Raw genomic sequence first — 57,671 nt, 5'->3', positions numbered from 1 at the left:
GCTGGGCGTGATTCGCTGGGCGACGGCGAAAGCCTGATCAGCCGTGACGGTTACTGGGTGAGCCGACATTTTCTTCGGGTCCGGCGAGCCGGGGAGGCCGAGTCGGGATTACTCGCGCGCGGTCAGGAACTGGAGCGACTGCAAGGCGAACGCGATGACCATGAAGCGAGCCTTGATTCGCTGGGGGAACAGCTCGCCCAGCTCCGCGGGGTTCAGCGCGAGCAGGAAGAGCGCCGTGAACAGCAACGCCGTCATCATCAGGATCTGTCCCGCCAGCAAGGCGAATTGAACGCTCGACTCTCGGCCAGCCAGGCCAAATTGGAGCAGCTGAGCCTACGCCGTCGCCGTCTGGATGAAGAGTTGATCGAACTATCCGAACAGCGCGCTCTGGAAACCGAACAGCTGGGCGAGGCGCGGCTGCATTTGCAGGATGCGCTCGATGCGATGGCGCTGGATACCGAACAGCGCGAAACGCTGTTGGCGAGTCGTGATGGCATTCGCGAACAGCTGGATCGCGTCCGCCAGGAGGCCCGGCAGCAAAAAGACCATGCGCACCAGCTGGCCGTGCGAATCGGATCGCTGAAAGCGCAGCATGATTCGACGCGCCAAGCGCTTGAGCGGTTGGAACAGCAATTCGAGCGAGCGGTGGAGCGGCGCGAGCAGCTCAATCTGAATCTGGAGGAGGGCGAGGCGCCACTCGAAGAGTTGCGTATGAAGCTCGAAGAGTTGCTGGAGCGGCGCATGGGCGTCGAAGACGAGCTCAAATTGGCGCGTCTGGCGCTCGAAGATGCCGATCGCGAGCTGCGCGATGCAGAGAAGCGTCGTACCCAGGCCGAGCAGCAGGCGCAACTGTTGCGCGGCCAGCTCGAACAACAGCGCATGGAGTGGCAAGCGCTCAGCGTGCGCCGAAAGGCATTGCAGGATCAGCTGCATGAAGAGGGATTCGATCTGCACGGCGTGCTCGCGACGCTGCCTGCCGGGGCCAGCGAGTCTGAATGGGAAGCCGAACTTGAGCGCCTGGCGGCGCGCATCCAGCGTCTTGGGCCGATCAACCTGGCGGCGATCGATGAGTATCAGCAGCAATCGGAGCGCAAGCGCTATCTCGACGCTCAGAACGATGATCTCGCAGAGGCGCTGGATACGCTGGAAAACGTCATCCGCAAGATCGACAAGGAGACCCGCAATCGCTTCAAAGAGACGTTTGACCAGATCAATGGCGGTCTGCAGGCGCTTTTTCCGAAGGTTTTCGGCGGCGGCAACGCTTATCTGGAACTTACCGGTGAAGATTTACTCGATACCGGGGTGGCGATCATGGCGCGTCCGCCGGGCAAGAAGAACAGCACCATCCACTTGCTGTCGGGTGGAGAGAAGGCACTGACCGCACTGGCGTTGGTATTTGCGATCTTCCAGCTCAATCCAGCGCCGTTCTGCATGCTCGATGAGGTGGATGCGCCACTGGATGACGCCAACGTTGGCCGCTATGCGCGTCTGGTCAAGGAGATGTCGGAAAAGGTGCAATTCATCTACATCACACACAACAAGATCGCGATGGAAATGGCCGACCAGCTGATGGGAGTGACCATGCATGAGCCGGGTTGCTCAAGGCTGGTAACGGTCGACGTGGAACAGGCTGTTGCGCTCGCGGAGGCTTGAACTGCGCGTGTTGCTGGCAACGCTGGCATAAACGGAGACCCATAAAAGAGCCGCGCCGGGCGGTGCACATCTACCGTTCGTCGTGCTAGTTTAGAGCGCAATTTTTACGATGCGCAGATCAGCCTGTTCAGCGGCCGTGAATCTGCGTCTTTATCATCGATTTCAGGGGTTTAAGCATTAATGGATATCGGTCTGCGCGAGTGGCTGATCGTCATCGGCATCATTGTCATCGCCGGCATTCTTTTCGACGGCTGGCGGCGGATGCGAGGCAGCAAGGGCAAGTTGAAGTTCAAGCTGGACCGCAATATCGCGAGCAATCTTCCAGATGAAGACGATTCCAACGAGCTGCTAGGCCCTCCGCGGGTCGTGAGCCGCAGCAACGAGCCATCGCTGGACGAAGCGGATCTTCCATCGATGAGCGCGCGCGAGCCGAGCAAGCGTCGCTCCAGCGAACCTCAGCAAGGCGACCTGCGTTTCTCCAACGATGATGCGCCGGTGCCGACATTGCTGGATCCGGTGGCCAATGATGATGACGACAAAGCGAGCGACTCTGATCAGGACCTGCCTCCGGTCGAAGAAGTGCTGGTCATCAACGTGATCTCCCGTGATCCCCATGGCTTCCGCGGGCCAGCGCTGCTGCAGAACATCCTGGAAAGCGGCCTGCGATTCGGTGAGATGGATATCTTCCATCGCCACGAGAGCATGGCGGGCAACGGCGAAGTGCTGTTCTCCATGGCCAATGCGGTCAAGCCCGGGACGTTCGATCTGGATGACATTGACCACTTCACCACCCCGGCCGTGAGTTTCTTCCTCGGCCTGCCTGGCCCGCGTCATCCCAAGCAGGCCTTCGACGTGATGGTAGCCGCTGCCCGCAAGCTCTCTCAGGAGCTGAATGGCGAGCTCAAGGATGATCAGCGCAGCGTGTTGACCGCACAAACCATCGAGCATTATCGCCAGCGCATCGTCGATTACGAACGTCGGCAGATGACCACCAGACGCTAAACCCAAACCGCTCTTCGGAGCGGTTTTTTGTGCCTGACCGGGTGCACCCGTCCTACAAACTTCCAGCCTTCGCAGGGGCCACAGCGCCGACGCCCATCTGTAGAGTGTGCTTCAGCCCACCGGGCCACACTGCGCGGCTCGCCAGGTCATATGAGTCCCTGAGGTTGCAAACGGCCCAACCACACCTAATGCGGACGGCCCCACACCCAAAATCAAAAGCGGCCGTCTCTTTCTCGTAGCGTGGGCTTCAGCCCACCAGAACTTGCCTTCATCAACGCGTTTCTATCGAAAGCTCTCATCCCGATGGCCGAACTGACTGGCTCCCATCCCTCTCCTCGATACCCATGCCACTCAAACAGGCTAAAATCCCGGCCAGAACATCAACTTAAGGCACTCCGGCGTGCTGACACGCGCGCTCGGTCCGGCCTGCTGATATGGCCTTGCATACCATGACGTCCGCCCAGACCGCTGCAGAGCGTATCGCCGACCTGCGCAGCGAAATCGACGCCCACAACTATCGCTACTATGTGCTCGACGAGCCCAGCGTCCCGGACGCCGAGTACGATCGCCTGTTTAACGAGCTCAAGGCCCTTGAGTCCGAGCATCCCGAGCTGGTCACGCCGGACTCGCCCACGCAGCGCGTCGGTGGCGCGGCGTTGGCGGCTTTCGGTCAAGTGCGCCATGAAGTGCCGATGCTGAGTCTGGGCAACGCCTTTGAAGAACAGGACTTGATTGATTTCGACCGCCGCGCCCGTGAAGGGCTGGATCTTCCGGTTGGTGATCTTTTTGGTGATGGCGCTGAGTTGGAATACAGCTGCGAACCGAAGCTCGACGGTCTTGCCGTAAGCCTGCTCTACGAAAACGGCCAGCTGGTACGCGGTGCTACCCGCGGGGATGGCAGCACTGGCGAAGACATCAGCGCCAACGTACGCACCGTGCGCAACATTCCACTGAAGCTGCACGGCACGGGCTGGCCGACGGTACTGGAAGTGCGCGGTGAAATCTACATGCCCAAGGCGGGCTTCGAGGCGCTCAATGCGCGTCAGCTGGAGGCGGGCGGCAAGCCCTTCGCCAACCCGCGCAATGCCGCCGCCGGCAGCCTGCGCCAGCTGGATTCGAAGATCACCGCCAGCCGTCCGCTGGAACTCTGTGCCTACGGCGTCGGCCGCAGCGACGGTGATCTGCCAGGCACTCACATCGGAATCCTCGAAGCGCTTAAAACGTGGGGGCTACCGATCAGTCGCGAACTGAAACTGGCCAAGGGCGTACAGGAATGCCGCGATTACTATCACGCGATTGGCGAAAAGCGCGACACGCTGCCTTACGAAATCGACGGCGTCGTGTTCAAGGTCAACTCGACCGCCCAGCAGCGCGAGCTGGGCTTCCGCGCCCGTGAGCCGCGCTGGGCCATCGCACACAAGTTTCCCGCCCGAGAGGAAGTCACCGAACTGCTCGATGTGGAATTTCAGGTTGGCCGCACCGGTGCCATTACTCCAGTCGCACGGCTGAAACCGGTACAGGTTGCCGGTGTGACGGTCTCGAATGCCACGCTGCACAACATGGATGAGGTCGCGCGCCTGGGTGTGATGATCGGCGACACGGTTATCGTTCGCCGCGCCGGTGACGTCATCCCTCAGATTCTTGGCGTTATCCCGGAGCGCCGACCTGAGAGCGCACGTGAGGTCCATGTACCCGAGCAATGCCCCGTGTGTGGCTCCGCCGTTGAGCGCACCCAACTGATCAAACGCAGTAAGGGCAGGGAGTCGATCAGCGAGGGCTCAATCTACCGCTGTGTGGGCCGCCTGGCCTGCCAGGCACAACTCAAACAGGCGATTATCCATTTCGTCTCTCGACGGGCCATGGACATCGATGGCTTGGGCGACAAGATTGTCGAGCAATTGGTCGATACCGGATTGGCCAGCTCCCCGGCCGATCTGTATTGCCTGACCTTCGAGCAGGTGTTGGCATTGGAAGGCTTCGCCGAAGTATCCAGCCGCAACCTGCTCAAATCCATCGACGCCAGCCGCACACCGTCCTTGGCGCGCTTCATCTATGCGCTGGGCATTCCTGATGTCGGCGAGGGCACTGCGAAGCTGCTCGCGCGTGCGCTAGGTTCACTGGATCGCATTAGCCGGGCTTTGCCAGATGTGCTGGTTTACCTGCCTGATATCGGATTGGAGGTCGCTCACGAAATCCATAGCTTCTTCGAGGATGACCATAATCGACTCGTCATCAAGCGGCTGCGCGAGCGTGGCGTGCAGCTGCAAGAGGAGGGCGAGGTTCATCCCGAGTTCGCCGCCTGCGCAACATTGGCTGAGCTGCTCGACAAGCTGAACATTCCCTTCATCGCCACCACCGGTGCCCAACGCCTCGCCGATCGCTTCGGTAGCCTTGACGCCATTATTGAAGCCGACTGGTTGGATTTGCGTCAGGTCGAACGCCTTAACGAAAAAGCGGCCCGCGCACTGCGGGATTATTTCGACGAGTCATCCAACGCGGACCGAGCTCGCGCCATCGAGGCCCAGCTGCGCGAATTCGGCATGCACTGGCAAAGCGAACGGAAAGCGGCGAAAGGCCTTCCCTTGGCAGGCCAGACCTGGGTACTCACTGGCACGCTGGAAAGCATGAGCCGCGATGAGGCCAAAGCAAGACTGGAGGCGTTAGGGGCAAAGGTTTCGGGTTCCGTTTCAGCCAAGACCAGCGTAGTGGTAGCTGGACCAGGAGCTGGATCGAAGCTGGCAAAGGCCAACGAGCTGGGCTTGGCGGTCAACGACGAGGATGCCTTCCTGGAGCGGCTCGCTGAACTTGAGCATTAACTCGACCATCAGCTAGTCCACTTATCGCCGAAGGCGATTCACCTACCCCAGATCACGGCCGGCTCCGGCCCGCTTCTCGTGGGCGGCGCGCCCCGCGGCGAAATGGACTTTCCTGCCAGCGCAAAGCAAAGCTTCGCGCCGAGAGTAGCCCTCCTACAACAGCAGCGGCGTGACTCCGGTCCTGTGGGAGGCGCGCCCTCGCGGCGAAAAGGGCTTCTAGGCACTCTTAAAACAAGCACTCCCGCATGGGCCTGCCGTCCACCTCGCGGCCTTCGGTTCATACATTAAAGATTTCCACCCAACGTCCGAAAACCTTGCAGGCGGGCTCGCTTGTTTGCGGATTCGCCGGTGTCGTACAGGTTGTTTTCGGGGCTTGCAAAAATATTTTCGATTGCCTCCTAAAGCTCACCGAAACGATGCCGATAAGCTAATCGAATGCGAACTCAATGGGTGCCTGGGCAACAGCCGGCCCGGAGTCGCAAGCTCAGGCAACCAAAGTAACTAGCGCCCTTGGAGGCACATCATGGCTCTTACAGTCAATACAAACATTGCATCGCTCAATACCCAGCGTAACCTGCAGTCTTCATCCAATGCTCTGACAACCTCCATGCAGCGCCTGTCTACCGGTAGCCGCATCAACAGCGCTAAAGATGATGCAGCCGGTCTGCAGATTGCCAACCGTCTGACTAGCCAGGTAAATGGCTTGGGGGTAGCTGTTCGTAACGCCAATGATGGAATTTCGCTGTCTCAGACCGCTGAGGGCGCGCTGCAGCAGTCCACCAATATCCTTCAGCGTATGCGGGATCTGTCCTTGCAATCTGCTAATGGATCGAACAGCGGGTCTGAGCGAGATGCTCTTAATTCTGAGGTGACCCAACTAAAAAAAGAACTAGATCGTATCAGCAACACTACTACCTTCGGCGGTCGTAAGCTTCTAGATGGTTCATTTGGCACAACCACATTCCAGGTTGGCAGTAGCGCTAATGAAATGATTAGCGTGAAAATCGGAGAGATGAGCACTGATTCACTGACTGGAACAAGCAATATCACCGCTGTAGCGGCTGCTGCTACGCCGGCGAATCCTGCTGTTGAGGCCCAGGATATCACTTACACGTTTGCATTTACCGCAGAAGACGGTACTACAAGCAACAAGGATGTGGTGGTGGCCAAAGGGGCTGACCTTGATGATACGATCACCGCAATCAACGATGCGAACATCGGGGTCGGTGCTTTTAAAAATGCTGCAGGTACAGGTATGACTCTTGTGTCGAAAGACGAAGTCTCACTGACTACCGACGTGGCTAGTTCGATACTTGCAGATGCCGCCGCCACGGCCGTAACCTCTACAGCATCGAGCATGACTAAAGTTGCGGATGTCGATGTCAGCACGGCTCAGAAAGCGCAAGAATCCATCTTGTTGATCGACGATGCGATTAAAGCCATTGACTCTCAGCGTGCTGACCTTGGTGCCGTTCAAAATCGCTTCGACAATACAATTGCTAACTTGCAGAGTATCTCCGAGAACGTATCTGCCGCCCGCGGTCGTATCGAAGACACCGACTTCGCTGCCGAAACCGCGAATCTGAGCAAAAACCAGATCCTGCAACAGGCTGGTACTGCGATCCTTGCCCAGGCCAAGCAGCTACCGCAGGCTGTTCTGAGTCTGCTGCAGTAAGCAGAAGGCGTTAATGATGAGGGTAGGGCTGCGCTCTACCCTCCTTGATTCATGAGAGGTGAATCAATGGACGTCGGAAAAATACCTGGCGGAACCGCACCGCAAACGCAAATGACAGCTGGATCGACACCCAGTCTCCTGAAAGGGGCTGGGTTTTCTGCGTCCGATAAAATTCACCCAGCGACATCTCCAGCAGAAGCGAAAGACCAGGAAAACACCGCTGACCTTGTCGAAAAGTTTCGGTCGCAGATGCAGCGTATCCAACGGGATCTAAGCTTCAGTGTCGACGATTCCACCGGCGACGTGGTTGTTCGTGTGATCGATGGCGAATCAGGCAGAATCGTTCGGCAGATACCGTCGGAGGAAATCCTTCGCCTTACCGAGCGGCTGGATGAAATGCGTAGTTTGTTATTTGAAGCCAAAGCGTGACGGTACGATTATTGTATCGGGCGTTCCGGCTAACAATTTTTTGACGAGGTAAGGCTATGGCTAGCGTAACAGGCATCGGTTCCGGTATTGACATCGACAGTATCGTGTCCAGCATGGTCGCGGCTGAGCGTGCGCCCAAGGAGACGCAGCTCGCGAACCTCGAAAAGAAGACCACCACCCAAATTACTGCCGTTGGTGCATTGAAAAGCGCCATCAGCGACTTCCAAACGGCGCTCGGCGGGTTGAACAAGCCGGAGCTGTTCCAGGCTCGCGCAGCTACGTCCTCTAATGCTGATCTACTCTCAGTAACTGCTGGCGTGACTGCTGGCGCCGGCAGCTATCAGATCAATGTTACTCAGCTTGCTGCTGGCAGTAAGGTGGCGCTTCAAGCAATCAAAGATGATCCCGCGGCTCCTGTCACGCTCGGCAGCGGAACGTTGACGGTCAGTGTGGGCGATGAGTCGTTGCCGGCGATCACTGTGGATGAAAGCAATAACACGCTGGCTGGTATCCGCGATGCGATCAACAAGGCCGGCGCTGAAAAGGGGTTGAGTGCAACCATCGTCACCGATACGTCGGGCTCGCGGTTAGTGCTCAGCAGCTCGAAAACGGGTGCTGGTAACGATATTACCGTTGCGGTAGGCAGCGGTTCGACGGGCGATCTCTCCAAGCTTGCCTTCGCGGGTGGGACGGCTGCCCCTGGCGCTGATGGTTCAGCCGGGGTCGTTACCAAGGCTGCCAACGCCGAACTTACTATCGATGGCCTCAATATCAGCAGCGCGACGAATAAAATCGATACCGCCATCGAGGGTGTCACGCTCGACCTCAAAGGCCTGACGGATGCAGGAAAGCCAATTACGGTCGGGGTCACGCTGGATGAGGCGGGGGTCAAGAAACAGGTTCAATCATTCGTCGACGGGTATAACAAACTCATCGGCGTCATCAATGCACAGACTAACGTTACTTCGGTGGGCGATGGCAAGGCGCCGGTAACCGGGGCTCTGGTCGGGGACGCAACCGCACGCACTCTGCTTGGTACTATCCGAAACGAGCTCGTGAATGTTCAGGGTTCAGGTGCCATCCGGGCGCTAACAGATATTGGGGTAACCACGCAGAAAGACGGCACCCTGAAAGTTGACACCGATAAGCTCGACACCGCGATGGAAAGCGGCTTCGAGGAATTGGCAGGGCTATTTGCTGGCGACACAGGTCTCGCGTCGCGCCTCGATGCCAAGCTCAAGCCCTATACCGAAACTGGCGGTATTCTCGAACAGCGCAACAAGCAGATGACGGAGACTATCTCCGGTATCGACAAGCAGAAAGAAGATCTCACCCGGCGCATCACCTCACTGCAGGACCGGCTCTACAAGCAGTTCAATGCGATGGATCTGCTGGTTGGGCAGTTGGCCAACACGTCAAGCAGCCTTATTGCTTCGCTGGAAAACCTACCGTCGGCGGCGAGTAATTCCAAAAGATAAATTGCTTTGGCCGGCCAATGTGGTGGGCTGAAGCCCACCCTACGTTTTGACGACACCCCTAGTAGGGTGGGCCTCAGCCCACGCGTTGAGCGCCGCGAGGCCTATCTCAATCGGCAAAAGCTGGCCCGATAGCGAACTCCTTCAAGCGTGACGCTTACCGTTCTGGTTCTCTGTGCGCATGCCTCGGAAACGCAGCCAAAGGCGCACGGGCTGCCACGCCTTATTTGGTGATCTGCAAGTCATTGAAACTCTTCATCAATCTCGATCCGCCGCCGAGGCGTTTTTTTACTGTATTTATCCAGCTGCTATCAAGCTTGAGCGACCTCGACCGATAAGCTGTACATGCAAACTTGATGTGGCAAGGGGCTTATCCAAATGAACGCTATGGCAGCAATGAAACAGTATCAGCAGGTAGGTGTTAAGGCTCAGGTTACCGAGGCCGATCCGCACCGCTTGATTCAGATGCTGATGCAAGGTGGTCTGGATCGCATCGCTCAAGCGAAAGGTGCTATGGAACGTGAGGCCTATGCTGAGAAGGGTGTGCTTGTTGGCAAGGCTATCAATATCATCGGCGGTCTTCGCGACGCGCTCGATAAGAGTATCGGGGGCGAGTTGGCGGACAATCTCGACCGGCTCTATGAATACATGACGATGCGCCTGTTCGAGGCGAGCCGGCATAACGATATCGACAAGCTGAACGAAGTAGGTAAGCTGTTGGGCGAGATCAAGCTGGCCTGGGATCAGATCGCGCCGAAGGTATAAGTCGACTGGCCCGGCGGGCATAGTCAGTTCGACGTTTTCGCACTATTCGAATAATTTTTGAGGGTACTAATGCAGTCACGAAAACAGTCGTTCGCTACGCTGGCTGGCAAGCTGCGCGATGCGTTGGCGGCAGGTGACTGGGAAGCCATCGTGGCTCTGGATGAAGAGTGCCGCGCCCTCGTAGCCACCTTGCGCGACGAAGATGCGCTTGACGCTGGCCTGCGCGAGCAACTCGCGGAGCTGTCGCGTTTGTATGCTGAACTTCAGCAAGCCGGCCGCGCGGAACGAGAGCGTTTGGCGGGTGAGTTGACTCGATTGAACCAGTCGAAGCAGGTTAACCAAGCCTATAAACCGTTGGGGTGAGGCGGAGTTACTGTGACATCCTCAATTGGACGTTTAAGCACGCCTCGGTCGGAAGCGCTTCTCGGCTCAAGCGCCGGAGCCATGGCTGAGGGGGTTGCTGGGTAGATTGGTGGGCTGAAGCCCACCCTTCGGGTGACGTTGTAACGTAGGGTGGATGACGCTTTATCCATCCACCATAACAACGGTTCGGATTGCCAGGTATCAAACCGCTTAGCGATACTCACAGAGGTAGGCAGTCGCCTCCGCCACCTTCAGCTGGAACTTGCTATTCGCCGGCACGGTGAACTGGGTGCCAGCGCCGAACGTTTCGTAATTTTCGTTTCCCGGCAGTTTCACGTCCAGGCTGCCGGCGACAACGTGCATGACTTCCAGCTGATTAGTACCGAACTCATATTCGCCTGGAGCCATGACGCCAATGGTCGCCGGACCGGCTGCCATGTCGAACGCGATGGATTTGACGGTGCCGTCGAAGTACTCGTTAACCTTGAACATTCGAAATCTCTAAGGTGCGGAAAAGGGCGGCCAGTATGCCGAAGCGGTGTGGTGGCGTCATTAGGTCGATGACGTTTCGAATATGGCTGCTGGCTCTGCGCTCACGAGCGAAAAATAAAATAGACAGCACCTAGCAGATACAGCCCGGCCCACAGGTAGTCGAGTTTCAATGGCTGCTGCATATACAGCACGCTGAACGGCACGAATGTGGCGAGGGCGATCTTGCCCGATCGACAGCTCGGTGTAACCGATGCGGTTGGCTGGCAGCATGATCAGATACTCGAAAATGCGATGCACCAGCTGATCAAAGCGGCGATTAGTCAGGGCTTGCCATTGAGCGTCTTGAGAAGCCCATACCAAGCGAAGGTCATGAACAGGTTAGAGATGCAGAGCAGAGCGGCAGACTGAAGCCAGATGGGCACGCGGTGTTACTCCGGGCGGTGGCGGATCCTATTGGTTCATCGCATGGTCTCGCAAGTGGCCCGATGGGCGTCTGGTAGCGCTAGTGCCTTTTGGTCGAGCTGCCATTATTATCGCCGCCCCGTTTTTTTTCATTTCGGATGATTGGAATGAATTGCCGTCCCGGTTGCGGTGCCTGTTGTATTGCTCCCTCTATCAGTTCACCGATTCCTGGCATGCCATTTGGAAAGCCAGCTGGAGAGCGTTGTCTGCATCTTTCCGAGCGTAACCTCTGTGGGTTATTTGGCCAGCCGTCCCGGCCTGCTGTCTGTGCTGCGTTCCAAGCGGACACTCTGGTCTGCGGTGATAACCGACAGGATGCGATTCGATTGCTCGGCTGGCTGGAGCAGGCGACTGGGTGATGGTGATTGGGGACATGCGCGCTGGAGCGGTACTACGCGTGCAAGCGTTGTGATCGTCCGCAGCAGGGAGAGCTGCGCGCCGAGAGGGTCTCCACAAAAGCGAGGCGCTTCGTGCTGATCCGGATGGGTGCGTATCTAACGGCGAGAGCGGTTGGGTGCACTGATATAGCTCTCTGGGTCACACAGACAAAAAAGGCCGCCAAGTCGGCGGCCTTTCTCGTAATCCGGCTAAGCCTCAGCGTTGCAGATCGCGCTGGGGATGACCGGTGTATAGCTGACGCGGGCGGCCGATCTTCTGGCCCATTGCGATCATTTCTTTCCAGTGCGAGATCCAGCCGACCGTGCGGGCCAGGGCGAAGATCACGGTGAACATGCTGGTCGGAATGCCGATCGCCTTAAGGATGATTCCCGAGTAGAAGTCAACGTTCGGGTACAGGTTGCGCTCGGCGAAGTAGGGATCGTTCAGTGCGATCTCTTCCAGCTTCATTGCCAACTCGAGTTGCGGATCGTTGATGCCCAGCTCGCCCAGGACTTCGTCGCAGGTCTGCTTCATGACCTTCGCCCGAGGGTCGAAGTTCTTGTAGACGCGGTGACCGAAGCCCATCAGCTTGAACGGATCGTTCTTGTCCTTGGCCTTGGCCAGGAATTTTTCGATGTTCGATACATCGCCGATTTCGTCCAGCATAGTGAGAACGGCTTCGTTCGCACCGCCGTGTGCCGGACCCCAGAGCGCCGCGATACCAGCAGCGATACAAGCGAAGGGGTTGGCGCCGGTGGAGCCGGCCAGGCGAACAGTGGAAGTGGAAGCGTTCTGCTCATGGTCCGCGTGGAGGATGAAGATGCGGTCCATCGCTTTGGCCAGAACGGGGCTGATCGGCTTCACTTCACAGGGTGTGTTGAACATCATGTGCAGGAAGTTTTCAGCGTAGTTCAGGTCGTTGCGCGGATACATCATCGGCTGACCCATGGAGTATTTGTAAACCATCGCCGCCAGGGTTGGCATCTTCGCGACCAGGCGCACGGCGGAAATTTCGCGGTGGTGCGGGTCGTTGATGTCCAGGGAGTCGTGATAGAAGGCGGACAGTGCGCCAACAACACCGCACATGATGGCCATCGGGTGCGCATCGCGGCGGAAACCGTTGAGGAACGACTTGAGCTGCTCGTGAACCATGGTGTGGTTTTTCACGGTACTGATGAATTTCGCCTTTTCTTCGGCGGTTGGCAGTTCGCCATTCAGCAGAAGATAGCAAGTCTCGAGATAGTCGGACTTTTCAGCGAGCTGTTCGATCGGGTAGCCGCGGTGCAGCAGAATGCCTTTATCACCATCGATATAGGTGATCTTGGATTCGCAAGAGGCGGTGGACATGAAGCCGGGGTCGAAAGTGAAGCGACCCGTGGAGGTCAAGCCTCGTACATCAATTACGTCAGGCCCTACGGTGCCGGTTAAAACGGGCAGTTCGATGGCGTCTGCGCCTTCGATGATCAACTGCGCTTTGTTGTCAGCCATGTATGGCCTCCTGTCTTATGCTTGGAATCATCATGGCCCCCCACGCAGGGCCCGCATCACTATAGTGAGATAAATCTCAAAGTCAATTTGCGCGGGCTGCCTGCAGCAGAGGGGATTTACGGGTGAATTCGCAACAAAGAAAAGCCTATTTACGGCATTTGTAATCAGGGGCGCCATGCGCCTTTAGTGGCACTTCACCACATTGTCATTAGCGACCTAACTGTTTATAATCGGCGACCGACCGGCAGGGGCCTAACAGGCAGTTTCCTGTGGGTTGTCACTCGTGGGTGGCGGGTACCGCTGCGTGCTCTTCCCAACAACTTGCCCTGCGTTTTTGGGGCTCTCAAGTGTGAAAAAAAGCCGTGAAAAGCCAACGACCTGTAAACCTAGATCTTAGGACAATAAAACTCCCTATCACTGCTTACACCTCGATCCTCCACCGCGTTTCCGGCGTGGTTCTGTTTGTAGGTGTGGCCATTCTGCTGCTTGCGCTGGATGCATCGCTTTCTTCTGCCGAAGGCTTTGAAGAAGTAAAGGCGTATATCAGTAGTCCGTTGGCTAAGTTGGTGGTCTGGGTTTTGCTGTCTGCACTGTTGTATCACCTGGTGGCCGGCGTGCGTCACCTGATCATGGACACGGGGCATGGTGAGACGCTGGAAGGCGGCAAGCTGGGCTCGAAAATTGTTCTGGCCGTTTCGGCGGTGCTGATCGTGCTGGCGGGAGTGTGGATATGGTAACCAACGTCACGAACTTTTCCCGTTCGGGCCTTTACGACTGGATGGCTCAGCGCGTTTCTGCAGTGGTTCTCGCGGCTTATTTTCTTTTCCTGATCGGATACCTGGTTGTGAACCCAGGGCTGGAATACGCCCAGTGGCAGGAGCTGTTCTCGGCTACCTGGATGCGCATTTTCAGCCTTCTAGCGCTGGTCGCTCTGAGTGTGCATGCATGGGTTGGTATGTGGACGATTTCCACTGACTACCTGACCAACATGGCAATCGGTAAGTGGGCTACCGGTGTGCGTTTCCTCTTCCAGGCAGTGTGTGGCATCGCCATGTTCACGTTCTTCGTCTGGGGTGTGCAGATTCTTTGGGGTATCTGATCCATGGCTAGCATTCGTACTCTTTCTTATGACGCCATCATTATTGGTGGCGGCGGCGCGGGCATGCGTGCTGCGTTGCAGTTGGCCCAGGGCGGCCATAAAACTGCGGTAGTGACCAAGGTGTTCCCGACGCGCTCACATACCGTATCCGCTCAGGGTGGCATCACCTGCGCCATCGCTTCGGCCGATCCGAACGATGATTGGCGCTGGCATATGTACGATACCGTCAAGGGTTCCGATTACATCGGTGACCAGGACGCTATCGAATACATGTGTTCCGTTGGTCCTGAGGCCGTGTTCGAGCTGGAGCATATGGGCTTGCCCTTTTCCCGTACCGAGCAGGGTCGCATCTACCAGCGTCCGTTCGGCGGTCAGTCGAAGGACTACGGTAAAGGTGGTCAGGCGGCTCGTACCTGTGCTGCCGCAGACCGTACCGGTCATGCGCTGCTGCACACCCTTTACCAGGCGAACCTGAAGGCGGGTACCTCCTTCCTTAATGAATGGTATGGCGTGGATCTGGTGAAGAACCAGGATGGCGCCATCGTTGGCATCATTGCGATCTGCATTGAGAATGGCGAAACAGTCTATATCCGTTCCAAGGCAGTGGTTCTGGCTACCGGTGGTGCGGGTCGTATCTACGCATCGACGACCAACGCCCTGATCAATACCGGCGACGGTATCGGTATGGCGCTGCGTGCTGGTGTGCCGGTTCAGGACATCGAAATGTGGCAGTTCCACCCAACCGGTATCGCCGGTGCCGGAGTGCTGGTAACCGAAGGTTGCCGTGGCGAGGGTGGTTACCTGATCAACAAGCATGGCGAGCGTTTCATGGAGCGTTATGCTCCGAACGCGAAGGATCTGGCTGGCCGTGACGTTGTCGCCCGCTCCATGGTCAAGGAAATCCTGGCCGGCAATGGCTGCGGTCCGGATGGCGATCATGTGATGCTGAAGCTCGATCATCTCGGTGAGGAAGTGCTGCACAGCCGCCTGCCAGGCATCTGCGAGCTGTCCAAGACATTTGCTCACGTTGATCCAGTTACTGCTCCGGTGCCTGTGGTTCCGACCTGCCATTACATGATGGGTGGTATCGCCACCAACATCCATGGCCAGGCCATGACTCAGGATGCCAACGGCAACGACAAGATCATCGACGGGCTGTTCGCGGTTGGTGAAGTAGCTTGTGTATCCGTGCATGGCGCCAACCGTCTCGGCGGCAACTCGCTGCTGGATCTGGTTGTATTCGGTCGCGCGGCCGGTCTGCATCTGGAAAAGGCACTCAAGGACGGTATCGAGCATCGCGGTGCTACCGAAACCGATCTGGACGTAGCCCTGAACCGCCTGGCCTCGCTGAACGAGCGTACTGCTGGTGAAGACGTTGCCTCGCTGCGCAAAGAGCTGCAGAGCTGCATGCAGAACTACTTCGGTGTGTTCCGTACTGGCGAATACATGCAGAAGGGCATCGCTCAGCTTGCTGATCTGCGTCAGCGCATCGCTACCGTGAAGATCTCTGACAAGAGCCAGGCCTTCAACACGGCGCGTATCGAAGCGCTGGAGTTGCAGAACCTGCTCGAAGTGGCTGAGGCGACTGCGATTGCGGCCGAGAACCGCAAGGAGTCCCGCGGTGCCCATGCCCGTGAAGATTTCGAAGAGCGTGATGATGAAAACTGGCTGTGCCACACCCTGTACTTCCCAGGTGAAAAGCGTGTAGCCAAGCGGGCCGTGAACTTCTCTCCGAAGACAGTTCCGACTTTCGAACCCAAGGTCCGGACTTACTGAGGTCGCCGATATGTTGCAAGTGAGCGTTTATCGCTACAACCCGGATAAAGACGAAAAGCCGTATATGCAGGACTTTCAGGTCAATACCGATGGGAAAGACCTGATGGTGCTGGACGTGCTGGCTTTGATCAAAGAGCAGGACGAAGGTTTCTCCTATCGTCGCTCTTGCCGCGAAGGGGTTTGCGGCTCCGATGGCATGAACCTGAACGGTAAGAATGGTCTTGCCTGCATTACACCGCTGTCCTCCGTGGTCAAAGGCAACAAGCTGGTGGTGCGTCCGCTACCTGGTTTGCCAGTTATTCGTGACTTGGCGGTTGATATGGGCATCTTCTATAAGCAGTACGAGAAGGTTCGCCCTTATTTGATGAACGATACGCCGGCTCCGGCTATCGAACGTCTGCAAAGCCCGGAAGATCGCGAGAAGCTTGATGGTCTGTACGAGTGCATTCTGTGCGCTTGCTGCTCGACCAGCTGCCCGTCCTTCTGGTGGAACCCGGACAAGTTCCTTGGCCCCGCTGCGCTGCTTCAGGCCTACCGTTTCCTGGCCGATAGCCGCGATACCGAGACTGAGAACCGTCTGGCTGCGCTGGACGATCCGTTCAGCGTGTTCCGCTGCCGCGGCATCATGAACTGCGTGAGCGTTTGCCCGAAAGGGTTGAACCCGACCAAAGCGATTGGCCACGTGCGCAACATGCTGCTGCAGAGCGCAACCTGATGCGCCCTGAGTGCCTGTGATTATTCGCGTAATCGTGGGCCGGTAATGCTTCACCGCGACACCTACGGCGCCGTAGTTCAAGCTCGGCGCCGTAGTCTTAGTAGGAGTCCCAGCTCACAAAGCCGGGGTTTCGCTCTGAAAATTTGATGACCAGCAGGAGCATCCGGGGTGGTTCTCGGAAACTATCTGCGCGGTCCGTAGTGGCTTTACCTGGGTCGCTGCTTCAGAACTTGGGAAGTCATGCTGCGGTCTCCACGCTGGTGGTGTCTCCTTATCGAAGGTGACCAGACATGCAAGAAAGCGTAATGCAGCGCATGTGGGACAGTGCCCACCTATCCGGTGGTAACGCTGCCTATGTGGAAGAGCTTTATGAGCTCTACCTGCACGATCCCAACGCTGTGCCCGAAGAGTGGCGCACCTACTTCCAGAAGCTGCCCGTCAGTGGCGGGGCTGCGGCCGACGTATCGCATTCGACAATCCGCGATCACTTCGTCCTGCTGGCCAAGAACCAGCGTCGTGCCCAGCCTGTTTCGGCAGGCAGCGTCAGTAGCGAGCACGAGAAGAAGCAGGTCGAGGTTCTGCGTCTGATCCAGGCGTACCGGATGCGCGGCCATCAGGCTGCTCAGCTCGATCCGCTCGGCTTGCAACAGCGCCCAGCGCCGGCTGATCTGTCAATCAACAACTACGGTTTGACCGAGGCCGATCTGGATACGGTTTTCCGTACTGGCGATCTCGCCATGGGCAAGGATCAGGCCACCTTGCGAGAAATCCACCAGGCGCTGCAAGAGACTTATTGCCGCACCATCGGTGCTGAATTTACTCATATTGTCGATTCGGATCAGCGCAACTGGTTTATCCAACGCCTGGAAAGCGTTCGCGGGCGTCCTGTCTTCTCGTCGGAGATCAAATGCCATTTGCTCGAGCGTCTTACTGCAGCCGAAGGGCTTGAGAAGTACCTGGGCACCAAGTATCCGGGGACGAAGCGCTTCGGTCTGGAAGGTGGCGAGAGTCTGATCCCGCTGCTCGACGAAATCATCCAGCGCTCCGGCTCGTACGGTACCAAGGAAATCGTGATCGGCATGGCCCATCGCGGCCGCCTCAACGTGCTGGTCAACACCTTCGGCAAGAATCCGCGCGACCTCTTCGACGAATTCGAAGGCAAGAAGGTCGAAGGGCTCAGCTCCGGTGATGTCAAGTATCACCAAGGTTTCTCCTCGAATGTGATGAGCCCGGGTGGCGAGATCCATCTGGCGATGGCGTTCAACCCGTCCCACCTGGAAATCGTTTCTCCAGTGGTCGAAGGCTCCGTTCGTGCGCGTCAGGATCGCCGTAGCGACCCGGTTGGCGATAAGGTCCTTCCGGTGACCATTCATGGCGACGCCGCGGTTGCGGGGCAGGGCGTGGTGATGGAAACCTTCCAGATGTCCCAGACCCGGGCCTATCGGACTGGCGGCACCATCCGTATCGTGATCAACAATCAGGTCGGCTTCACCACCAACAAGCAGGAAGATGCGCGCTCCACCGAGTACGCGACCGACGTTGCGAAGATGATCCAGGCGCCGATCTTCCACGTGAACGCGGACGACCCGGAAGCTGTGCTGTTCATTACGCAGCTGGCTGTCGATTACCGCATGCAGTTCAAGCGCGACATTGTCATCGACCTGATCTGCTACCGCCGTCGTGGCCACAACGAAGCTGATGAGCCGAGCGGCACCCAGCCGCTCATGTATCAGAAGATCGCCAAGCAGCGCACCACCCGCGAGCTGTACGCCGATTCGTTGATCCAGTCGAAAGTGCTGGAAGAGGCTCAGGTCCAAGGCAAGGTCGATGAATATCGAACCGCCCTGGACAATGGCCTGCATGTGGTCAAGAGCTTGGTCAAGGAGCCGAACAAGGAGCTCTTCGTTGACTGGCGCCCGTACCTGGGCCATGCCTGGACTGCCCGCCACGATACGCGTTTCGACCTGAAAGCCCTCCAGGAACTGTCCAGCAAGATGCTGGCGATCCCGGAAGGCTTCGTGGTACAGCGTCAGGTTTCGAAGATTCTCGAAGATCGCCAGAAGATGGGAGCTGGTGCCCTGGCAATCAACTGGGGTTATGCCGAGACACTGGCCTACGCGACCCTGTTGTTCGAAGGTCATCCGGTGCGCATCAGTGGTCAGGATGTGGGGCGCGGCACCTTCTCGCATCGCCATGCCGCGCTGCACAATCAGAAAGACGGCAGCACCTATATTCCGCTGCAGCATCTATACGAGGGGCAGCCGCGCTTCGATCTGTACGATTCCTTCCTGTCGGAAGAAGCCGTGCTTGCGTTCGAATACGGTTATGCCACCACGATGCCCAACGCGCTTGTGGTCTGGGAAGCTCAGTTCGGTGACTTCGCCAACGGTGCACAGGTCGTCATCGACCAGTTCATCACCAGCGGTGAGCACAAGTGGGGTCGCCTTTGCGGTCTGACGATGCTGCTGCCGCACGGCTACGAAGGGCAGGGTCCGGAGCATTCCTCCGCTCGTCTGGAACGCTACCTGCAGCTGTGCGCCGAGCACAACATTCAGGTCTGCGTACCGACCACGCCGGCACAGGTCTACCACATGCTGCGCCGGCAGGCGATCCGCCCGCTGCGCAAGCCGCTGGTGGCGCTGACGCCGAAGTCTTTGCTTCGTCACAAGTTGGCGACTTCGACGCTGGAAGAGCTGACTCAGGGCTCGTTCCTGACCGTGATCCCGGAAATCGATCAGATCGAGCCGGGCAAGGTCGAGCGCTTGATCATGTGCAGTGGCAAGGTCTACTACGATCTGCTGGACAAGCGCCGCAACGAAGGCCGCGAAGATATCGCGATCATTCGTCTCGAGCAGCTTTACCCGTTCCCGGAAGAGGATCTGGCCGAAGTGCTTGCTCCGTACCAGAACCTCAAGAGCATCGTCTGGTGTCAAGAAGAGCCGATGAACCAGGGGGCATGGTATTGCAGCCAGCATCACATGCGTCGTGTCGCCGTCGCGCACAAGAAGGAGCTGTTCCTGCAATACGCGGGTCGTGAAGCTTCTGCTGCGCCTGCTGTCGGCTACGCCTCCATGCATGCCGAGCAGCAGGAAAAGCTGCTGCAGGACGCGTTCACCATTTAAGTCGCTCCCGCAAGAGGTCGCGATAATGCGGCCTCGATGTAGAAACCGAATCAAATAGGACCCAGCTAATGGCTATCGAGATTAAAGCCCCCCAATTCCCGGAATCGGTTGCTGACGGCACCGTTGCCACCTGGCACAAGCAGCCGGGCGAAGCGGTCAAGCGTGACGAGCTGATCGTCGACATCGAAACCGACAAAGTCGTAATGGAAGTACTGGCCGAAGCGGACGGCGTTCTGACTGAAATCGTCAAGAACGAAGGCGACACCGTGCTTAGCGGCGAGCTGCTCGGCAAGCTGGAAGCCGGCGCAACCGCCAGCGCTGCCCCAGCCGCTGCCCCGGCCGAAACTGCTGCCGCGCCTGCCGCTGCGACAGCCGCGCCCGCTGCTGGTGGTGAAGACGCCATCCTCGCTCCCGCCGCGCGCAAGCTCGCCGAAGAGAACGGTATCGACCCCAACAGCGTCAAAGGCACCGGTAAAGACGGTCGCGTCACCAAGGAAGATCTGGTTGCCGCCATCGAAGCCAAGAAATCCGCGCCCGCTGCGGCCAAGCCGGCGGCTAGCGCTGCCGCTGCACCCGTTGCTGCTGCCGGTGATCGCACCGAGAAGCGCGTGCCAATGACCCGCCTGCGTGCCAAAGTGGCCGAGCGTCTGGTCGAAGCACAGTCGAACATGGCGATGCTGACTACCTTCAACGAAGTCGACATGACCGAAGTCATGGCCCTGCGTTCGAAGTACAAGGAGCTGTTCGAGAAGACTCACAACGGCGTGCGTCTGGGCTTCATGTCCTTCTTCGTCAAGGCGTCGGTCGAGGCGCTGAAGCGCTTCCCAGCGGTCAACGCTTCTATCGACGGCACGGACATCGTTTACCACGGCTATCAGGACATCGGCGTCGCCGTCTCCAGCGATCGTGGTCTGGTTGTACCGGTGCTGCGTAATGCGGAGCTGATGAACCTGGCCGAAGTTGAAAGCGGCATCGCCACCTTCGGTAAGAAGGCGCGTGATGGCAAGCTGTCGATCGACGAAATGACCGGTGGCACGTTCACCATCACCAACGGCGGTACTTTCGGCTCGATGATGTCGACCCCGATCGTCAACCCGCCGCAGGCCGCCATTCTGGGCATGCACAACATTCTGCAACGCCCAATGGCCGTCAACGGTCAGGTGGTCATCCGGCCAATGATGTACTTGGCGCTGTCCTACGATCACCGCCTGATCGATGGCAAGGAAGCGGTCAGCTTCCTGGTGACCATCAAGAACCTGCTGGAAGATCCGGCCCGCCTGCTGCTGGATATCTAACAAGCCTCACGGGCTGCAGTTGACAGGCCTGGCGCAAGCCGGGCTTGCCGATTGCGGCCTTTTGACTTTTGCTGCACGTAATCAAGAGGATTTGCAATGAGCCAGAAATTCGACGTCGTCGTCATCGGTGCCGGCCCCGGCGGCTATGTAGCAGCCATTCGCGCAGCCCAGCTGGGTCTGAAGACCGCTTGCATCGAGAAATATCAGGGCAAAGAAGGCAAGACCGCGCTGGGCGGCACTTGCCTGAACGTCGGTTGCATTCCATCCAAGGCGCTGCTGGATAGCTCCTACAAGTTCCACGAAGCCCACGAGAGCTTCAAGGTGCATGGCATCAGCACCGGGGAAGTGGCCATGGACGTTCCGACGATGGTTGCGCGCAAGGACCAGATCGTCAAAAACCTCACTGGCGGTGTCGCGGGACTGATGAAGGCCAACGGTGTGACGGTTTTTGAAGGTCACGGCAAGCTGCTCAGTGGCAAGCAGGTCGAAGTCACTGGGCTCGACGGCAATACTCAGGTGCTGGGCGCCGACAATGTGATTCTCGCTTCCGGCTCTAAGCCGGTGGACATCCCGCCGGCGCCAGTCGATCAGAACATCATCGTCGACTCCACCGGTGCGTTGGATTTTCAGACCGTTCCGGCCAAGCTGGGCGTTATCGGCGCTGGTGTGATCGGTTTGGAACTGGGTTCGGTATGGGCGCGCCTGGGCGCTGAAGTTACCGTGCTGGAAGCAATGGACAAGTTCCTGCCGGCCGCTGACGAGCAGATTTCCAAGGAAGCGTTCAAGGTGCTCAGCAAGCAGGGCCTAAAGATTCTTCTGGGCGCGCGCGTTACCGGTTCCGAAGTCAAGGGCGACCAGGTCACTGTTAACTTCACCAATGCCGAGGGCGAGCAGCAGCAGACCTTCGACAAGCTGATCGTTGCAGTTGGCCGTCGCCCGGTGACCACCGATCTGCTGGCGGCTGATGCCGGTGTCGACATGGACGAGCGCGGCTTCATCTTCGTTGACGATTATTGCGCTACCAGCGTCCCGGGCGTCTATGCCATCGGTGACGTGGTACGTGGTGCCATGCTGGCCCACAAGGCCTCGGAAGAGGGTGTGATGGTTGCCGAGCGTATCGCTGGCCACAAATCGCAAATGAACTACGACCTGGTTCCGTCTGTCATCTATACCCACCCGGAAATCGCGTGGGTCGGCAAGACCGAGCAGGCGCTGAAAGGCGAGGGCGTTGAAATCAACGTCGGTACTTTCCCGTTCGCCGCTAGTGGTCGTGCCATGGCTGCTAACGACACCGCCGGTCTGGTCAAGGTGATTGCCGATGCCAAGACCGACCGTGTGTTGGGCGTTCATGTGATGGGGCCGGCTGCAGCTGAACTGGTCCAGCAAGGCGCGATCGGCATGGAGTTCGGCACCAGTGCCGAAGACCTGGGCATGATGGTGTTCTCGCACCCGACCATGTCCGAAGCGCTGCATGAAGCAGCACTGGCAGTGAATGGCCATGCTATTCACATTGCCAACCGCAAGAAGCGCTAACAGCGCTGCGGTAGAAAGGGCGGCTTGCCTCGTTTCTCTGGGAACGTCGCAAGCCGTCGATACCTTCAAGACAAGGTATGACAGGTCTCTGAAAGGTGTTTTCGATAGTTTTCAGCGACTTGAGGCGACGCGGCATACATGCAACGTCTGATGCACATCAAACCGAACGGTAGCTAAGATGAATCTTCACGAATATCAAGGTAAGCAACTGTTTGCCGAATACGGATTGCCGGTTTCCAAAGGCTACGCGGTCGATAGCCCCAAGGAAGCGGCTGAGGCTTGTGACCACATTGGTGGCACCGAGTGGGTGGTCAAGGCTCAGGTTCACGCTGGCGGTCGCGGCAAAGCAGGTGGTGTCAAACTGGTTCGTAGCAAGGACGAAGCCCGTGCGTTCGCCGAGCAGTGGCTGGACAAGCGTCTGGTGACCTACCAGACCGACGCAAACGGCCAGCCGGTCAGCAAGATTCTGGTCGAAGCCTGCACCGACATCGACAAGGAGCTCTATCTGGGCGCCGTAGTCGATCGTGCCACTCGCCGAGTCGTGTTCATGGCATCCACCGAAGGTGGCGTGGATATCGAGAAGGTCGCTCACGATACCCCTGAGAAAATCCTCAAGGCCACGATCGATCCGCTGGTTGGCGCTCAGCCGTTCCAAGGTCGTGAACTGGCGTTCAAACTGGGTCTGAAAGGCGATCAGGTTAAGCAGTTCACCCATATCTTCGTAAATCTGGGCAAGCTTTTTGTCGATTACGATCTTGCACTGCTGGAAGTCAATCCGCTGGTGATCAAGAAAGACGGCAACCTGCACTGCCTGGATGCCAAGCTGAATATCGACAGCAACGCCATCTACCGTCAGCCCAAGCTGCGCGGCATGCAGGATCCTTCCCAAGACGACCCGCGCGAGGCGCACGCGGCCAAGTGGGAACTGAACTACGTGGCGCTCGATGGCAACATCGGCTGCATGGTCAACGGTGCAGGCCTGGCCATGGGCACCATGGACATCGTCAACCTGCACGGCGGCAAGCCAGCCAACTTCCTTGACGTCGGCGGCGGCGCTACCGAAGAGCGCGTGACCGAGGCGTTCAAGATCATTCTCTCCGATGAAAATGTCGCTGCTGTTCTGGTCAACATTTTCGGTGGCATCGTGCGTTGCGACATGATCGCTGAAGGCATCATTGGCGCGGTCAAGGAAGTCGGTGTGAAAGTGCCGGTGGTCGTCCGCCTGGAAGGTAACAACGCCGCACTTGGCGCGAAGATGCTGGGTGAAAGTGGTCTGAACATCATCGGTGCGACCAGCCTGACCGATGCGGCCATTCAAGTCGTCAAAGCCGCGGAGGGCAAATAATGAGCGTCCTGATCAATAAAGACACCAAGGTCATCTGCCAGGGCTTTACCGGCTCGCAGGGTACCTTCCACTCCGAACAGGCGATCGAGTACGGCACCAAGATGGTTGGCGGCGTGACGCCGGGCAAGGGCGGCACCACTCACCTCGGTCTGCCGGTGTTCAACACCGTCAAGGAAGCCGTCGAGGCGACCGGCGCTGATGCATCGGTCATTTACGTGCCGGCACCGTTCTGCAAGGATTCGATCCTTGAGGCCGCGTTCAGTGGCATCAAACTGATCGTCTGCATCACCGAGGGTATCCCGACCCTCGACATGCTGGAAGTGAAGATCAAGTGCGACGAGCTCGGTGTGCGTCTGATCGGTCCGAACTGTCCCGGTGTGATCACGCCCGGCGAGTGCAAGATCGGTATCCAGCCTGGCCACATTCACCTGCCAGGTAAGGTCGGTATCGTATCGCGTTCCGGTACGCTGACTTATGAAGCCGTCAAGCAGACCACTGATGCCGGTTTCGGTCAGTCCACCTGCGTCGGCATCGGTGGCGACCCGATCCCCGGTTCGACCTTCATCGACATCCTCAAGCTGTTCCAGGAAGACCCGCAGACCGAAGCGATCGTAATGATCGGTGAAATCGGCGGCTCCGCTGAGGAAGAAGCCGCGGCCTATATCAAGGCCAACGTGACCAAGCCGGTTGTTTCCTACATTGCTGGCGTGACTGCGCCTGCCGGCAAGCGCATGGGGCATGCTGGTGCGATCATTTCCGGTGGCAAGGGTACGGCTGACGAGAAGTTCGCCGCTCTGCAGGACGCTGGTGTGAAGACCGTGCGTTCGCTTGCCGATATTGGCAAGGCACTCGCGGAACTGACCGGCTGGGAAGTCAAGCAGGGCTGATTCTCCCACCTGCGACAAAAATGCCAGTCAGGCTGCCTGACTGGCATTTTTTGTTTTTACGGTAGATTTTTTCGTCTGGCCTCGGCAGCGCCGGGCTAGCTTCGATGCAGCGTCTTCATGCCGTCGTTCCTCCAAAAAGACCGCTAACCCTCGCTCCGAAGGGGGAATTCCATTAAGGTGCGTCCTTTTTTCTCGGGCGGCTTGAGAGTGTCGCGCCGGGAAGCACGCCTGGGTGCGTTCGCCGTACCAGAACCCCTCTTGCAGTGGTGACTAACCAAATGACTCGATTGAAAGGCCTGGATTTGCTGGCGCTTGGATTCATGACATTCGCGCTATTCCTTGGCGCCGGTAATATCATTTTCCCGCCCAGCGCGGGGCTGGCCGCAGGGCAATCCATCTGGCTCGCGGCGGTGGGCTTCCTGCTGACAGGTGTCGGCCTGCCGCTGCTGACAGTGGTAGCGCTGGCACGAGTGGGCGGTGGGATGGACAGGCTGACTGCACCGCTGGGGCGTGTCGCCGGAACACTGCTGGCGGTCGCGGTTTATCTTGCAATCGGCCCTCTATTCGCGACACCGCGCACTGCCGTGGTCTCGTTCGAAATGGGCGTCGCACCCTTTACCGGAGATTCGGCCACGCCGTTGTTCGTGTATACGGTCTTGTTTTTCGCGGCCACATTGTTTCTCGTGCTTAACCCCGGCCAGTTGGTCAACCGGATCGGCAAGTTCATCACGCCGGTACTTCTCGCGGCGTTGCTGGTACTGGGCGGCGCCGCTTTATTCGCCCCGGCCGGCGAGATTGGCAGTACTGCCGAAAGCTACCGCAATGGCCCATTGCTCAAAGGCTTTCTCGAAGGCTATCTGACGATGGATACGCTGGGTGCACTGGTGTTCGGTATCGTGATCGCCACGGCCATCCGTGATCGCGGTGTATCGGAGCCGGCGTTGGTAACCCGCTATTCCATGATTGCCGGAGCCATCGCGGCCGTCGGGCTTTCGCTCGTTTACCTGGCGCTTTTCTATCTCGGCGCTACCAGCCAGGGTATTGCGGGTGATGCGCAGAACGGCGTTCAGATCCTGACCACTTATGTACAGCACACATTCGGTACCACCGGCAGCCTGTTGCTGGCCGTGGTGATCACCTTGGCATGCTTGACCACCGCGGTCGGGCTGACGACCGCCTGTGGCGAGTTTTTCAGCAGCCTACTTCCAGTCAGCTATCGCGCCGTGGTGATCGTATTCACGCTATTCAGTCTGGCGGTATCGAACCAGGGGCTTACTCAATTGATCAGTGTTTCGGTGCCGGTGCTGGTCGGGCTTTATCCGCTGGCGATCATGCTGGTGGCGCTGAGCCTGCTCGACCGCTGGTGGATCTCGCCAAGCCGTGTATTCATTCCGGTGATGGCGGTGACACTCGTGTTCGGTGTAGTAGACGGTTTCTCTGCAGCAGGTTTCACTGAGCTGGTACCCGAACCATTTACGGTCCTGCCGCTGGCGGCTCAGAGCATGGGCTGGCTGGTGCCCGTGCTGGTGACGCTGACGGTCGCCTTTGTAGTGGATCGGTTGCTTGGCATCGCCCGGGCCCGCCGTGCAACGGACGCACGCTGAGCTCCGTCCCGCTGAAACGCTGGGCAGGTGCATTGTCTGGCTATAATCAGGTGCGAGTATTCCGGGGGCTTTTATGTCGATTCCGAGTCATCTTCTACCGCACCTGATTGCTGTCGTCTGGTTCATTCTTTGCTGGGTCGGGTATACGCGGTACGCCAGTTGGCGCGGCAGGGATACTGCCTGCCTGGCCAGCGTGCTGCACTTGTACCGTCAGGACTGGATGCGCCGCATGCTGTTACGTGACAACCGGATCGCCGACGCCAACGTGATCGGCAATCTCGAACGCAATGCCAGCTTCTTCGCGTCCAGCACGTTGATCATTCTGGCGGGTGTTCTTACCGCACTGGGCGCTTCCGACCGGGCAGTCTCGCTATTGGCTGATCTGCCGTTCGCCCAGCCGGTGAGCCGGGGCCTTTCCGAGATCAAGCTGCTCGCTTTGGCTGTCGTCTTTGTTTATGCCTTCTTTACCTTCAGCTGGTGCATGCGGCAATACAACTTTGCCGCTGTGCTGGTCGCCTCGGCGCCCATGGCTGGCGAGCGCAATGTCAGCGACCAAGAACGCAAGTTCTTCGCCGAACGCGCCGCACGGGTCATTTCGATGGCCGCCAACCAGTTTAACTTCGGCCTGCGTGCCTACTATTTCGGCATGGCTACACTGGCGTGGTTCGTTCATCCCTGGTTCTTCATGGGCGTAACGGCGGGCGTAGTACTGATACTGTATCGCCGCGAATTCCATTCCGATGTGCTTGAGGTGATGGTGTTTACGCCAACCTTGCCTATCGACAGCCCCAAGGAATAGGGCCCTCCATCGACGCAGGTTAAACTGCCCGGCTTCATTCCGATTCGAGAGTTCGCATGAGCGATAGTCTGATACTGGAGCGTACCCAGCGCTTTCTTTCTCTGTTACGCCACTGCCAGGTGCTCGGCATGAGCGTCGAACACGCCGATGCCAATGGGCTCACGCTGCGCCTTCCTTACAGTGAGAAGATCGTCAGTAATCCAGACAGCGGGCGCATCCACGGCGGCGCGATCACCACGCTGATGGATACCACCTGTGGCATTTCAACGGCATGTGCACTGCCCGAATTGGAAATCTGCCCGACGCTGGATCTACGCATTGACTACATGCACCCGGCGGAACCGAACCATGATGTATTCGGCTTTGCCGAATGCTACCGAGTTACGCCGACTGTGATTTTCACACGTGGCGTGGCATACCAACGCGATATCAACGAGCCGATTGCGCACGTCGTGGGGGCGTTTATGCGCATGGGCAAGAGCGCCCAGGTATCGGAGTTGGGGGTGTCTCAGTGAGCAGTCTGGATCTTGATACGCTGGTCAGCGAGGCCCACGCCAGCAACAACTACGATGCGCTTTTACAGATGGTGCCGTATGCCAGACTCATTGGCATCGAATGCTTGAGGCTGGGCGACGACATGGTGTTCCGGCTACCGAAAAACCAGGACAATATCGGAAATCCCACGCTCCCGGCTATCCATGGAGGGGTGATTGCGGGCTTCATGGAGCACGCAGCGATGCTCCATTTATTGATGTTCATGGGGGCGCCACATTTGCCCAAAATCATCGACTTCTCGATAGATTATCTTCGGGCAGGTCACTATCGTGACACCTTTGCCGCCTGTCAGGTCTGGCGCCAGGGGCGTCGCGTAGCGAACGTCGCTGTTACGGCCTGGCAGACGAATCAGGCCGAGCCTATCGCCACTGCCCGTTGTCACTTCAAGGTCAACGAGCCCTGATACGTCTGGCGGCTGCCTCTACAGACGTCTCAAGGGTGTTGAATGGATGCGTTGCTGATACTGGGCGGGCTGCTTCTGATAGTGGCCGGGCTCGTCTGGTTGATCGTTCTGGCCTTCGGTACTGGCCTGTTGTGGGGCGTGGGAAGCCTGCTCCCTCCGGTTACATTGTTGTATGTGATCCGACACTGGCATACGGCTCGAAAGGCTATCGGCCTGGCAGGGCTGGGGTTCATTCCACTGGTCGTCGGATTCACGCTGCTCGCCAACCATGACCCGGAGCGCATGGCGGCGATCGCCAGCCTGAAATGGCTCGAACCGGATGAGCAGGCTCGGAACCGCCACTTGGCTATCCGGCTACACGGCCAGCTCGATGGCCGCCCATTCAATCCTCAGGTCGGTAAGCTCACGGATGGCATGCTGACGCTGCGGGAAGGTGACGGCCTGTTTGCCAGACAGGAAGTGCGCATCCGCCTCGGGGCGACACCGCCTGGCGCTTTGCAGGCCGATGTGCTTCCCCAGGATGTTAATCCAGTCCCAGAGATCGAGATCAACTGGATGCGACCGGAGCAGGAGCTCCCTGAAGCGCGCAGAATCCAGAGCGGGTACACCCTGCATCTGGATTTGCAGCCGGTGCCACCGAACAAGCTGGTCGGCGACTTTCACCTGGTCCTGCCGATGCGCTACCACACGAGTCTTAGCGGCCATGTCGAGCTGTTCACTGACGACCTGCGCTACCGCGAAGGGCAGGTGGATCTGACCCACGACTCGGCGGATACGCTTATGTATCTGGCCAAAGATCATCTGCAGCGACGTTTCGAGACGCGAGCGGTATCCATCGAGACGCTGGCTCCGGTCAGCTTCCCTGCCGTGGCGATGACGGTATCGGTGCAAGCCAGGGTGAAGGGTGCGCCCAGCCATTTCGAACTGAACATCCACAAGGGCGATCAAGGCTGGGCGGTAAATGACGACACCTACCCGCCATTGCCTGCCGAGATCGAAAAACAGCCAAAAGTAGCCTCCCTCCAACCAGAAGCGTTCCCGGACGGTACCTCATCACCTCGCATCGATCGTCGGCAGCGCTTTTCGCTGGCACGGTTGCTGCGCAATCCGGCACGTTACGAGCATTTGCAGATGCGAGCGTATACAGGGAGTGGCGGGGTGGCAGAAGGCCGGTTTGCCGGCATTGATCGTGACGGCAACGTGGCGATCCGGCGAATGCTGAAAGGCCCGGGAGAAGCCATCTACAATCTCGCCCCGGGCGATATCGCCCTGCTTGAATTGCTCGAGCCATAGCGCCAGGCGAATCGGATGAGGCGCTCGAAGTGTCAGGCGAGCGCCCCTTGAATTCGTGCATTCAACCCCCATCTGCTTGTCATTACCGCAATCGCGGTCCGTGCCATTGACGATGTGGAGTTTGCAAGACGATGAGTGTGGAGACTCAAAACAAAGAAACCCTGGGCTTCCAGACCGAAGTGAAGCAACTGCTTCACCTGATGATTCACTCCTTGTATTCGAACAAGGAGATCTTTCTTCGCGAGCTGATTTCAAACGCCTCGGATGCGGCTGACAAACTGCGTTTCGAAGCGCTGGCCAAACCCGAGCTGCTCGAGGGTGGTGCCGAGCTGCGGATCCGCGTCAGCTTCGACAAGGATGCCAAGACCGTCACGCTCGACGACAACGGCATCGGCATGAACCGGGAGGATGTCATTACGCATCTCGGTACCATCGCCAAGTCCGGTACCGCCGAGTTCATGAAGCACCTCACGGGCGACCAGAAGAAGGATTCGCACCTGATCGGCCAGTTCGGTGTCGGCTTCTACTCCGCATTCATTGTCGCCGATCAGGTGGAAGTGTTCAGCCGTCGTGCCGGCACAGCTGTCGAAGAAGGCGTGTACTGGTCATCGAAAGGCGAGGGCGAGTTCGAAGTTGCCAACATTGACAAGCCGGAGCGCGGCACCCGCATCGTGCTGCACTTGAAGTCGGGCGAAGAAGAATTTGCTGATGGCTGGCGCCTGCGCAACATCATCAAGAAGTACTCCGACCATATTGCCCTGCCGATTGAACTGCCGAAGGAGAGTCATGGCGAGGAGCAGGACGAACCGGCGGAACTCGAGTGGGAAACCGTCAACCGCGCCAGCGCGCTCTGGACGCGTCCTCGTACCGAGATCAAGGACGAGGAATATCAGGAGTTCTACAAGCACGTCGGCCACGATTTCGAGAACCCGCTTGCCTGGAGCCACAACAAGGTCGAAGGCAAGCTCGAATACACCTCGCTGCTTTATGTGCCGGGCCGCGCACCGTTCGATCTGTACCAGCGTGAGGCGCCCAAGGGTCTCAAGTTGTACGTGCAGCGTGTGTTCATCATGGATCAGGCGGACGAGTTCCTGCCGCTGTACCTGCGCTTCATCAAGGGCGTGATCGACTCCAACGACCTGTCGCTGAACGTTTCGCGCGAAATCCTGCAAAAGGATCCGGTCATCGATTCGATGAAGTCGGCGCTTACCAAACGTGTTCTGGACATGCTGGACAAGTTGGCCAAGGACAAGCCCGAGGACTACAAGAACTTCTGGAAACAGTTCGGTCAGGTACTCAAGGAAGGCCCGGCGGAAGATTTCGCCAACAAGGAGAAGATCGCCGGTCTCCTGCGCTTCGCCTCCACCCAGGATGCTTCAGGCGAGCAGAGCGTTTCGCTGGCCGATTATCTCGGGCGCGTCAAGGAAGGTCAGGACAAGATCTACTACCTCACCGGCGAGTCCTATGCACAGGTCAAGAACAGCCCGCACCTGGAAGTCTTCCGCAAGAAGAGCATCGAGGTGCTGTTGCTCACCGACCGCATCGACGAATGGTTGATGAGTTATCTCACGGAGTTCGATAGCAAGCAGTTCGTGGACGTCGCACGCGGTGATCTGGATCTCGGCAAGCTGGACTCGGAAGAGGACAAGAAGGCCCAAGAAGAAATCGCCAAGACCAAGGAAGGCCTGGTCGAGCGCCTCAAGACCGCGCTGGGTGACGCGGTGGCTGAAGTGCGGGTATCGCACCGCCTGACCGACTCTCCGGCGATTCTCGCAATCGGTGAGCAGGACCTGGGGCTGCAGATGCGCCAGATTCTAGAAGCTAGCGGGCAGAAGGTACCGGACTCCAAGCCGATCTTCGAGATCAACCCTCAGCATCCTTTGATCGAGAAGCTGGACGCCGAGCCGGACGAGGATCGCTTCGCTGACCTGTCGCACATCCTCTTCGATCAGGCCGCGCTGGCCGCCGGCGACAGCCTCAAGGATCCGGCAGCCTATGTGCAGCGTCTGAACAAGCTGCTGGTTGAGCTTTCCGCGTAACCCAGCAGCGCGTACAAAAGGCCCGTCAGTGACGGGCCTTCTACGTTCGATCCGGCGTGGTTTGGCCCCGTCACGCCATGATGATCTCCGCGGCTCCGTTTACCGGCGATCGGTTCCCTCAGTTTCGGGGCCGCCGATACAAGGGGAACGACAGCCTGCTACTGAACCGCCATGCCCCAGGGCGGTCTATCCGCTTGGCTATCAGGAGGTCATTGGTTGTTCAACTTACGAAACTGCTTTACCGCGCTGTGTCTGGTCGCGTCGATCGCGCCGGTTCATGCACGCGACTATCACTACAGCGACGCTCATCTGCATTTCGTTGATTTCTTTCAGGAAAGCGATGGCATGAGCAAGCTGCGCAAGGCGATGGACGCTGGCGATATCGACCATGTGATGATTAGCGGGATCCCGGTCGCCAAGAAGTGGCATGAGAACGAGCCTAAGCGACCCCGCTACTATGCGGGCGATGACGCGCCCGTCTACTGGTACAGCGCGACCGATGTGGTGGTTGCCGCAGCCTTGAAGGAGCTGGATGACGAGCAGCGGCGGCGCTTCCATCCGTTTCTCTCAGGTTTCAATCCCAACGACAAGAATGCCGACGCGCATATTCGGCGGATGCTCGATCTCGATCCTGGACTTTGGCAGGGGCTGGGCGAGATATTCACCCGGCACGATGACGTCACCGCACTGACGGAAGGCGATACGCCGCGTGCCAACAACGAGGCGCTGACACGCGTCTATCACCTGGCCGCTGAGTTCGATTTACCGGTGATGCTGCATTCCAATATCACCTCCAAGCGTGAGCGTAATCCGCTGTACCTGGCTGAGCTGGAAGAGTCGCTGCGTAACCATCCGCATACTCGTTTCATCTGGGCGCATGCGGGGACGAGCATGGAGCTGCATCGTCATCAGGAAAAACTCGAATTTCTGCTGCCAACGGTCAGCCGTTTGCTAGATGACTATCCCAATCTCCATATCGACCTGTCCTGGACGATGCTCAGGCCCTATCTCCTGAATGAGGCCGGGCAGCCAGACCAGGAGTGGCTGGCGCTAATCGAGCGTCATCCTACGCGCTTCATGCTTGGCTCAGATGTGGTCGGTCGGTTTGATAACTTGGCGGAGGGCATGCGTGCGTTCGACCCGTTTCTTGATGCGTTGCCCGAATCGATTGCCCGCAAGGTTGCGCGTGACAACTTCCTTGACGTGCTGCCGCGCAAGCAGCGGCCGAATGCAGATTGAGCGGTACTGTTGATCCTGCGGCTGGATGGGTTGCTGGCAGTTTAATAGCCATCTTTAACCGTATCGCCGCTCGTCGCAATCTTCCCTGATGGGCCCGTTTTCAGATGCCGGCACTTCAAGCTTTTCGCCCGAATTCCGATACCTGAGTAGTTATCGCTGTGGTCATGCAGCGCATCCTTTGGAGTAGGAATTCCCATGTCGCTTCGACAATTGAATATTTCGGCCCGTTCTGCTGCCGGTTTCGGTCTGATTGGCTTGCTGGTTCTGGCCCTCGGCGTGTTTGCGCTGAAGCAAATGGCCGAGATGCGCGAGGCCTCCAGCGAGGTGGATCAAAACTGGTTGCCTAGTCTCGTCAGTCTCGCGGATTTGAACGCCGGCATGCAGCGTACGCGTGCGCTTACGATGCGCATGACCATGCTGAGCAATGACGAAGCGCGTACCGCGACCGCGCAGACGCTTACCACGCTGGGCGACGACGTCAGTGCGATGAAAGCCGAGTACGAACAGAGGCTGACGACCGCAGAGGAGAAGGCCGCCTATGGCCGCTTCGAAACCGCTCAGGCGCTATATATGGCCGAACAGCGCAAGGTGGTCGAATTTGCGAGCGAGGGTCTGCGCGAGCAAGCTCTGGATGTCATGAACGGCAATATCAATCAGCACGCTGACGCGATGACCAAGGCGTTGTTTGATCTTCAGCGTATCAACGCCGACGAGGCGAGCCGCGCTGCGGACCGCGCGCTGGCCGCGTATGAAACGGCTTTCGTCTGGGTGATTATCACTATCGCCATGGCTGCGCTTGTCACAGTGACCCTGGCCGTGCTGTTCACCAAGAGCATCGTTCGGCCTTTAGGTCAGGCGGTCGAAATGGCCGAGGCGGTAGCTTCCGGAGATCTTACTCGGGACTTCATTATCGAAGGCAAAGACGAGCCGGCGCGCTTGCTGGCAGCGCTCAAGGCCATGCAGATGAATTTGCGAAACACCATTCAAGGCATTTCCGATTCGTCCAATCAGCTCGCTTCGGCGGCTGAAGAGCTTAATGTGGTGACTGAGGACTCGACCCGCGGCCTGCACCAGCAGAACCACGAGATCGAGCAGGCTGCCACCGCTGTTAACGAGATGACGGCGGCCGTGGATGAGGTTGCTCGTAATGCCGTGGCGACCTCCGAAGCGTCGCGCGAATCGGACAGCACCGCACAGCATGGCCGTCAGCAGGTAATGAAAACCGTCGAGTCGATAGGCCTGTTGGCCGGTGATGTGACTACTACCGCGACACAGGTCGAACACCTGGCCGGCCAGGTGCGGGATATCAGCAAGGTGCTCGATGTGATTCGCTCGATTGCCGAGCAGACCAACCTGTTGGCACTCAACGCCGCCATTGAAGCTGCACGTGCGGGGGAAGCAGGCCGTGGTTTTGCGGTCGTGGCTGACGAGGTGAGGGCGCTGGCACACCGTACCCAGCAGTCTACTCAGGAAATCGAGCAGATGATCGGCGATGTGCACCAGGGCACCGACAAGGCCGTGCAGGCTATGCAGGCGAGCAACGAGCGCGCACGCAGCACGCTTGACGTTGCGCGGACTGCCGGTGAAGCGCTCGACAACATCACTCGCGCGATCAGCCAGATCAGTGAGCGCAACCTTGTCATTGCCAGCGCCTCGGAAGAGCAGGCTCAGGTGGCTCGTGAAGTCGACCGCAACCTGATCAACATCCGCGACTTGTCGCTGCAGTCTTCGGCGGGAGCCAACCAGACCAGCTCAGCCAGCCAGGAGTTGGCAAGGCTGGCGATCAGCTTGAACGAATTGGTGGCACGCTTTCGTATCTGATCGTAGCCGCGATGCCCGTTCCGCGCGGGCGTCGCTGCCACAGCGACATCGTGGCTTACGGCAAGGCTGGGCATATCGGACTGAGATGCGTACCATCCGGCGTTTTTAATCGGGTCATCATCGCGACGGTGCTCATCAGCTCCAAAGGCGTTATGCCCGGTCCTGCCTCTTACGCCGAGACTCAGCAATGTCCAACCTCTCAAGCCAGCTTTTCAGAGCCTATAACCGTGTCAGCCTAGTGACGCAGATTGTCGTCGGGCTTCTTGCCGGTTGCTTGCTGGCATGGCTTGCGCCACAAGCGGCGGCTTCGGTCAGTTTGCTGGGCGACCTGTTCGTGGGCGGATTGAAGGCCGTGGCGCCGATCCTGGTCTTCGTGCTGGTAACCGCGTCACTGGCCAACCATAAACGAGGGCAACCGACGCATATCCGGCCCATTCTGGTTCTTTATGCCCTGGGCACCTTGAGTGCCGCTGTCGTCGCGGTCATTGCCAGCACGTTGTTTGCTACGAATCTGACTTTGATCAGTCAGGCGAACGACGTTGTGCCGCCGTCGGGCGTCGGTGCTGTCCTGCAGACGTTGTTGTTCAATGTTGTCGATAATCCGGTGCACGCACTTATCGAGGGTAACTTCATTGGCATTCTGGCGTGGGCCATTGGGCTGGGGATTGCGTTCCGCCATGCGCGTGAAAGCACACGTAACCTGATCGCTGATGTATCCGAGGGTGTAACGCTCATCGTCAAGGTGGTGATTCGCTTCGCTCCGCTGGGCATCTTCGGTCTCGTCGCCGGAACACTTGCGGAGTCTGGTTTCGCTGCGCTGGCCGGTTACCTGCGCTTGCTGCTGGTGCTGGTCGGCAGCATGCTCTTTATGGCGCTGGTGGTGAATCCGTTGATCGTGTTCTGGCAGATTCGCCGGAATCCATACCCGCTCGTTTTCACCTGCCTGCGCGAAAGCGGGATCACCGCATTTTTCACCCGCAGCTCGGCGGCGAATATTCCAGTTAACATGCAGCTCTGTGAGCGTCTCGGATTGCATAAAGACACTTACTCGGTATCGATTCCTCTGGGTGCGACCATCAACATGGGTGGGGCGGCAATCACCATCACAGTGCTCACCCTGGCGGCGGTTAACACGTTGGGCATCGTCGTGGATATTCCGACTGCCATTCTGCTCAGCCTGCTCGCGGCCATCTGTGCCTGTGGTGCGTCCGGTGTGGCAGGCGGTTCGCTGCTGCTGATCCCGCTGGCTTGCAGTCTGTTCGGTATTTCCAACGATCTTGCCATGCAGGTCGTGGCGGTCGGATTCATCATCGGTGTGGTGCAGGATTCGACTGAGACTGCGCTTAACTCATCGACTGACGCGCTGTTCACGGCGGCCTCGTGTATCGCTCATGGCGATGTAGGTGAAGAGGGTGTGCGACCCTGAGCGGGCGGGTCGTTGCATCAGCGCCGCGCGCGTAGTTATGGGGGTGTGCTGCAATACGTTGTAAGCAGAACTCGACGCAATTCGATAGAGCTCACAAACAACAACGGCGCCCTGAGGCGCCGTTGTTGTTACACGCTATCGATCAGCCTTTCCAGCGCTTGAGCACCAGGGTGGCGTTGGTACCGCCGAAGCCGAAGCTGTTGCTCATTACGGTATCGATCTTGGCATCCTCGCGGGTTTCGCGAACGATCGGCATGTCCGCGACTTCCGGGTCCAGCTCTTCGATGTTCGCCGAGCCGGCGATGAAGTTGCCCTGCATCATCAGCATGCAGTAGATCGCTTCGTGAACGCCAGCGGCGCCCAGCGAGTGACCGGACAGGCTCTTGGTTGAGCTGATGGCCGGGATCTTGTCGCCGAACATGTTGCGTACGGCCTTGCTCTCCGCGACATCACCGACTGGTGTGGAAGTGCCATGGGTGTTCAGGTAATCGATGTCGCCATCGACGGTCGCCATCGCCTGCTGCATGCAGCGAAGCGCGCCTTCACCGCTCGGCGCAACCATGTCGTAGCCATCGGAAGTGGCACCGTAGCCGACGATTTCCGCGTAAATCTTCGCGCCGCGCTTGAGCGCATGCTCCAGCTCTTCGACGACTACCATGCCGCCGCCACCGGCAATGACAAAACCGTCACGCTTGGCATCGTAGGCGCGCGAGGCTTTTTCCGGGGTGTCGTTGTACTGGCTGGAGAGGGCGCCCATGGCGTCGAACAGGCAGCTCTGGCTGTAGTGTTCTTCTTCACCGCCGCCTGCGAACACCACGTCCTGCTTGCCCATCTGGATCTGTTCCATGGCATGGCCGATGCAATGCGCGCTGGTGGCGCAGGCCGAGGCGATGGAGTAGTTGATGCCCTTGATGCGGAACGGTGTGGCCAGGCAGGCGGAGACCGTGCTGCTCATGGTGCGCGGTACCCGATATGGGCCGATGCGCTTGACGCCCTTGTCACGCAGGATGTCGATGGCTTCCATCTGGTTGATGGTCGAGGCGCCTCCGGAACCGGCGATCAGGCCGATACGCGGGTTGGAAATTTCCTCGGCGCTGAGGCCGGAGTCTTCCAGGGCCTGCTGCATGGCCAGATAGGCATAAGCCGCTGCATCGCCCATGAAACGCAGGACTTTGCGGTCAATCAGCTCTTCGAGGTTCAGGTCGACTGAACCCGAAACCTGGCTGCGCAGACCCATGTCCGCATAGGCCTGGTTGAAGCGAATGCCAGGGCGGCTGGCGCGCAGGTTGGCGGAAACGGTGTCTTTGTCATTGCCGAGGCAGGAAACGATACCCAGGCCGGTGATCACGACGCGACGCATGCGGAAGTCCTTCAGAAGCTATCGGTAGATGTAAACAGCCCGACACGTAAACCTTCGGCGCTGTAGATCTCGCGACCATCTACGCTGACGGTACCGTCGGCAATGCCGAGAACCAGCGAGCGATTGATGGTGCGTTTGATATGAATGTTATAGGTGACTTTCTTGGCGGTCGGCAGGACCTGGCCGAAGAACTTCACTTCGCCAGAACCCAGCGCACGACCACGGCCCGGATTGCCCTGCCAGCCGAGATAGAAGCCAACCAGCTGCCACATGGCATCAAGCCCCAGGCAGCCGGGCATGACCGGATCACCTTCAAAATGGCAGGCAAAGAACCAGAGATCCGGATTGATATCCAGCTCGGCGACCAACTCGCCCTTGCCGTACTTGCCGCCCACTTCGCTGATATGAACGATGCGATCGACCATCAGCATGTTCGGCGCGGGCAGTTGCGCATTACCGGGCCCGAAAAGCTCACCGCGGCTGCAGCGGAGCAGATCTTCCCGAGTAAAGGCCTGTTGTTTGGTCATGCGTATTCCTCAATGGTCCCTTTACGGAGGGCTTGCTGCTTTCTATCTGACTCGCAAATCGAGAGTCTGATCATAAAGTCTAATCGTAGACTGCGACCTTGCGCCGAAAGTCACAGCGCAAGGACATGGATACCACCCGTTTCGACCAATCGCGAGAACATCAGGGTAGAAACGGGCCGATACTTTAACACTCCTGAACTGTGACAACGACCATGTGACATCCGGTCTCTTATAGACCATAGGGGAAAGTGTCGCGTCGGCTCCCGCTGGGCAGGGCCAGACGAAGGGATCTTTTACAGCGGCAGGCGCCACCGGAAACTGTAACCTGATGATTCCACTGGCAACTGGCTTCGCACTGGCTGTGCGCCGAGCGCTACGTATAATGCCGATCATTGCCACTGGTTGGCTCAAACGGATCCCCCATGACTGAACAGCAACCCATTGCGGTGCTAGGCGGCGGTAGCTTCGGTACCGCCATCGCGAATCTGCTTGCTGAAAACGGCCACCGCGTACGATTGTGGATGCGTGATGCCGCACAGGCCGAGAGCATTCGCACCCTGCGCCAGAACCCTCGCTATCTAAAAGGTGTGACAGTGCTTGCCGAGGTCAGCCCGGTCACAAACCTGGGGCAGGCGCTGGCTGACTGCGAGCTGGTGTTCGTGGCGCTGCCTTCCAGTGCGCTACGCCAGGCGCTATCGCCTTTCGCCGCTCAGCTGTCGGGCAAGATGCTGGTCAGCACGACCAAGGGCATCGAAGCGCAGGGATTCATGCTGATGAGCCAGATTCTGGAGGAGATCGCGCCAGAGGCCCGCATCGGTGTGATCTCAGGCCCGAACCTGGCGCGCGAAGTGGCCGAACATGCATTGACGGCAACGGTAGTGGCCAGCGACGATGAGGCGCTTTGTCGGTCTGTGCAGCACGCTCTGCACGGACGAACCTTTCGCGTCTATGCCAGTGCCGATCGTTTCGGCGTCGAGCTCGGCGGCGCGCTGAAAAACGTCTACGCGATCATGGCCGGTATGGCTGCGGCCTTGGGGATGGGCGAAAACACACGCAGCATGCTGATCACGCGTGCGCTTGCCGAAATGACCCGTTTTGCCGTCAGGTTGGGCGCCAACCCCATGACATTCTTAGGGCTGGCAGGTGTGGGGGATTTGATCGTCACGTGCACTTCCTCCAAAAGTCGCAATTTCCAGGTGGGCTACGCACTTGGCGAAGGCCTGAGCCTCGACCAGGCGGTGTCACGCTTGGGGGAAGTGGCCGAGGGCGTCAATACTATCAAGGTGCTGAAGACCAAGGCCGAGGAGCTGCAGGTCTACATGCCACTGGTCGCAGGGCTACATGCCATCCTGTTCGAGGGGCGTACGCTGGAACAGGTGATCGCGCTGCTGATGCGTGGTGAACCGAAGACCGACGTGGATTTCATTTCCACCGACGGCTTCTGAAACGATAGCGGAGATACTGATGAGCACATCACAACGCAGCGCCGATCGTGAATCGCTGATTCTGCGCGCAATATGGATGCTGGTTTTCTTCTTTGTCTGGCAAGTCGCCGAGCTGGTGCTGCTGGTCGTCGTGGTCGCGCAGCTGGTCCTGCATGCGGTAAACGGCAAGGCGAACGAGAGCCTGCAGGGGCTTGGCGATAGCCTCAGCCAGTACGTCGCTCAGATCGGCCGATTTGGCACGTTCAACACGGATCGCAAACCTTGGCCGATGTCCGACTGGCCCAAACCCCGGCCGGCCGATCGGGAAACGTCGCCGCCCGTCACCCCGGTATCGCCGGAGCAGGAGCCGCAGCCATGAGGCTGTGGCTCCTGCGTCATGGCGAGGCCGAGCCCAAGGCTCGTGCCGATGCGGAGCGCAATCTGACCGACGCCGGGCGACTCGAAGTGGAGCGCGCTGCCGCTCATCTGCAAGGCCTGCCTCTGCAGGCGATCCTCGTCAGCCCGTACCAACGGGCTAAGCAGACCGCCGAAATAGTCCGTCAGACGCTTGGTTTTACTGGGCCAGTGGAAACCGTACCCTGGCTGACACCTGAGACTGACCCAGCGGATGCGATGCTCTACCTTGACCGCCGTGCCGAGCAGCAGTTGTTGCTTGTGACCCACCAACCCTTCGTTGGGGCATTGGGGGGATGGCTGGTTAGTGGCCATCGTGAATCACCGCTGCCCATGGCAACTGCGAGTCTGGCGGAACTAGACGGAGAATATCTGGCGGCGGGTCTGATGCAGCTCGCCGGGCTGCACCACCCGGACTAGCGCGCGGACTGGTTGAAGAAATCACTGAAGCGCAGCGTGCGGGAAGCCCCGAGCCACCAATAAAAATCAGAAATCAAGGAGAGCGACACTTGAGCATTTGGCAACGTCCCCCCGAACTCGAACAACTCAACGCAAACCGCCAGAACACCATCCTCAGTCTGCTCGATATTCGTTTCGAAGCGGTAGACGATGACTCCCTCACCGCAAGCATGGTCGTCGACTCCCGCACCCACCAGCCCTACGGTTTGCTGCATGGCGGCGCGTCGGTCGTGCTCGCCGAAACCGTGGGTTCCGTGGCTAGCTACCAGTGCATCGATTCGAGCCGGTTTTATTGTGTAGGCCTCGAAGTGAACGCCAACCATATCCGCGCGTTGCGCAGTGGTCGCGTTACCGCGGTATGCCGACCGGTTCATCTCGGACGCTCCAGCCACGTATGGGACATCCGTTTGAGTGGCGACGACGGTAAGCTCAGCTGCATTTCCCGCCTAACGGTCGCCGTCATGCCCGTAGGCGAAAACAGCCCGCGGCGTATAGAGGCGTCGTAGACCCCTTGTTTGGCAGGACTGCCTTGGGTTCTGCCGCTCACGCCAATTGCTGTGAAGTGGGAGGGGCCAGACAATGGCTACTTCTCCTCTTTCGCATCGAGCCCATGACGCAACGCATCTTCTTCGCTCACGCCAACGGTTTTCCCTCCGCGACTTACCGCAAGCTGTTCGGTGAACTGGCGCCTGAGTATGCCGTGACCCACCTCGACCAACACGGCCACAATCCTCGCTTCCCAGTGGACGACAACTGGCAGAATCTGGTGCAGGAACTCCTTGAGCAGCTCGCGGTGCTGGGAGAGCCAGTCTGGGGTGTCGGTCATTCGCTGGGTGGCATGCTGCATTATCACGCGGCACTACAGCGACCAGAGCTTTATCGTGGTGTGGTCATGCTCGATTCGCCGATGACTACATGGTTCGACCAGACGCTGATTTGGGCGGCCAAGCGCTTCGGCTTCATCGATCGGCTCACGCCCGCCGGACGCACTCTGGGCCGTCGCGAGGAATTCAGTTGCCCAGACGAAGCGCGGCGATACTTCGCCAGCAAGGCGTTGTTTCGCTCGTTTGACCCTGACTGCCTGGATGCCTACATCGAGCATGGGCTGGAAACGACCGCTCAAGGCGTGCGCCTGCGCTTCGATCCGGAAACCGAAATCCGGATCTACCGCAGTGTGCCGCACATGACCCCAGGCTGGCCGCATGCGCTGAAGATTCCGCTTGCGGTGGTGCGCGGCCGCGAGAGTCGGGTGGTGCTTCCCCATCATGCGTATCTGCTGCGGTTGGTTGCACACGGCGAGACGCATAGCGTGCCCGGTGGGCATATGTTTCCGCTTGAGCATCCGAGCGGCACTGCTGTCTTGCTCAGACAATTGTTCAGTCGCTGGAGCGAACTGGACCGAAGAGGTGCGGCATGAGTATTCCGTTCGAAGAAATCCGCCTGCGTCTGCCGCATATCGAAGTTGCGGCTCATCTTTACGGGCCAGAGGATGGCCAGCCGGTTATCGCACTGCACGGCTGGCTGGACAATGCCGCCACCTTTTCCCGTCTGGCGCCGCTGCTCCAGGGGATCCGTATCGTCGCGCTGGATCTGCCGGGGCATGGTCATTCGGATCATCGACCAGCCGGTGCTTCCTATAACATCTGGGACTACGCCTACGACGTCCTGCAAACCGCGGAGCAGTTCGGCTGGAAGCGATTTTCTCTGCTGGGCCACTCCATGGGTGCCATCGTTTCGGTCATGCTGGCCGGCGCCATGCCAGAGCGCATTGATCGTCTGGCTCTGATTGACGGGGTGATCCCCTATACCGGAGAGGCCGACACCGCACCACAGAAACTCGGCGACTCATTGCAGGCGCTGCTCGCCGTAGACGGCAAGCGCAAACCGGTCTACCCCACGTTCGAGCAGGCCGTCTCGGCACGTATGAAAGGCGTCGGGGCGGTCAGCCACGACGCTGCCGAACGGCTGGCCCAACGAGGCTTGATGCCGGTCCCGGGTGGCTATACCTGGCGCACTGACGCGCGTTTGATGTTGCCGTCGCCGATGCGGCTGAGTCGTGCGCATGCTCTGGCGTTCGTGCACCGGGTGGCCTGCCCTGCGAGCCTGGTTTTGGCGCATCAAGGCCTGATGACCCAACCGGCCATGGTCGAACTGTCCGAGGCCTTGCCATTCCAGCTGCACCGACTGCCGGGTGGGCATCATTTGCACCTGGACGACCAAGCGGGAGCCGAGACGGTGGCGGCCGTTTTTAATCCGTTCTTTGCGGTTTGAGCCAGACGGCAGCGGTTGCGCAAAAATCTGTCGCAAAGCCCCGCTTGACTTGCTTTTGCCAACTGGTGAGGCTGGGCTCTCGCCTCAACAGGAACACCCCGATGACCCAACGCCATACCGCCGCCACGCCCAACGGTCAGACCGCACAGTGGATGGTGTCCCGTTGAGGTGCCGTATACGCGCCGTGTGGATAGCCACGCTCGTCATGCTCGCCAATGCGGCGAGCGCGGCTGATCTGCCTGGCAGCCGAGATTTCGACTCGCTACCGCGATATCCGCAGTCGCGAATCGTCGCCTTCAAGGAGCAACAAGTACTGGAGCGAACTTATCCGCTGGACTCGATTCGTCGCATCAGTGGGCGGCTGCGGATGAGTGATCAGATAAGCGCGAGCGGCCAGCTGACAGCCGTCACCTATCTGCTGCCGGAGGTCCATACCGGTATCGAAGCATTCGAGCGGGCACGCAGTCGGCTGTTGGAGAATGGCGCAGAACTGCTCTTCTGGTGCGAGGGCCGCGAGTGTGGATCGAGCAGTCTATGGGCGAACGAGATCTTTCAGCGTTCGACGCTCTACGGTCCTGACGCCAGGCAGGCCTACTTGCTGGCGCGCCTGCCCGGCGATTCCGATCAGCTCATGGCACTCTACGGCGTCACGCGTGGCAATGGCCGTCCTTACCTACATGTGGAGCAGTTCAATCCCGATACAGCGCTCGGCATCATCTTGCCGAATCCGGCTACCTTGTTGCGTCAGTTGAAACATACCGGCGAGCTTTGGCTGCCTCGATTGCCGCAAGAGCCTACGGCGGAGTGGGGTGCGCTGCTGGCGAATGTGCTGCGGCTCGATAGCACCATCCGGGTGGTTCTGGAAGGCAGGGGTGCAGCTGCCTGGCATGAAGCCCTTACGCAGGAGCGGATCAAGGCGCGGCGACTGGAGGCCGAGGTGTCTGATGAGGAAGGCCTGCGTATCAAACTGTTGCAATGAGGGCGCGTTTCAGACTGCAATAGAGCCCCCTCTCGTGCATCTAGCTCAAATGCGCACCCTGTTTTCATAGGTACATCGATGCTTAACAACGATCGTCTGCTGGTGCAGATTCTGCTCCTGGTGCTGCTCGGTGCCTGTGTGTGGGTCTTGGCTCCTTTTGCCTCCGCGCTGTTCTGGGCGGCGGTGCTGGCGTTCGCGAGCTGGCCGGTCATGCGGACACTGACGCGCTGGTTGAAAGGGAATTCGACCCTCGCCGCGACACTGTTGACGTTCGGCTGGATGGTCTCGGTAGCGGTACCGCTGGTGTGGCTGGGGTTCAACATAGCCGACCAGATACGCGAGGTTAACGTGCTGGTGCATAACCTGCAGGTGCAGGGCCTGCCGGCGCCGCCTGGCTGGCTGGGTGAACTACCGCTGGTCGGGGGCCGCCTGCTGGCACTCTGGTACGCCCTGGACGAGCAGGGCACGGCATTCTTCGCGACCATTCGCCCCTATATCGGCCAAGTCGGCAACTGGCTGCTGGTGCGCAGCGCTCGAATTGGCGGCGGTATGCTGGAACTGGCGCTCAGTCTGGTGCTGGTGTTCTTCTTCTATCGCGACGGGCCGAAACTGGCGGCATTCGTTCACAGCCTGCTGCATCGGCTGATCGGTGATCGCGCTGATCATTACCTGGAGCTGGTGGCTGGTACGGTACAACGAGTCGTCAACGGAGTGATCGGTACGGCCGCTGCCCAAGCGATTCTCGCGTATGTGGGATTCACCATTGCTGGCATACCGGGGGCGCTGATTCTCGGCCTGCTGACGTTCGCCTTCAGCTTTCTTATGGTTCCGCCGCTGATCTGGGGGCCGGCAGTCGCCTGGCTGGTCTGGCAAGGCCAGTACGGCATGGCGGTATTTCTCGGTGCCTGGGGCATGTTCATCATCAGCGGCGTCGACAACGTACTCAAGCCCTATCTGATCAGCCGCGGCGGCAACCTGCCGTTGGTTGTGGTGCTGCTGGGTGTGTTTGGCGGTGTGCTGGCGTTCGGTTTCATGGGGCTGTTTCTCGGCCCGACGCTGCTGGCGGTCGCCTATAGCCTTCTGGGCGATTGGCTGATCAAGGAAGTACCGGAAGTCGCCCATCCGGAGCGACTACCGGGTGGGCACCTGGACCAGAATCCGCCCCGATAAGGGCAGCAGTCGCTGTGGTTAGAGCTGCTCTTCCTCGTACTTATCGAGCGCATCTCTAGCGATGATCTGACCCAGCCTGATCAGTTCGGGCGCTTTGTAGAACTCGTAGAACCGGCAGGCGCGCTTGGGGATGTTGACGAGAACGTTTGGCGGATAGCCGGCAATCTTGTATTGGGTCAGCGACGACTGCATCACCTCGAAGCTCTGGTTGATCAATTCCAGTAGCGATGCTGGCCCGCCGACATCCACCACCATGGAGCCCTCCGCCGATTTCGGCGCGCTCTGCCCGGTAGGAGCTGCTGGCGGTTGGTTGTCGCCCGACCCGTCAGCGCCCTGAAGTTCAGCGATATGCTCCTCCAGCCCCTTGCTGCGCCAGAATGGTATGTGCGAGCTGATCGAACTGACCATGGCGTCGAAACGACCGGGGCGGATCACCTCGGGCAGTGGATATTGTCGGTGGTTATTGGCGTTAAGGTTTACCGCGATGATGATGTCGCTGTGGCTGGAGACCACCGGGACTATCGGCAAAGGATTTAGGATCCCGCCATCCACCAGCATCCGGTTACCCTGCATCACAGGTGTGAACAGACTTGGGATGGCGGCCGAGGCGCGCATCGCCAGTTCCAGGTTGCCTTCCTGAAACCATATTTCCTGCTGGTTGGTCAGGTCGGTCGCGACGGCCGTGAAGGGGATCGGCAAATCCTCGATATTGATCGAGCCCAGCATGTCGCGGATACGGCCGAAGATCTTCTCGCCTCGTATCGCCCCGAGACTGAAACTCGGATCGACCAGGCGCAGCAGGTCGAAGTAATCGAGGCTCTCGATCCACTCACGGTACTCGTCCAGCTTGCCCGCTGCGTAGATCCCGCCGACCACCGCGCCCATCGAGCAGCCGGCAATGCAATTGATCTCATAGCCTCGGGCCACGAGTTCCTCGATGACGCCGATGTGCGCATAACCGCGCGCGCCACCTGAACCCAGTACCAATGCCACCTTGTTGCCCATTCGATTCTCCCTTTGCAGAGCGATAGCTTCAAGCCTCAAACGCTAGGCTTCAAGCGTTCTGATACATCAGCTGAAACATTCGAAGCTCGCAGGCACTCCTGCCGCGGTATTGCTTTGGCGAAGCGTCGGCGCGATCCGGGATGCCGCCAGGCGCCGGCCTTCTTGCTACAATCGGCGCCCGTTTTGCCAGTGTCACGAGAGTCTTACTAGATGAGCGAACCCGTCCGCCTCACCCAATACAGCCACGGTGCCGGCTGCGGCTGCAAGATTTCGCCCAAGGTGCTGGATGTGATCCTCGCCGGCAGTGGCGCGCAGAATATCGATCCGCGCCTGTGGGTCGGCAATGCCTCGCGTGACGATGCCGCGGTATACGGTATCGATGATGAGCGTGGCGTGGTCTCGACCACCGACTTCTTCATGCCCATCGTCGACGACCCGTTCGACTTCGGACGCATCGCTGCGACCAACGCCATCAGCGACATCTACGCCATGGGTGGTGACCCGTTGATGGCCATCGCGATTCTCGGCTGGCCGGTCAACCTATTGCCGCCGGAAGTGGCACGCGAGGTGATTGCTGGCGGCCGGGCCGTCTGCGATGCAGCGGGCATTCCGCTCGCGGGCGGCCATTCGATCGATGCTCCTGAGCCAATCTTCGGCCTGGCGGTGACAGGCCTGGTGAATAAGGCCCAGATGAAGCGAAATGATACGGCGGCGGTGGGCTGCAAGCTCTACCTGACCAAACCGCTGGGCATCGGCATTTTCACAACCGCCGAAAAGAAGGCCAAGCTGCGCGCTGAAGACGTCGGTCGAGCGCGTGACTGGATGTGCACGCTGAATACACCCGGCAGCCGCTTCGGCAAGCTTGCCTGCGTTCAGGCGATGACCGACGTCACCGGCTTCGGATTGCTTGGACATCTGGTGGAGATGGCCGACGGCAGCGGAGTCACCGCGCGCATCGATTACTGCCGCGTGCCACGCCTGGATGGGGTTGAATATTACTTGGAGCAGGGCTGTGTGCCTGGCGGTACCGGACGCAACTTCGAAAGCTATGGCGAGCGTATTGCCGCACTCGACGAGGCACACAAGCAGCTGCTCTGCGACCCACAAACCAGTGGCGGCTTGCTGGTTGCGGTCGCGCCGGAAGGCGAGGCGGAATTTCTCAGGGTCGCGGCTGAATTGGGTATGACGCTTGAGCCGATCGGCGAGTTGATCGAAGCCGGCGCCTTTGCCGTCGAGGTCCGTTGATGCGCGGCGATACTGATAACTACCGCGAGCTGTTTCTCAACGATGTCCCGATGATGGATGCCCGCGCGCCCGTGGAGTTTTCCAAGGGCGCATTTCCGGGCGTGGTCAACCTGCCATTGATGAACGACCTTGAGCGACAGAAGGTGGGTACCTGCTACAAGCAGCACGGCCAACAGGCAGCGATCGAGCTCGGCCACCGGCTGGTCAGCGGCCAGATCAAGGCCGAGCGCATTCAGGCCTGGGCCGACTTTGCTCGGAATAACCCGCAGGGCTACATTTACTGTTTTCGTGGTGGCTTGCGATCGCAGCTGGTTCAGCAGTGGCTGAGAACCGAGGCGAGCATCGACTATCCGCGCGTGACTGGCGGTTACAAGGCGATGCGTCATTTCCTGCTGGAAACCATTGAGCACGCGGCGGCCCAGGATGACTTCGTACTGGTCGGGGGCATGACTGGCACCGGCAAGACTGAAGTGCTGGCGCGCCTGGATGACGGCGTCGATCTGGAGGGCATCGCCAACCATCGGGGCTCGAGCTTCGGCAAGCGCGCCACGCCGCAACCTGTGCAGATCGATTTCGAGAATGCGCTGGCGATTCGTCTGCTGAAGATGCAGCACGCCGGAGCCAGGCAGTTCGTGCTCGAAGACGAAGCGCGGCTGGTGGGCCGCTGCTCGATCCCGCTGCCATTGTTCCAGGGCATGCAGCGCTATCCGCTGGTGTGGCTGGATGACAGCTTCGAAGGTCGAGTCGATCGCATCCTCAAGGACTATGTGACCGATCTCTGTGCCGAATTCATCGCCGAGCAGGGCGAGGAGGGCTTCACGGCGTTCGCCGAGCGTTTGCGGCAAAGTCTGGTCAATATCAGCAAGCGGCTCGGTGGCGAATGCTACACGCGTCTGGCCGCGATCATGGATCAGGCACTCGCCGAACAGAAAAATACCGGAGCGGTCGATCTGCACCGTGCATGGATCGAGGCGTTGCTGCAGCAGTACTACGATCCAATGTATGCCTATCAGCGGGAGAGCAAGGCCTCCCGTATCGAGTTCGCGGGTGAGCAGGACGCTGTGGTCGAATTCCTGCGCGAACGTGCTGCAGGCAAGCAAAACTGAGCAGGTTTTTGAGAACGAGGGATGTATCGATGAAAAGTCTGATCTGTTTGTCCGTGTTGGCGCTGGTCCTGACAGGCTGCGCTGGAAAAACCGCCTATCGCGATAGCTGTGCATCTCAACTGAACGCGGCCTGGGAAGAGCAGAGCATTGCCGAAGCGGAGGGTTTCGCTGGCACCGTGAGTTATTCCAAAGCGATGGCTCTGCTGACCGGTGCCAAGACTCAGCAGCAATTCGAGGCCTACCAGGGCTGCGTAGAAAAGGCCAAGAAAGCCCGCTTCTACCTGCGCGAGTCGCGCGCCGGGCGCTGACAGCGCTCCAAGTGGCGCCTTTGGCGGGTGCCACCTCTTTTTCCGCTCGCGTCAGATTGGCCGATCGGTTCCGCCGGGAATATTCATGCAGCTCGATTTCTCCGCACTGACGCCGGCCGAGAGCTATCGTTGGCTTACGTCGACCGTTACGCCGCGCCCGATCGCCTGGGTATCGACCCGCTCGGCAGATGGCATCAGTAACCTTGCGCCTTTCAGTTTCTTTCAGGTCATCAGCAGCGAGCCCCCGACATTACTGATCAATGTCGGTCTGAAAGAAGGCGTGCCGAAGGATACCGCTCGAAATGCACAAGATACCGGGGAGCTAGTCGTCCAGTTGGTCGGCGCCGAACAGGCCGAAGCAATGAATGCATCCGCTGCAGCGTTACCCCATGGCATCAGCGAATTTGAGCACTGCGGCATCGCCAGTGAACCGGCGAAACGTGTGAACGTGCCGCGGGTGCAGGCGGCACCGGTTGCCTTCGAATGTCGGGTGACGCAGATCCTGCCGTACCCGACGGAGTCACCCAACTGCCACCTGATTTTCGCTGAGGTGCTGCTGGCACATATTGATGACGAAGTGCTCGATGAGCGGGGGCGCATCGATCCGGCCAGACTGGACCTGGTCGGCCGGCTCGGCGGCGTCAGCTACACCTACACGCGTGAGCGTTTCGAGATGCTCCGATCTTAGTTGGCGAGATACGCAGGCCATCCAATGGCCGGCGCCTTTCATCAAGCCAAACTTCATCGTCGTCCCGTTGCAGCACCGCTTACTGCTGATCGAACTGCAGGGCTATCGCATTGCGCGAGATTGACGCCGTCGAGATCCATAGGCGTGAGCGTGATCAAGCGCCGGGTCACAACTTTGCCAACAAAGGTCTGCGCCGGCTTTGCCTGGGCGCGCCGGGTCAGTAGCATCACTTGGACGAATCGAAGGAGAGTGGCATGCGCGCTAGATTGGATGTCTGTCTGCGAGCGGTAAACGAGGTACTGCTCGGCAAGCAATCACAGGTGCGGTTGGCCATGGCCTGCCTGCTGGCGCGAGGACATCTGCTCATCGAGGACCTGCCTGGCATGGGCAAGACCACCCTGAGCCATGCGCTCGCCAAGGTCATGGGGCTGGAATTCCAGCGGATCCAGTTCACGTCGGATCTCCTCCCAGGCGATATTCTCGGTACCTCGGTGTTCGACAAGGACAGCGGTCAGTTCGTGTTCCATCCGGGGCCCATTTTCGCCGAGTTGGTTCTTGCGGATGAGATCAACCGGGCCACGCCCAAAAGCCAGAGTGCCCTGCTTGAAGCCATGGAGGAGGGGCAGGTGACCATCGAGGGTGCCACGCGGCCATTGCCCGATCCCTTCTTCGTTGTGGCCACGCAGAATCCGGTCAGCTCCGGCGGTACCTTCTCACTACCCGAATCGCAGCTCGACCGCTTCCTCATGCGGCTGTCATTGGGCTATCCCGCGAAAGCCGCCGAGAAGGCCCTGCTGATGGGGGACGCGCGTCGCGATCTGCTAGTTCGGCTGGAGCCTTTGCTCGACCGCACGGCGCTGGTGGAAATCCAGGAGGCGGTGGCGCAGGTCCGGGTCAGCGATGCGCTGGTCGATTACGTGCTGCGGCTAGTAGAGGCGACCCGCACGCAGCCGCAATTTGCCTGGGGGCTATCGCCGCGCGGCAGTCTTGCAATGCTGGCCTCGGCACGCGCCTGGGCATTCCTGGATGGACGTGATTACGTCATCCCTGAAGATGTCCAGGCGGTGCTGCCTTCGGTGGTTGGCCATCGCCTGCGTGAGCGTGCCGATGCCACCGGTCACGGCGGGGGGGCGCTGGTGCAGTGGCTGTTGCGTGAAGTGCCCGCGCTCTGATGCGCAACTTCCAACACTGCCGAGAGGACACGCATGCGACTGCTACCACGGGTTCGTGATCGCTGGCTTTTGAAGCGCATACCGCCTGGCCCGAGCATGCGGCTCGATCAGCGAAGGATATTCATCATGCCGACCCCGGTGGGCATGACCTTTTTGCTGGCGCTGCTGTTGATGTTGATCGCGGCGATCAATTACCAGAACAGCCTTGCGTATGCCCTGACGTTCCTGCTCGGCTCGGTCTATATGGTCGCGATCCTTCACACCTGGCGCAATCTCGCCGGGTTGACGCTACAGGCGGGTGGCTCGCAGGCAGTCTTTCTCGATGAGCAGGCGCGGCTGCAGGTCCGGCTGGAAAGCCGCGGTCGTCTCTATCAGGCTGTCGCGCTGGGTTGGCCCAGCAGCGGTCTGCAGACAGTCGACGTGCCGGCAGGGGGCACCTGCGAAATCGAGTTAAGCCTGCCGACCGAACGCCGCGGCTGGCTACGGCCGGGGCGTCTGCGCGTCGAGAGCCGCTTTCCACTGGGCATTTTGGTGGCCTGGAGTTGGGTCGATTTGCAGCTGGCTGCACTGGTCTATCCTCGCCCGATAGCAGGGACGTTGCCAGAAACCGATGGATCGGCTGAACAGGAGCGCGAGGGCACCCGGGCTTCGGGCGCCGGCATCGATGATTATCAAGGCCTGAAACCTTGGCAGCCGGGCGACTCGAGGCGACGCCTCAACTGGAAGGCTTATTCCCGGGGCCAAGGCCTGTTGGTCAAGGATTTCACCGCGCTGCTCGGGCAGGAACCCCTGCTTGATCTCGAAGCGCTGGATGGCGATATCGAAGCTCGTCTTTCGCTGCTTTGCCATTGGGTCGTCGAGCTGTCCGCACGGCAGCAACCGTTCGCCTTGCGTGTTGATGAGAGCGTTATCGGCCCGGATATCGGCGTCGATCACCGTAACCGCTGCCTGCGTGAACTCGCGGTATTTGGTCTGGAGCGGGAGGGCAGTCGATGAGCGCTGTCCCGATGATTCCTCGCAACGGGCTGATCTGGCTGCTGATAGCGCAGGTATTGGTGATCCTGCCGCATCTTGGCCACTTGCCGTTGTGGATTATCGGCCTCTGGCTGGTCTGCGCCATCTGGCGGGTACAGATCTTTCGAATGCACGCCCGCTACCCACGCAGCTGGTTGAAGGCATTGATGATGATCGGTGTGGGGTGCGGCGTGTACCTGTCGCGCGGCAGCCTGATCGGACTCGACGCCGGCGTTGTGCTGCTGATCGCCGCGTTCATTCTGAAACTGGTGGAGATGCGCAGTCGCCGCGATGCCTGGGTGCTGATTTTCCTCGGTTTTTTCGCCGTGACCACGAGCTACCTGTTCTACGACAGCCTGCCGGCCGGGCTTTACAGCCTTCTGCCAGTCACCGCTTTGCTGGCGGCAATGATCGGCTTGCAGCAGAGTGCCGCCGGCACCCACCCCTGGCCAACGCTGCGTTTGGCGGGCTCGCTGTTAATGCAGGCGATCCCGCTGATGCTCGTTCTGTTCGTACTGTTTCCGCGGCTGGGGCCGCTCTGGTCGTTGCCACAGCCAAGCGACCGCGGCGTTACCGGTCTGTCTGACAGCATGTCTCCCGGTGATATTGCCGAGTTGAGCCGGTCCTCCCAATTGGCATTCAGAGCGAGTTTCGAAGGCCCGATTCCCGAGCGGGATCGGCTGTACTGGCGGGCTGTAACCTTCGAACGCTTCGATGGTCGGCGCTGGTCACAATCGCTTGCCTCACAGGTTCCGCAGGCGCCTGATTGGACGCCGAGAGGCACACCGGTGCAGTACAGTGTGGTCATGCAGCCCAGTGGTCGCCCGTGGTTGTACGCCCTGGATGTGCCGCAGGTCGAAGCGAGTGACGTGCGGCTGATGACCGATTTCCATCTGCAGCGTACCCGCCCGATCGATCAGGCTTTGCTGTATCAGGCGACCTCCTGGCCTGAATCGTTGCGCGAACCAGGCGCTCCGCCTGCCACGCTGGAGCGCGCCTTGCAGCTTCCCGCGCAGGGCAACCCTCGCAGCCGCGCCTGGGCAGAAACGTTGCGCCGCGAATATCCGAATCCGGCAAATCTCGTGCAGGCGCTTTTGCGGCATTTCAACCAGCAGCCATACCGCTACACGCTGAAACCATCATCGGTGGGGGCCGATATCGTCGATGGCTTTCTGTTCGATACGCTGAACGGCTTCTGTATTCACTACGCGGGCGCGATGACGTTCATGCTGCGTGCCGCCGGCATACCTGCCCGGGTGGTTGCGGGCTATCAGGGCGGGGAGATCAATCCATCGGGTAATTATCTGTCCGTTCGTCAGCTCGACGCCCACGCCTGGGTCGAATACTGGCGCGCGGATCAAGGTTGGATCGCAATCGACCCGACGTTTCAGGTTGCGCCCGAGCGCATCGAGCAGGGACTGGAGGAAGCGCTTTCCGACGAAGATGAGCTTCTTGACGATTCTCCGCTGGCGTTGCGGCGTTATCGTGACATCGGCTGGCTGAATCAGCTGCGATTCGGCTGGGATAATCTGAACTACGGCTGGCAGCGTTGGGTACTTGGCTATCAGGGCGAGCGCCAGCTGGATGTATTGAAAGAGCTGTTTGGCAAGCTCGACGCGCGCAAGCTTGGATTGCTGACAGTCCTGACTGGGGCGCTGCTGATGGCAGTATTGGCCGTCATCGTGTTGAAGCCATGGCGACGCGAACGAGATCCACTGGTACGTTTATTCCGGCGCTTCGAGCGATTGCTTGCACGTCAGGGCATCGAGCGCCAGGCGAGCGAAGGTGCACGGGACTTCGCCGAACGGGCGGCGGCTCTGCTCCCGGCAAGCGCTGAATCGATTCGTGAGTTTGCGCGTCTCTACGAACTGGCGCGTTACGCTGATCGGCCGTCGGGCAAGGGCGAACTGCAAGCGTCGTTTGCCAGGCTGCGGCGCCAGCTGCCATGGCGATCCGGTGCTCGCTGGGAGCCGAAAGCTGTTCCCGATGAGCGATAGCTATATGCGATGGTGCGCTATCACCGAAGCCCAGTTGCGCCCCCTAACGATGCGCCGACGCTAAGATGGCAAACCATAAAAACAATCCGAGGTGGGCATGACTTTCTCCGAACTGATCAACGCCGTTCGTGACAATCCTGCGAACGTTACCGTGCCTGCCACCTGGGGCCAGGGCCGTGCCGGCTTTGGCGGGGTGGTTGCAGCGCTTGTACACGAGGCCATGCAGGCTCAGGTGCCAGACGGCCGTCCGGTGCGTTCTCTGGCCATAACCTTCGTCGGTCCCTTGCTGGTCGATACCCCGGTCAGTTTCGAGGCTGAAGTGCTGCGCGAGGGGAAGGCCGTGAGCCAGGTACTCGGGCGGGCTGTGCAGAATGGTCAGGTGGTGACCATCATCCAAGGCAGTTTCGGTGCAGCCAGGGACTCGGCGATTCGGGTGGCCGCGGAACCGGCTCCGGTAATGCCATCCGTGGAAGAGTGCCAGGAGCTACCCTATGTGCCGGGCGTAGCGCCGGAGTTCACACGTTATCTGGCGATGCGTTGGGGGATCGGTGGAATGCCGTTTTCCGGCAATACTTCACGCGAGATGGGCGGCTGGGTACGGTTGCGCGGCGAGGTCGAGCGCGAGCCTGTGACCGTCTCGCATCTGCTGGCGCTGGTAGACGCCTGGCCGCCAGCGGTGCTGTCGCATCTGAAGAGTTTCGCGCCGGGCAGCTCGCTGACATGGACCATCGAGTTCATCCAGCCGGTACCGCAGATCGATACCCATGATTGGTGCCGGTACCGAGCGGTGATCGAGCACGCCCAGGATGGCTACGGCCATTGCGCTGCCGCGCTCTGGAGCGCCGAGGGTGAGCTGGTGGCCTTGAGCCGCCAGACTGTGACGGTCTTCGGCTGAACGGCGATTTGCAGCTCGAGTTCGTCTAAGACCGCCGGCACGTAGAGCGCAAGTGGTCAAGCCGGCCCAGCGCCCGTCGACGTGCTCGACTCACAGCTTGAACTGTTGAATCGCTTTGCTCAGTTCAGCCGAGAGCGCAGCCAGCTCCGTACTTGTGGTCGCGGATGCTTCGGTCTGTGTGACCGTCTGTTCGGTGACGTCACGAATGCCCGTGACCGAGCGGTTGAGTTCTTCGGCCACGCCGCTTTGCTGTTCGGCGGCAACGGCGATCTGCGTATTGCTCTCGCGCATCTGCGCTACTGCTGCGGTGATCGCCTCCAATGCCTGCCCGGCCTCGCGGGCCTCGCTTACGCAATCGTCGGCCTTCAGCGAGCTTTCCTGCATGAACTCCACTGCGTCACGGGTCATGGCCTGCAGGCCGCCAATCATCTGGGTGATTTCGTCCGTTGAAACCTGAACACGTTTAGCGAGGTTGCGTACCTCATCGGCAACGACCGCGAAGCCGCGCCCCATCTCCCCTGCGCGGGCCGCTTCGATGGCTGCGTTCAACGCCAGCAGGTTGGTCTGCTCGGCGATGCTGTGAATGACACTGACGACACCGTTAATCTTCTGGCTGTCGGCCGCGAGCTGGCCGATCGTCTCAGCGGTTTGCTGCACGCCTTGAGACAGGTTGGATATGGAACGTTCCACCCGCGCTACGACGCTGTGGCCGTCTCCGGCGAGACGGTCGGCATGCTGCGACTGGTCGCGTGTTTCGCGTGCGTGGTCGGCGATGTGGTGGACGGTCGCGGTCATCTCATTGATCGCCGTAGCGGCCTGATCGGTTTCGCTTTTCTGCTCGAGCATGCCTTGGCGAACGCCACCAAGGCTCGCAGCCAGCGCACTGGCGCCGCTGTCCAGGCGTGTCGCAGCCTGGGTTACGGTACTGACGATGCGCTGGTAACCGGCCTGCATTGCGTTAAAGGCGCCGGCCATCTGTCCGACTTCGTCGCGACTGTCCAGCGGCACGCGGGCGGACAGATCACCACTGCGCTCCACATGCAGCATGACGTCCTTGAGTGTATTAAGGTGGCTTAACAGGAAACGAATCATCACTTGCGAGGCTGCCAGCAGCGCCACCATCAGCACCGCTACAGCCAGCGCATAGCTGAAGAAGTGCTCAATCAGTAGCTGCCGGACACTGGGCGCTCGCGCCAGAACGGCAAGCTTTTTTCCGCCTGGCCGGGTGATCCACTGCACACCCACAACCGGTGTGGTGGCCAGAAAACGGTCATGATCGACCTCAGTCCAACCGTCGCCAGCAGTAATGCTGCGGTGGTCGATAGTCAGCTTCTGACCCGGCGAGAGCGCCACCAGGGAAGAGCTTTGCGGAAGTGCGCCGCCCTCCGGCCAGCTCTGCAGCACGCTGGCAAGCGCCTGAGCTTCAGTTTGTGCATCCAGGCTGCGCGACTGCTGTTCCAGCTGCAAGGCGAAAAGCACCAGCAGCAGGGTGGTGACAAAGGTCACCATGTTCAGCGCCCAGAATTTGTACTTCAGGGAAAGGTCTCGAATCCAGAGGACCATGAGTGCACTTCTTGTGTGAATGGCTAAGAGGACCGGCGCGGATAGGCATCGGTGCTTTCCGTGATCCAGTTCTATTAACGGCAGGGATCTGCAAGGCTTTAGCGCTGTTCCGGTTGTTCCAGCGGTGCGATGCCGAAGAACCGCTGGGCACAGGCGGTGGTGGAAGCAGCCAACTCCTCCTCGTTCACGCCGCGATGGCGCGCCACCTCGCGCAAGATCTCAGGGAGGAAGGCCGGCTCGTTCTGACCGCCTTTGGGCTTGGGCCGTAATGTACGGGGAAGCAGGTAGGGCGCGTCGCTCTCGAGCATCAATCGCGAGGCAGAAATCTCGCGCACCAGCGGATGCAGGTGCGTGCCACGTCGCTCATCGCAGATCCAGCCGGTGATGCCGATATGCAGGTCAAGATCCATAAAGGCGTATAGAGCTCGTTTCTCCCCGGTAAAACAGTGCACCACCGCGGCGCTGAGCTGGTCACGGAAAGGCCGAAGGATCGCCGCCAGGCGCTGGTCGGCGTCGCGCTCGTGAAGGAACAGTGGCAGGCCGGTTTCCACCGCCAGTTGCAGGTGCTCCTCCAGCACCCGTTCCTGCTGTGAGCGAGGGGATAGGTCCCGATTGAAGTCCAGCCCGCACTCGCCGACGGCGCGCACCTCGGGTTCGGCGAGCAGACCTTTCAGCTGGGATGCGGTTTCCGACGTCCATTGACTCGCGTCATGGGGGTGGATCCCCGCCGTGCAAAACAGGCGCTGCCGACTTTCATCCAGCTCCCGGCAGAGGCCCAATGCTGCCTCGCTCTCGGCGAGGCTGGTACCCGTCAGCACCAGCTGCGTCACGCCCGCCGCATAGGCTCGATTCAACACGACTCGCGGATCGCGGGCGAAGGTCGGGTGGGTCAGATTGACGCCGATGTCGACAAGCTGCATGGAACTGCCTCGCTTATAAATCAAAACAATATAACTATATTAATCAATCAGTTGAAACAGATAGCTCATGTTTTTAGACAGGTGACGCTGGCGACTAAGCCTCCGCTGTGAGAATCTTCGCCGCCGCGCGGTAGCCTGCCGCGCTGTATACTGCCCCGTTCGAGTCGATACGCTGTAATGATCCGACTATTACCACTGCTGTTGTGTCTGTTGGTGCTCGCGCCGTGGCCGGTGGTCGCGCGAGTAATGGGCCCCCAGGCATGGCAGCCGGTGGATACGGTACGCGATCTCGCGGAGATTCGCCGCAGTGGGGTGCTTCGCGTGCTGATCAACCAGAGCCGCAATAGCTCAGGCGAGGTCAAGGGTGAAGCCATCGGCGTGGAATATGTGCGTCTGCGTGCGTTCGAGCAGTTTCTCAATCGGGGTTCGAAAGGACCTCAGATCACGTTGGAAATCATTCCCAAGGCCAAAGATCAGCTGCTTGGCGCGCTGCAACGAGGCGAGGGTGATCTGGTGGCGCCGGGAGAGCTTTTGGAGTTGGGTGCGATGCGCCGAGTCAGTCGCAGCCGGGCCGTCGTCGATAAGGTGCCGATGGTGCTGGTCAGCCGCCAGGGCAACCATCGTTACAAAAGCTTCGAGCAATTATCGGGGCGTAGTTTGGCGTTGTCGGCTGGCAGTGCGGCAGGGCCTGCTCTGGAAGGCATTAATCAGCAGTTGATGCAGGCCGGGCGTGCTCCGATTTCCATCGAGTGGGTGGATCCGACGCTTGCAGTGGAGGATGTGCTGGAAATGGTGCAGGCCGGAGTTTATCCGGCTACGGTTGTTGAGCAGACCATTGCCGAACGCTGGGCGAAGGTGTTGCCCAAGCTGCGTATCGAATCCCAGCTGACGCTGGGCAAGCGGGCCGACATGCATTGGTTTCTGCGAAAGGAGGCGAGCATGTTGCGTGCCAGCGTTGATCGCTTTCTTCACGGCTACAATTCGCCGGACAACCAAGACGCTGCGTTCGTTCGAGTCTATCGGCGGCTCTATCGAGTGCAGTATCCGCTCGACCGGATCGGACGCCAGCGGCTTGAAAACGTACGGCCAACCCTACAGCGGCATGCTAAGCAGCAGGATATCGATTGGCTGAACCTAGCCGCGTTGGCGTTCAAGGAGTCGACCCTCAATCCGGCGGCTCGCGGCGCTTCCGGGGCCACCGGACT

51 protein-coding genes and 2 pseudogenes (2 of these 53 cut by a window edge) are annotated in these 57,671 nt (G+C 59.4%); 45 read left to right on the top strand and 8 right to left on the bottom strand.

From position 1 onward, the window contains the following. From smc to DQ405_RS09150, 8 genes are all read left to right on the top strand, one after another. Positions 1 to 1,653: the final stretch of a chromosome segregation protein SMC gene (gene smc, locus DQ405_RS09185; protein ID WP_168423927.1), read on the top strand. Its footprint begins 1,836 nt before the window's first position; only the last 1,653 of its 3,489 coding nucleotides appear in the window; the start codon falls outside the window, past its left edge; its stop codon occupies positions 1,651 to 1,653. A 180-nt stretch (positions 1,654 to 1,833) separates the two neighbouring features. Continuing rightward, positions 1,834 to 2,655 (top strand): cell division protein ZipA, encoded by an 822-nt coding sequence (gene zipA, locus DQ405_RS09180; RefSeq protein ID WP_168423926.1) that lies wholly within the window; start codon positions 1,834 to 1,836, stop codon positions 2,653 to 2,655. Positions 2,656 to 3,104: 449 nt separating this feature from the next. Continuing rightward, complete coding sequence (gene ligA, locus DQ405_RS09175; RefSeq protein ID WP_168423925.1) at positions 3,105 to 5,471, top strand: NAD-dependent DNA ligase LigA; 2,367 nt, start codon at positions 3,105 to 3,107, stop codon at positions 5,469 to 5,471. A 523-nt stretch (positions 5,472 to 5,994) separates the two neighbouring features. Further along, on the top strand, positions 5,995 to 7,146 hold the full coding sequence (locus DQ405_RS09170; protein WP_168423924.1) for a flagellin: 1,152 nt from the start codon (positions 5,995 to 5,997) through the stop codon (positions 7,144 to 7,146). A 66-nt stretch (positions 7,147 to 7,212) separates the two neighbouring features. Then, positions 7,213 to 7,575, top strand: a complete 363-nt coding sequence (locus tag DQ405_RS09165) for a flagellar protein FlaG (RefSeq protein ID WP_241729903.1) — start codon at positions 7,213 to 7,215, stop codon at positions 7,573 to 7,575. Between the two features lie 56 nt (positions 7,576 to 7,631). Continuing rightward, on the top strand, positions 7,632 to 9,053 hold the full coding sequence (fliD, locus tag DQ405_RS09160) for a flagellar filament capping protein FliD (RefSeq protein WP_168423923.1): 1,422 nt from the start codon (positions 7,632 to 7,634) through the stop codon (positions 9,051 to 9,053). Between the two features lie 375 nt (positions 9,054 to 9,428). Continuing rightward, positions 9,429 to 9,815, top strand: a complete 387-nt coding sequence (gene fliS / locus DQ405_RS09155; RefSeq protein WP_168423922.1) for a flagellar export chaperone FliS — start codon at positions 9,429 to 9,431, stop codon at positions 9,813 to 9,815. A gap of 69 nt (positions 9,816 to 9,884) precedes the next feature. Beyond that, positions 9,885 to 10,178, top strand: a complete 294-nt coding sequence (locus tag DQ405_RS09150) for a flagellar protein FliT (RefSeq protein ID WP_168423921.1) — start codon at positions 9,885 to 9,887, stop codon at positions 10,176 to 10,178. A gap of 210 nt (positions 10,179 to 10,388) precedes the next feature. Here DQ405_RS09150 and ppnP read toward each other — a convergent pair whose 3' ends face one another. Beyond that, positions 10,389 to 10,670, bottom strand: coding sequence for a pyrimidine/purine nucleoside phosphorylase (ppnP, locus tag DQ405_RS09145; protein ID WP_168423920.1), 282 nt, complete (start codon positions 10,668 to 10,670; stop codon positions 10,389 to 10,391). A 101-nt stretch (positions 10,671 to 10,771) separates the two neighbouring features. Beyond that, a pseudogene (locus DQ405_RS09140) lies at positions 10,772 to 11,092 on the bottom strand (DMT family protein). A gap of 147 nt (positions 11,093 to 11,239) precedes the next feature. Between DQ405_RS09140 and DQ405_RS27450 the strand changes: the two are divergent. Then, positions 11,240 to 11,491, top strand: coding sequence for a YkgJ family cysteine cluster protein (locus DQ405_RS27450; RefSeq protein ID WP_168423919.1), 252 nt, complete (start codon positions 11,240 to 11,242; stop codon positions 11,489 to 11,491). Positions 11,492 to 11,726: 235 nt separating this feature from the next. On the opposite strand, the gene gltA is transcribed toward DQ405_RS27450, so the two are convergent. Next, positions 11,727 to 12,998, bottom strand: coding sequence for a citrate synthase (gene gltA, locus DQ405_RS09130; protein WP_042924517.1), 1,272 nt, complete (start codon positions 12,996 to 12,998; stop codon positions 11,727 to 11,729). 362 nt (positions 12,999 to 13,360) lie between these two features. Here gltA and sdhC point away from each other — a divergent pair, with 362 nt between their 5' ends. The 19 genes and pseudogenes from sdhC to sstT all read left to right on the top strand — a co-directional run bounded on the left by sdhC (position 13,361) and on the right by sstT (position 35,949). Next, entirely contained in the window at positions 13,361 to 13,735 is a 375-nt protein-coding gene (sdhC, locus tag DQ405_RS09125) for a succinate dehydrogenase, cytochrome b556 subunit (RefSeq protein WP_168423918.1), read from the top strand. Then, positions 13,729 to 14,097, top strand: coding sequence for a succinate dehydrogenase, hydrophobic membrane anchor protein (sdhD, locus tag DQ405_RS09120; RefSeq protein WP_168423917.1), 369 nt, complete (start codon positions 13,729 to 13,731; stop codon positions 14,095 to 14,097). Before sdhC ends, sdhD begins: the two co-directional genes overlap by 7 nt. A gap of 3 nt (positions 14,098 to 14,100) precedes the next feature. Further along, positions 14,101 to 15,873 (top strand): succinate dehydrogenase flavoprotein subunit, encoded by a 1,773-nt coding sequence (gene sdhA, locus DQ405_RS09115; protein ID WP_168423916.1) that lies wholly within the window; start codon positions 14,101 to 14,103, stop codon positions 15,871 to 15,873. Between the two features lie 10 nt (positions 15,874 to 15,883). Next, positions 15,884 to 16,588, top strand: a complete 705-nt coding sequence (locus tag DQ405_RS09110; RefSeq protein ID WP_168423915.1) for a succinate dehydrogenase iron-sulfur subunit — start codon at positions 15,884 to 15,886, stop codon at positions 16,586 to 16,588. Between the two features lie 290 nt (positions 16,589 to 16,878). Next, positions 16,879 to 19,710 carry a 2-oxoglutarate dehydrogenase E1 component gene (locus DQ405_RS09105; protein WP_168423914.1) on the top strand — a complete coding sequence of 944 codons (2,832 nt, stop codon included), beginning with the start codon at positions 16,879 to 16,881 and terminating at the stop codon, positions 19,708 to 19,710. A 68-nt stretch (positions 19,711 to 19,778) separates the two neighbouring features. Continuing rightward, positions 19,779 to 21,005: a 2-oxoglutarate dehydrogenase complex dihydrolipoyllysine-residue succinyltransferase gene (odhB, locus tag DQ405_RS09100; RefSeq protein WP_168423913.1), complete on the top strand. Its 1,227-nt coding sequence runs from the start codon at positions 19,779 to 19,781 to the stop codon at positions 21,003 to 21,005. Between the two features lie 96 nt (positions 21,006 to 21,101). Beyond that, positions 21,102 to 22,538, top strand: coding sequence for a dihydrolipoyl dehydrogenase (gene lpdA / locus DQ405_RS09095; RefSeq protein WP_168423912.1), 1,437 nt, complete (start codon positions 21,102 to 21,104; stop codon positions 22,536 to 22,538). Between the two features lie 178 nt (positions 22,539 to 22,716). Continuing rightward, a complete protein-coding gene (gene sucC, locus DQ405_RS09090; protein ID WP_168423911.1) occupies positions 22,717 to 23,883 on the top strand; it encodes an ADP-forming succinate--CoA ligase subunit beta in 1,167 nt (388 codons plus the stop codon). Further along, entirely contained in the window at positions 23,883 to 24,770 is an 888-nt protein-coding gene (gene sucD / locus DQ405_RS09085) for a succinate--CoA ligase subunit alpha (RefSeq protein ID WP_168423910.1), read from the top strand. The genes sucC and sucD overlap by 1 nt, the downstream gene beginning before the upstream one ends. Before the next feature lie 278 nt (positions 24,771 to 25,048). Then, the gene (gene brnQ / locus DQ405_RS09080; protein ID WP_168423909.1) at positions 25,049 to 26,374 is read left to right on the top strand and encodes a branched-chain amino acid transport system II carrier protein; all 1,326 of its coding nucleotides are present in this window, start codon (positions 25,049 to 25,051) and stop codon (positions 26,372 to 26,374) included. Between the two features lie 73 nt (positions 26,375 to 26,447). Next, on the top strand, positions 26,448 to 27,173 hold the full coding sequence (locus tag DQ405_RS09075) for a DUF599 domain-containing protein (protein ID WP_168423908.1): 726 nt from the start codon (positions 26,448 to 26,450) through the stop codon (positions 27,171 to 27,173). A gap of 56 nt (positions 27,174 to 27,229) precedes the next feature. Beyond that, positions 27,230 to 27,688 (top strand): PaaI family thioesterase, encoded by a 459-nt coding sequence (locus tag DQ405_RS09070; RefSeq protein WP_168423907.1) that lies wholly within the window; start codon positions 27,230 to 27,232, stop codon positions 27,686 to 27,688. Then, positions 27,685 to 28,131, top strand: coding sequence for a PaaI family thioesterase (locus tag DQ405_RS09065; protein ID WP_168423906.1), 447 nt, complete (start codon positions 27,685 to 27,687; stop codon positions 28,129 to 28,131). Before DQ405_RS09070 ends, DQ405_RS09065 begins: the two co-directional genes overlap by 4 nt. A gap of 42 nt (positions 28,132 to 28,173) precedes the next feature. After that, complete coding sequence (locus DQ405_RS09060) at positions 28,174 to 29,424, top strand: MFS transporter (protein WP_168423905.1); 1,251 nt, start codon at positions 28,174 to 28,176, stop codon at positions 29,422 to 29,424. Positions 29,425 to 29,555: 131 nt separating this feature from the next. Further along, complete coding sequence (gene htpG, locus DQ405_RS09055) at positions 29,556 to 31,463, top strand: molecular chaperone HtpG (protein WP_168423904.1); 1,908 nt, start codon at positions 29,556 to 29,558, stop codon at positions 31,461 to 31,463. Positions 31,464 to 31,679: 216 nt separating this feature from the next. Beyond that, complete coding sequence (locus DQ405_RS09050; protein WP_168423903.1) at positions 31,680 to 32,702, top strand: amidohydrolase family protein; 1,023 nt, start codon at positions 31,680 to 31,682, stop codon at positions 32,700 to 32,702. 195 nt (positions 32,703 to 32,897) lie between these two features. Next, a pseudogene (locus tag DQ405_RS28515) lies at positions 32,898 to 33,665 on the top strand (MCP four helix bundle domain-containing protein); the annotation flags it as partial. Beyond that, positions 33,660 to 34,523, top strand: a complete 864-nt coding sequence (locus tag DQ405_RS28510) for a methyl-accepting chemotaxis protein (protein ID WP_446730873.1) — start codon at positions 33,660 to 33,662, stop codon at positions 34,521 to 34,523. The pseudogene DQ405_RS28515 and the gene DQ405_RS28510, both read left to right, overlap by 6 nt. Before the next feature lie 187 nt (positions 34,524 to 34,710). Next, positions 34,711 to 35,949, top strand: a complete 1,239-nt coding sequence (gene sstT / locus DQ405_RS09040; protein ID WP_168423901.1) for a serine/threonine transporter SstT — start codon at positions 34,711 to 34,713, stop codon at positions 35,947 to 35,949. A 142-nt stretch (positions 35,950 to 36,091) separates the two neighbouring features. On the opposite strand, the gene fabB is transcribed toward sstT, so the two are convergent. Then, positions 36,092 to 37,309: a beta-ketoacyl-ACP synthase I gene (fabB, locus tag DQ405_RS09035; RefSeq protein ID WP_168423900.1), complete on the bottom strand. Its 1,218-nt coding sequence runs from the start codon at positions 37,307 to 37,309 to the stop codon at positions 36,092 to 36,094. A gap of 11 nt (positions 37,310 to 37,320) precedes the next feature. After that, a complete protein-coding gene (gene fabA / locus DQ405_RS09030) occupies positions 37,321 to 37,836 on the bottom strand; it encodes a 3-hydroxyacyl-[acyl-carrier-protein] dehydratase FabA (protein WP_168423899.1) in 516 nt (171 codons plus the stop codon). Between the two features lie 422 nt (positions 37,837 to 38,258). Between fabA and DQ405_RS09025 the strand changes: the two genes are divergently transcribed. The 8 genes from DQ405_RS09025 (at position 38,259) to DQ405_RS08990 (ending at position 44,553) form a co-directional block, all read left to right on the top strand. Further along, positions 38,259 to 39,281 (top strand): NAD(P)H-dependent glycerol-3-phosphate dehydrogenase, encoded by a 1,023-nt coding sequence (locus DQ405_RS09025; RefSeq protein WP_168423898.1) that lies wholly within the window; start codon positions 38,259 to 38,261, stop codon positions 39,279 to 39,281. A gap of 19 nt (positions 39,282 to 39,300) precedes the next feature. Continuing rightward, the gene (locus DQ405_RS09020) at positions 39,301 to 39,639 is read left to right on the top strand and encodes a DUF4389 domain-containing protein (RefSeq protein ID WP_168423897.1); all 339 of its coding nucleotides are present in this window, start codon (positions 39,301 to 39,303) and stop codon (positions 39,637 to 39,639) included. Continuing rightward, on the top strand, positions 39,636 to 40,094 hold the full coding sequence (gene sixA / locus DQ405_RS09015; protein WP_168423896.1) for a phosphohistidine phosphatase SixA: 459 nt from the start codon (positions 39,636 to 39,638) through the stop codon (positions 40,092 to 40,094). The genes DQ405_RS09020 and sixA overlap by 4 nt, the downstream gene beginning before the upstream one ends. Positions 40,095 to 40,183: 89 nt before the next feature. Then, a complete protein-coding gene (locus DQ405_RS09010) occupies positions 40,184 to 40,639 on the top strand; it encodes a hotdog fold thioesterase (protein ID WP_168423895.1) in 456 nt (151 codons plus the stop codon). Positions 40,640 to 40,743: 104 nt separating this feature from the next. Then, positions 40,744 to 41,550, top strand: coding sequence for an alpha/beta fold hydrolase (locus DQ405_RS09005; RefSeq protein WP_168423894.1), 807 nt, complete (start codon positions 40,744 to 40,746; stop codon positions 41,548 to 41,550). Then, entirely contained in the window at positions 41,547 to 42,404 is an 858-nt protein-coding gene (locus DQ405_RS09000) for an alpha/beta fold hydrolase (RefSeq protein WP_168423893.1), read from the top strand. The genes DQ405_RS09005 and DQ405_RS09000 overlap by 4 nt, the downstream gene beginning before the upstream one ends. Positions 42,405 to 42,579: 175 nt before the next feature. Beyond that, positions 42,580 to 43,383 (top strand): DUF4892 domain-containing protein, encoded by an 804-nt coding sequence (locus DQ405_RS08995; RefSeq protein WP_168424043.1) that lies wholly within the window; start codon positions 42,580 to 42,582, stop codon positions 43,381 to 43,383. Positions 43,384 to 43,461: 78 nt separating this feature from the next. Then, complete coding sequence (locus DQ405_RS08990) at positions 43,462 to 44,553, top strand: AI-2E family transporter (protein ID WP_168423892.1); 1,092 nt, start codon at positions 43,462 to 43,464, stop codon at positions 44,551 to 44,553. Positions 44,554 to 44,571: 18 nt separating this feature from the next. On the opposite strand, the gene DQ405_RS08985 is transcribed toward DQ405_RS08990, so the two are convergent. Further along, positions 44,572 to 45,558, bottom strand: coding sequence for a patatin-like phospholipase family protein (locus tag DQ405_RS08985; RefSeq protein ID WP_168423891.1), 987 nt, complete (start codon positions 45,556 to 45,558; stop codon positions 44,572 to 44,574). Between the two features lie 210 nt (positions 45,559 to 45,768). Between DQ405_RS08985 and selD the strand changes: the two genes are divergently transcribed. The 8 genes from selD to DQ405_RS08945 all read left to right on the top strand — a co-directional run bounded on the left by selD (position 45,769) and on the right by DQ405_RS08945 (position 53,983). Further along, positions 45,769 to 46,803 (top strand): selenide, water dikinase SelD, encoded by a 1,035-nt coding sequence (gene selD / locus DQ405_RS08980; protein ID WP_168423890.1) that lies wholly within the window; start codon positions 45,769 to 45,771, stop codon positions 46,801 to 46,803. Beyond that, entirely contained in the window at positions 46,803 to 47,909 is a 1,107-nt protein-coding gene (gene mnmH / locus DQ405_RS08975) for a tRNA 2-selenouridine(34) synthase MnmH (protein WP_168423889.1), read from the top strand. Before selD ends, mnmH begins: the two co-directional genes overlap by 1 nt. A gap of 29 nt (positions 47,910 to 47,938) precedes the next feature. After that, positions 47,939 to 48,217, top strand: a complete 279-nt coding sequence (locus DQ405_RS08970) for a hypothetical protein (protein WP_168423888.1) — start codon at positions 47,939 to 47,941, stop codon at positions 48,215 to 48,217. Between the two features lie 85 nt (positions 48,218 to 48,302). Next, positions 48,303 to 48,905: a flavin reductase family protein gene (locus DQ405_RS08965; protein WP_168423887.1), complete on the top strand. Its 603-nt coding sequence runs from the start codon at positions 48,303 to 48,305 to the stop codon at positions 48,903 to 48,905. Between the two features lie 254 nt (positions 48,906 to 49,159). Further along, positions 49,160 to 50,077 (top strand): AAA family ATPase, encoded by a 918-nt coding sequence (locus DQ405_RS08960; RefSeq protein WP_168423886.1) that lies wholly within the window; start codon positions 49,160 to 49,162, stop codon positions 50,075 to 50,077. A gap of 33 nt (positions 50,078 to 50,110) precedes the next feature. Further along, positions 50,111 to 51,073 carry a DUF58 domain-containing protein gene (locus DQ405_RS08955; RefSeq protein ID WP_168423885.1) on the top strand — a complete coding sequence of 321 codons (963 nt, stop codon included), beginning with the start codon at positions 50,111 to 50,113 and terminating at the stop codon, positions 51,071 to 51,073. Then, a complete protein-coding gene (locus DQ405_RS08950; RefSeq protein ID WP_168423884.1) occupies positions 51,070 to 53,088 on the top strand; it encodes a transglutaminase TgpA family protein in 2,019 nt (672 codons plus the stop codon). Before DQ405_RS08955 ends, DQ405_RS08950 begins: the two co-directional genes overlap by 4 nt. A gap of 97 nt (positions 53,089 to 53,185) precedes the next feature. Beyond that, positions 53,186 to 53,983, top strand: coding sequence for an acyl-CoA thioesterase (locus DQ405_RS08945; RefSeq protein ID WP_168423883.1), 798 nt, complete (start codon positions 53,186 to 53,188; stop codon positions 53,981 to 53,983). Positions 53,984 to 54,073: 90 nt separating this feature from the next. Here DQ405_RS08945 and DQ405_RS08940 read toward each other — a convergent pair whose 3' ends face one another. Further along, positions 54,074 to 55,546 (bottom strand): methyl-accepting chemotaxis protein, encoded by a 1,473-nt coding sequence (locus tag DQ405_RS08940; RefSeq protein WP_168423882.1) that lies wholly within the window; start codon positions 55,544 to 55,546, stop codon positions 54,074 to 54,076. A gap of 98 nt (positions 55,547 to 55,644) precedes the next feature. Continuing rightward, a complete protein-coding gene (locus DQ405_RS08935; RefSeq protein ID WP_168423881.1) occupies positions 55,645 to 56,466 on the bottom strand; it encodes a TatD family hydrolase in 822 nt (273 codons plus the stop codon). A 177-nt stretch (positions 56,467 to 56,643) separates the two neighbouring features. On the opposite strand from DQ405_RS08935, the gene DQ405_RS08930 reads away from it, so the two are divergent. Next, positions 56,644 to 57,671: the 5' portion of a transglycosylase SLT domain-containing protein gene (locus DQ405_RS08930; protein WP_168423880.1), read on the top strand. 382 nt of this gene lie beyond the right edge of the window; only the first 1,028 of its 1,410 coding nucleotides appear in the window; the start codon lies at positions 56,644 to 56,646; the stop codon falls past the right edge of the window.

The organism is Pseudomonas sp. SST3 (assembly GCF_003325755.1).
The sequence above is the reverse complement of the archived record's forward strand: the minus strand, read 5'-3'. Positions and strand labels throughout refer to the sequence as shown.

Coding starts and splice junctions, on each gene's coding strand:
- zipA (WP_168423926.1), top strand. CDS start 1,834: ATGGATATCGGTCTGCGCGAGTGGCTGATCGTCATCGGCATCATTGTC.
- ligA (WP_168423925.1), top strand. CDS start 3,105: ATGACGTCCGCCCAGACCGCTGCAGAGCGTATCGCCGACCTGCGCAGC.
- DQ405_RS09170 (WP_168423924.1), top strand. CDS start 5,995: ATGGCTCTTACAGTCAATACAAACATTGCATCGCTCAATACCCAGCGT.
- DQ405_RS09165 (WP_241729903.1), top strand. CDS start 7,213: ATGGACGTCGGAAAAATACCTGGCGGAACCGCACCGCAAACGCAAATG.
- fliD (WP_168423923.1), top strand. CDS start 7,632: ATGGCTAGCGTAACAGGCATCGGTTCCGGTATTGACATCGACAGTATC.
- fliS (WP_168423922.1), top strand. CDS start 9,429: ATGAACGCTATGGCAGCAATGAAACAGTATCAGCAGGTAGGTGTTAAG.
- DQ405_RS09150 (WP_168423921.1), top strand. CDS start 9,885: ATGCAGTCACGAAAACAGTCGTTCGCTACGCTGGCTGGCAAGCTGCGC.
- ppnP (WP_168423920.1), bottom strand. CDS start 10,670: ATGTTCAAGGTTAACGAGTACTTCGACGGCACCGTCAAATCCATCGCG.
- DQ405_RS27450 (WP_168423919.1), top strand. CDS start 11,240: ATGAATTGCCGTCCCGGTTGCGGTGCCTGTTGTATTGCTCCCTCTATC.
- gltA (WP_042924517.1), bottom strand. CDS start 12,998: ATGGCTGACAACAAAGCGCAGTTGATCATCGAAGGCGCAGACGCCATC.
- sdhD (WP_168423917.1), top strand. CDS start 13,729: ATGGTAACCAACGTCACGAACTTTTCCCGTTCGGGCCTTTACGACTGG.
- sdhA (WP_168423916.1), top strand. CDS start 14,101: ATGGCTAGCATTCGTACTCTTTCTTATGACGCCATCATTATTGGTGGC.
- DQ405_RS09110 (WP_168423915.1), top strand. CDS start 15,884: ATGTTGCAAGTGAGCGTTTATCGCTACAACCCGGATAAAGACGAAAAG.
- DQ405_RS09105 (WP_168423914.1), top strand. CDS start 16,879: ATGCAAGAAAGCGTAATGCAGCGCATGTGGGACAGTGCCCACCTATCC.
- odhB (WP_168423913.1), top strand. CDS start 19,779: ATGGCTATCGAGATTAAAGCCCCCCAATTCCCGGAATCGGTTGCTGAC.
- lpdA (WP_168423912.1), top strand. CDS start 21,102: ATGAGCCAGAAATTCGACGTCGTCGTCATCGGTGCCGGCCCCGGCGGC.
- sucC (WP_168423911.1), top strand. CDS start 22,717: ATGAATCTTCACGAATATCAAGGTAAGCAACTGTTTGCCGAATACGGA.
- sucD (WP_168423910.1), top strand. CDS start 23,883: ATGAGCGTCCTGATCAATAAAGACACCAAGGTCATCTGCCAGGGCTTT.
- brnQ (WP_168423909.1), top strand. CDS start 25,049: ATGACTCGATTGAAAGGCCTGGATTTGCTGGCGCTTGGATTCATGACA.
- DQ405_RS09075 (WP_168423908.1), top strand. CDS start 26,448: ATGTCGATTCCGAGTCATCTTCTACCGCACCTGATTGCTGTCGTCTGG.
- DQ405_RS09070 (WP_168423907.1), top strand. CDS start 27,230: ATGAGCGATAGTCTGATACTGGAGCGTACCCAGCGCTTTCTTTCTCTG.
- DQ405_RS09060 (WP_168423905.1), top strand. CDS start 28,174: ATGGATGCGTTGCTGATACTGGGCGGGCTGCTTCTGATAGTGGCCGGG.
- htpG (WP_168423904.1), top strand. CDS start 29,556: ATGAGTGTGGAGACTCAAAACAAAGAAACCCTGGGCTTCCAGACCGAA.
- DQ405_RS28510 (WP_446730873.1), top strand. CDS start 33,660: ATGCAGATGAATTTGCGAAACACCATTCAAGGCATTTCCGATTCGTCC.
- sstT (WP_168423901.1), top strand. CDS start 34,711: ATGTCCAACCTCTCAAGCCAGCTTTTCAGAGCCTATAACCGTGTCAGC.
- fabB (WP_168423900.1), bottom strand. CDS start 37,309: ATGCGTCGCGTCGTGATCACCGGCCTGGGTATCGTTTCCTGCCTCGGC.
- fabA (WP_168423899.1), bottom strand. CDS start 37,836: ATGACCAAACAACAGGCCTTTACTCGGGAAGATCTGCTCCGCTGCAGC.
- DQ405_RS09025 (WP_168423898.1), top strand. CDS start 38,259: ATGACTGAACAGCAACCCATTGCGGTGCTAGGCGGCGGTAGCTTCGGT.
- DQ405_RS09020 (WP_168423897.1), top strand. CDS start 39,301: ATGAGCACATCACAACGCAGCGCCGATCGTGAATCGCTGATTCTGCGC.
- sixA (WP_168423896.1), top strand. CDS start 39,636: ATGAGGCTGTGGCTCCTGCGTCATGGCGAGGCCGAGCCCAAGGCTCGT.
- DQ405_RS09005 (WP_168423894.1), top strand. CDS start 40,744: ATGACGCAACGCATCTTCTTCGCTCACGCCAACGGTTTTCCCTCCGCG.
- DQ405_RS09000 (WP_168423893.1), top strand. CDS start 41,547: ATGAGTATTCCGTTCGAAGAAATCCGCCTGCGTCTGCCGCATATCGAA.
- DQ405_RS08990 (WP_168423892.1), top strand. CDS start 43,462: ATGCTTAACAACGATCGTCTGCTGGTGCAGATTCTGCTCCTGGTGCTG.
- DQ405_RS08985 (WP_168423891.1), bottom strand. CDS start 45,558: ATGGGCAACAAGGTGGCATTGGTACTGGGTTCAGGTGGCGCGCGCGGT.
- selD (WP_168423890.1), top strand. CDS start 45,769: ATGAGCGAACCCGTCCGCCTCACCCAATACAGCCACGGTGCCGGCTGC.
- mnmH (WP_168423889.1), top strand. CDS start 46,803: ATGCGCGGCGATACTGATAACTACCGCGAGCTGTTTCTCAACGATGTC.
- DQ405_RS08970 (WP_168423888.1), top strand. CDS start 47,939: ATGAAAAGTCTGATCTGTTTGTCCGTGTTGGCGCTGGTCCTGACAGGC.
- DQ405_RS08965 (WP_168423887.1), top strand. CDS start 48,303: ATGCAGCTCGATTTCTCCGCACTGACGCCGGCCGAGAGCTATCGTTGG.
- DQ405_RS08960 (WP_168423886.1), top strand. CDS start 49,160: ATGCGCGCTAGATTGGATGTCTGTCTGCGAGCGGTAAACGAGGTACTG.
- DQ405_RS08955 (WP_168423885.1), top strand. CDS start 50,111: ATGCGACTGCTACCACGGGTTCGTGATCGCTGGCTTTTGAAGCGCATA.
- DQ405_RS08950 (WP_168423884.1), top strand. CDS start 51,070: ATGAGCGCTGTCCCGATGATTCCTCGCAACGGGCTGATCTGGCTGCTG.
- DQ405_RS08945 (WP_168423883.1), top strand. CDS start 53,186: ATGACTTTCTCCGAACTGATCAACGCCGTTCGTGACAATCCTGCGAAC.
- DQ405_RS08940 (WP_168423882.1), bottom strand. CDS start 55,546: ATGGTCCTCTGGATTCGAGACCTTTCCCTGAAGTACAAATTCTGGGCG.
- DQ405_RS08935 (WP_168423881.1), bottom strand. CDS start 56,466: ATGCAGCTTGTCGACATCGGCGTCAATCTGACCCACCCGACCTTCGCC.